This is a genomic window from Duganella sp. BJB476 (genome assembly GCF_003416895.1).
Lineage (GTDB): Bacteria > Pseudomonadota > Gammaproteobacteria > Burkholderiales > Burkholderiaceae_D > Rugamonas.
Genome location: NZ_QVIO01000009.1, coordinates 57,672 through 114,609 on the forward strand (window position 1 = coordinate 57,672; position 56,938 = coordinate 114,609).

52 protein-coding genes and 1 pseudogene (2 of these 53 only partly in view) are annotated in these 56,938 nt (G+C 64.5%); 24 read left to right on the top strand and 29 right to left on the bottom strand.

Annotation, left to right across the window (positions count from 1 at the left end; genetic code table 11):
• From D0T21_RS27620 to D0T21_RS27640, 5 genes are all read left to right on the top strand, one after another.
• On the top strand, positions 1-280 hold the final stretch of the coding sequence (locus D0T21_RS27620) for a DUF1329 domain-containing protein (RefSeq protein WP_116993191.1). The gene continues 1,085 nt to the left of window position 1, outside the view; the window shows 280 of its 1,365 coding nt (coding positions 1,086-1,365); its start codon lies beyond the left edge, outside the window; the stop codon is at positions 278-280.
• A gap of 31 nt (positions 281-311) precedes the next feature.
• Positions 312-1,397 (top strand): YCF48-related protein, encoded by a 1,086-nt coding sequence (locus D0T21_RS27625; RefSeq protein ID WP_229211661.1) that lies wholly within the window; start codon positions 312-314, stop codon positions 1,395-1,397.
• Positions 1,394-3,814, top strand: a complete 2,421-nt coding sequence (locus D0T21_RS27630) for an RND family transporter (RefSeq protein ID WP_116993193.1) — start codon at positions 1,394-1,396, stop codon at positions 3,812-3,814. Before D0T21_RS27625 ends, D0T21_RS27630 begins: the two co-directional genes overlap by 4 nt.
• Positions 3,815-3,837: 23 nt before the next feature.
• Positions 3,838-4,308 (top strand): cache domain-containing protein, encoded by a 471-nt coding sequence (locus D0T21_RS27635; protein ID WP_158568060.1) that lies wholly within the window; start codon positions 3,838-3,840, stop codon positions 4,306-4,308.
• Between the two features lie 363 nt (positions 4,309-4,671).
• The gene (locus D0T21_RS27640; RefSeq protein WP_116993195.1) at positions 4,672-5,139 is read left to right on the top strand and encodes a cache domain-containing protein; all 468 of its coding nucleotides are present in this window, start codon (positions 4,672-4,674) and stop codon (positions 5,137-5,139) included.
• A gap of 126 nt (positions 5,140-5,265) precedes the next feature.
• On the opposite strand, the gene D0T21_RS27645 is transcribed toward D0T21_RS27640, so the two are convergent.
• Both D0T21_RS27645 and D0T21_RS27650 read right to left on the bottom strand, forming a co-directional pair.
• Entirely contained in the window at positions 5,266-5,967 is a 702-nt protein-coding gene (locus D0T21_RS27645; protein ID WP_116993196.1) for a GntR family transcriptional regulator, read from the bottom strand.
• A gap of 82 nt (positions 5,968-6,049) precedes the next feature.
• The gene (locus D0T21_RS27650) at positions 6,050-6,940 is read right to left on the bottom strand and encodes a LysR family transcriptional regulator (RefSeq protein ID WP_116993197.1); all 891 of its coding nucleotides are present in this window, start codon (positions 6,938-6,940) and stop codon (positions 6,050-6,052) included.
• A gap of 120 nt (positions 6,941-7,060) precedes the next feature.
• Between D0T21_RS27650 and D0T21_RS27655 the strand changes: the two genes are divergently transcribed.
• From D0T21_RS27655 to D0T21_RS27670, 4 genes are read left to right on the top strand one after another with little or no spacing between them, the layout of a single operon-like run.
• Positions 7,061-8,248: an acyl-CoA dehydrogenase gene (locus tag D0T21_RS27655; protein WP_116993198.1), complete on the top strand. Its 1,188-nt coding sequence runs from the start codon at positions 7,061-7,063 to the stop codon at positions 8,246-8,248.
• Positions 8,248-9,492 (top strand): CaiB/BaiF CoA-transferase family protein, encoded by a 1,245-nt coding sequence (locus tag D0T21_RS27660; RefSeq protein WP_116993199.1) that lies wholly within the window; start codon positions 8,248-8,250, stop codon positions 9,490-9,492. Before D0T21_RS27655 ends, D0T21_RS27660 begins: the two co-directional genes overlap by 1 nt.
• A gap of 32 nt (positions 9,493-9,524) precedes the next feature.
• Positions 9,525-10,274 (top strand): electron transfer flavoprotein subunit beta/FixA family protein, encoded by a 750-nt coding sequence (locus D0T21_RS27665; protein ID WP_116993200.1) that lies wholly within the window; start codon positions 9,525-9,527, stop codon positions 10,272-10,274.
• Positions 10,275-10,305: 31 nt separating this feature from the next.
• Complete coding sequence (locus D0T21_RS27670; protein ID WP_116993201.1) at positions 10,306-11,232, top strand: electron transfer flavoprotein subunit alpha/FixB family protein; 927 nt, start codon at positions 10,306-10,308, stop codon at positions 11,230-11,232.
• A gap of 18 nt (positions 11,233-11,250) precedes the next feature.
• Here D0T21_RS27670 and D0T21_RS27675 read toward each other — a convergent pair whose 3' ends face one another.
• The 6 genes from D0T21_RS27675 to D0T21_RS27700 all read right to left on the bottom strand — a co-directional run bounded on the left by D0T21_RS27675 (position 11,251) and on the right by D0T21_RS27700 (position 17,246).
• The gene (locus D0T21_RS27675) at positions 11,251-12,186 is read right to left on the bottom strand and encodes an ABC transporter substrate-binding protein (RefSeq protein ID WP_147330494.1); all 936 of its coding nucleotides are present in this window, start codon (positions 12,184-12,186) and stop codon (positions 11,251-11,253) included.
• 44 nt (positions 12,187-12,230) lie between these two features.
• Complete coding sequence (locus tag D0T21_RS27680; protein ID WP_199538599.1) at positions 12,231-12,674, bottom strand: PaaI family thioesterase; 444 nt, start codon at positions 12,672-12,674, stop codon at positions 12,231-12,233.
• A gap of 88 nt (positions 12,675-12,762) precedes the next feature.
• Positions 12,763-14,367, bottom strand: coding sequence for a bifunctional 3-(3-hydroxy-phenyl)propionate/3-hydroxycinnamic acid hydroxylase (locus D0T21_RS27685; protein WP_116993203.1), 1,605 nt, complete (start codon positions 14,365-14,367; stop codon positions 12,763-12,765).
• A 35-nt stretch (positions 14,368-14,402) separates the two neighbouring features.
• On the bottom strand, positions 14,403-15,830 hold the full coding sequence (locus tag D0T21_RS27690; RefSeq protein ID WP_116993204.1) for an aldehyde dehydrogenase family protein: 1,428 nt from the start codon (positions 15,828-15,830) through the stop codon (positions 14,403-14,405).
• A gap of 2 nt (positions 15,831-15,832) precedes the next feature.
• A complete protein-coding gene (locus tag D0T21_RS27695) occupies positions 15,833-16,384 on the bottom strand; it encodes a VOC family protein (RefSeq protein WP_116993205.1) in 552 nt (183 codons plus the stop codon).
• Between the two features lie 10 nt (positions 16,385-16,394).
• Entirely contained in the window at positions 16,395-17,246 is an 852-nt protein-coding gene (locus tag D0T21_RS27700; protein WP_116993206.1) for a fumarylacetoacetate hydrolase family protein, read from the bottom strand.
• A gap of 217 nt (positions 17,247-17,463) precedes the next feature.
• Here D0T21_RS27700 and D0T21_RS27705 point away from each other — a divergent pair, with 217 nt between their 5' ends.
• The 5 genes from D0T21_RS27705 (at position 17,464) to D0T21_RS27725 (ending at position 20,973) form a co-directional block, all read left to right on the top strand.
• Positions 17,464-18,045 carry an amino acid synthesis family protein gene (locus D0T21_RS27705; protein ID WP_116993207.1) on the top strand — a complete coding sequence of 194 codons (582 nt, stop codon included), beginning with the start codon at positions 17,464-17,466 and terminating at the stop codon, positions 18,043-18,045.
• 49 nt (positions 18,046-18,094) lie between these two features.
• Positions 18,095-19,204, top strand: coding sequence for an alcohol dehydrogenase catalytic domain-containing protein (locus D0T21_RS27710; RefSeq protein ID WP_116993208.1), 1,110 nt, complete (start codon positions 18,095-18,097; stop codon positions 19,202-19,204).
• Positions 19,205-19,214: 10 nt separating this feature from the next.
• The gene (locus D0T21_RS27715) at positions 19,215-19,760 is read left to right on the top strand and encodes a cupin domain-containing protein (protein ID WP_116993209.1); all 546 of its coding nucleotides are present in this window, start codon (positions 19,215-19,217) and stop codon (positions 19,758-19,760) included.
• Position 19,761: 1 nt separating this feature from the next.
• Positions 19,762-20,358, top strand: a complete 597-nt coding sequence (locus D0T21_RS27720; RefSeq protein ID WP_116993210.1) for a malonic semialdehyde reductase — start codon at positions 19,762-19,764, stop codon at positions 20,356-20,358.
• A gap of 264 nt (positions 20,359-20,622) precedes the next feature.
• Positions 20,623-20,973, top strand: a complete 351-nt coding sequence (locus D0T21_RS27725) for a hypothetical protein (protein WP_116993211.1) — start codon at positions 20,623-20,625, stop codon at positions 20,971-20,973.
• A gap of 96 nt (positions 20,974-21,069) precedes the next feature.
• On the opposite strand, the gene D0T21_RS27730 is transcribed toward D0T21_RS27725, so the two are convergent.
• From D0T21_RS27730 to D0T21_RS27755, 6 genes are all read right to left on the bottom strand, one after another.
• Positions 21,070-21,537 (bottom strand): cache domain-containing protein, encoded by a 468-nt coding sequence (locus D0T21_RS27730; RefSeq protein WP_199538600.1) that lies wholly within the window; start codon positions 21,535-21,537, stop codon positions 21,070-21,072.
• Positions 21,538-21,549: 12 nt separating this feature from the next.
• Positions 21,550-22,104: a hypothetical protein gene (locus D0T21_RS27735; protein ID WP_116993212.1), complete on the bottom strand. Its 555-nt coding sequence runs from the start codon at positions 22,102-22,104 to the stop codon at positions 21,550-21,552.
• Between the two features lie 6 nt (positions 22,105-22,110).
• Entirely contained in the window at positions 22,111-23,187 is a 1,077-nt protein-coding gene (locus D0T21_RS27740; protein WP_116993213.1) for a porin, read from the bottom strand.
• Between the two features lie 72 nt (positions 23,188-23,259).
• Positions 23,260-26,877, bottom strand: a complete 3,618-nt coding sequence (locus tag D0T21_RS27745) for a hydantoinase B/oxoprolinase family protein (protein WP_116993214.1) — start codon at positions 26,875-26,877, stop codon at positions 23,260-23,262.
• Positions 26,878-26,901: 24 nt separating this feature from the next.
• Positions 26,902-28,173, bottom strand: coding sequence for an MFS transporter (locus tag D0T21_RS27750; RefSeq protein ID WP_116993215.1), 1,272 nt, complete (start codon positions 28,171-28,173; stop codon positions 26,902-26,904).
• Between the two features lie 80 nt (positions 28,174-28,253).
• A complete protein-coding gene (locus D0T21_RS27755) occupies positions 28,254-29,072 on the bottom strand; it encodes a putative hydro-lyase (RefSeq protein ID WP_301546350.1) in 819 nt (272 codons plus the stop codon).
• Between the two features lie 110 nt (positions 29,073-29,182).
• On the opposite strand from D0T21_RS27755, the gene D0T21_RS27760 reads away from it, so the two are divergent.
• The gene (locus D0T21_RS27760) at positions 29,183-30,118 is read left to right on the top strand and encodes a LysR family transcriptional regulator (protein ID WP_116993217.1); all 936 of its coding nucleotides are present in this window, start codon (positions 29,183-29,185) and stop codon (positions 30,116-30,118) included.
• Between the two features lie 15 nt (positions 30,119-30,133).
• On the opposite strand, the gene D0T21_RS27765 is transcribed toward D0T21_RS27760, so the two are convergent.
• The 7 genes from D0T21_RS27765 to D0T21_RS27795 all read right to left on the bottom strand — a co-directional run bounded on the left by D0T21_RS27765 (position 30,134) and on the right by D0T21_RS27795 (position 38,339).
• Positions 30,134-31,396: an ABC transporter permease gene (locus D0T21_RS27765; protein WP_116993218.1), complete on the bottom strand. Its 1,263-nt coding sequence runs from the start codon at positions 31,394-31,396 to the stop codon at positions 30,134-30,136.
• Entirely contained in the window at positions 31,389-32,108 is a 720-nt protein-coding gene (locus D0T21_RS27770; RefSeq protein WP_116993219.1) for an ABC transporter ATP-binding protein, read from the bottom strand. Before D0T21_RS27770 ends, D0T21_RS27765 begins: the two co-directional genes overlap by 8 nt.
• The gene (locus D0T21_RS27775) at positions 32,101-33,447 is read right to left on the bottom strand and encodes an HlyD family secretion protein (RefSeq protein ID WP_116993220.1); all 1,347 of its coding nucleotides are present in this window, start codon (positions 33,445-33,447) and stop codon (positions 32,101-32,103) included. The genes D0T21_RS27770 and D0T21_RS27775 overlap by 8 nt, the downstream gene beginning before the upstream one ends.
• Before the next feature lie 24 nt (positions 33,448-33,471).
• Positions 33,472-35,034, bottom strand: coding sequence for a TolC family protein (locus D0T21_RS27780; protein ID WP_229211662.1), 1,563 nt, complete (start codon positions 35,032-35,034; stop codon positions 33,472-33,474).
• 37 nt (positions 35,035-35,071) lie between these two features.
• Positions 35,072-35,461, bottom strand: a complete 390-nt coding sequence (locus tag D0T21_RS27785) for a signal peptidase (RefSeq protein ID WP_116993222.1) — start codon at positions 35,459-35,461, stop codon at positions 35,072-35,074.
• Between the two features lie 197 nt (positions 35,462-35,658).
• Positions 35,659-37,377: a bifunctional acetylxylan esterase/glucomannan deacetylase AxeC2 gene (gene axe2C / locus D0T21_RS27790; RefSeq protein ID WP_116993223.1), complete on the bottom strand. Its 1,719-nt coding sequence runs from the start codon at positions 37,375-37,377 to the stop codon at positions 35,659-35,661.
• On the bottom strand, positions 37,374-38,339 hold the full coding sequence (locus D0T21_RS27795) for a glycoside hydrolase family 27 protein (protein ID WP_229211663.1): 966 nt from the start codon (positions 38,337-38,339) through the stop codon (positions 37,374-37,376). The genes axe2C and D0T21_RS27795 overlap by 4 nt, the downstream gene beginning before the upstream one ends.
• A 62-nt stretch (positions 38,340-38,401) precedes the next feature.
• On the opposite strand from D0T21_RS27795, the pseudogene D0T21_RS27800 reads away from it, so the two are divergent.
• Positions 38,402-38,962: pseudogene (locus D0T21_RS27800) on the top strand (endo-1,4-beta-xylanase); the annotation flags it as partial.
• 47 nt (positions 38,963-39,009) lie between these two features.
• Here D0T21_RS27800 and D0T21_RS31875 read toward each other — a convergent pair.
• Together D0T21_RS31875 and D0T21_RS27810 are read right to left on the bottom strand one after the other, a co-directional pair.
• Entirely contained in the window at positions 39,010-39,399 is a 390-nt protein-coding gene (locus D0T21_RS31875) for a signal peptidase (protein ID WP_147328186.1), read from the bottom strand.
• 95 nt (positions 39,400-39,494) lie between these two features.
• Positions 39,495-39,872: a signal peptidase gene (locus tag D0T21_RS27810; protein ID WP_229211664.1), complete on the bottom strand. Its 378-nt coding sequence runs from the start codon at positions 39,870-39,872 to the stop codon at positions 39,495-39,497.
• 373 nt (positions 39,873-40,245) lie between these two features.
• Here D0T21_RS27810 and D0T21_RS27815 point away from each other — a divergent pair, with 373 nt between their 5' ends.
• The 3 genes from D0T21_RS27815 to D0T21_RS27825 all read left to right on the top strand — a co-directional run bounded on the left by D0T21_RS27815 (position 40,246) and on the right by D0T21_RS27825 (position 41,461).
• Complete coding sequence (locus tag D0T21_RS27815; RefSeq protein WP_116993227.1) at positions 40,246-40,653, top strand: hypothetical protein; 408 nt, start codon at positions 40,246-40,248, stop codon at positions 40,651-40,653.
• Between the two features lie 154 nt (positions 40,654-40,807).
• A complete protein-coding gene (locus tag D0T21_RS27820; protein ID WP_116993228.1) occupies positions 40,808-41,080 on the top strand; it encodes a hypothetical protein in 273 nt (90 codons plus the stop codon).
• Positions 41,081-41,170: 90 nt separating this feature from the next.
• Complete coding sequence (locus D0T21_RS27825; RefSeq protein WP_116993229.1) at positions 41,171-41,461, top strand: H-NS family nucleoid-associated regulatory protein; 291 nt, start codon at positions 41,171-41,173, stop codon at positions 41,459-41,461.
• Positions 41,462-41,584: 123 nt separating this feature from the next.
• Here D0T21_RS27825 and D0T21_RS27830 read toward each other — a convergent pair whose 3' ends face one another.
• Genes D0T21_RS27830 through D0T21_RS27845 form a run of 4 tightly spaced genes read right to left on the bottom strand, consistent with a single transcriptional unit; the run spans position 41,585 to position 47,332 of the window.
• Positions 41,585-42,772 carry an MFS transporter gene (locus tag D0T21_RS27830; protein WP_116993230.1) on the bottom strand — a complete coding sequence of 396 codons (1,188 nt, stop codon included), beginning with the start codon at positions 42,770-42,772 and terminating at the stop codon, positions 41,585-41,587.
• Positions 42,773-42,776: 4 nt separating this feature from the next.
• Positions 42,777-43,838 carry a LacI family DNA-binding transcriptional regulator gene (locus D0T21_RS27835; RefSeq protein ID WP_116993231.1) on the bottom strand — a complete coding sequence of 354 codons (1,062 nt, stop codon included), beginning with the start codon at positions 43,836-43,838 and terminating at the stop codon, positions 42,777-42,779.
• 23 nt (positions 43,839-43,861) lie between these two features.
• On the bottom strand, positions 43,862-44,680 hold the full coding sequence (locus tag D0T21_RS27840) for a DUF1868 domain-containing protein (RefSeq protein ID WP_116993232.1): 819 nt from the start codon (positions 44,678-44,680) through the stop codon (positions 43,862-43,864).
• 18 nt (positions 44,681-44,698) lie between these two features.
• Positions 44,699-47,332 carry a TonB-dependent receptor gene (locus D0T21_RS27845; protein WP_199538601.1) on the bottom strand — a complete coding sequence of 878 codons (2,634 nt, stop codon included), beginning with the start codon at positions 47,330-47,332 and terminating at the stop codon, positions 44,699-44,701.
• Between the two features lie 598 nt (positions 47,333-47,930).
• Between D0T21_RS27845 and D0T21_RS27850 the strand changes: the two genes are divergently transcribed.
• The 5 genes from D0T21_RS27850 to hutH are packed head-to-tail and all read left to right on the top strand — an operon-like array spanning position 47,931 to position 54,565.
• Positions 47,931-50,204, top strand: coding sequence for a TonB-dependent receptor (locus D0T21_RS27850; protein WP_158568061.1), 2,274 nt, complete (start codon positions 47,931-47,933; stop codon positions 50,202-50,204).
• A gap of 27 nt (positions 50,205-50,231) precedes the next feature.
• Complete coding sequence (locus D0T21_RS27855) at positions 50,232-51,272, top strand: ABC transporter substrate-binding protein (RefSeq protein ID WP_116993234.1); 1,041 nt, start codon at positions 50,232-50,234, stop codon at positions 51,270-51,272.
• A gap of 7 nt (positions 51,273-51,279) precedes the next feature.
• Positions 51,280-52,161 carry a proline/glycine betaine ABC transporter permease gene (locus D0T21_RS27860; RefSeq protein WP_116993235.1) on the top strand — a complete coding sequence of 294 codons (882 nt, stop codon included), beginning with the start codon at positions 51,280-51,282 and terminating at the stop codon, positions 52,159-52,161.
• The gene (locus D0T21_RS27865) at positions 52,158-53,000 is read left to right on the top strand and encodes a glycine betaine/L-proline ABC transporter ATP-binding protein (protein WP_116993236.1); all 843 of its coding nucleotides are present in this window, start codon (positions 52,158-52,160) and stop codon (positions 52,998-53,000) included. Before D0T21_RS27860 ends, D0T21_RS27865 begins: the two co-directional genes overlap by 4 nt.
• A 5-nt stretch (positions 53,001-53,005) precedes the next feature.
• On the top strand, positions 53,006-54,565 hold the full coding sequence (gene hutH, locus D0T21_RS27870) for a histidine ammonia-lyase (protein WP_199538602.1): 1,560 nt from the start codon (positions 53,006-53,008) through the stop codon (positions 54,563-54,565).
• A gap of 48 nt (positions 54,566-54,613) precedes the next feature.
• On the opposite strand, the gene D0T21_RS27875 is transcribed toward hutH, so the two are convergent.
• Both D0T21_RS27875 and D0T21_RS27880 read right to left on the bottom strand, forming a co-directional pair.
• A complete protein-coding gene (locus tag D0T21_RS27875) occupies positions 54,614-56,329 on the bottom strand; it encodes a leucine-rich repeat domain-containing protein (protein WP_116993238.1) in 1,716 nt (571 codons plus the stop codon).
• Between the two features lie 56 nt (positions 56,330-56,385).
• Positions 56,386-56,938, bottom strand: partial view of a pectate lyase gene (locus tag D0T21_RS27880; RefSeq protein ID WP_116993239.1) — the end only. It continues 617 nt past the right edge of the window; 553 of the gene's 1,170 nt are visible here — the last part of the coding sequence; its start codon lies beyond the right edge, outside the window; its stop codon occupies positions 56,386-56,388.

Below are 56,938 nucleotides of genomic sequence, written 5' to 3' on the forward strand. Positions count from 1 at the left end.
GAAGCGCCGCTACTACCTCGACGAGGACACCTACACCGCTGTGCTGTCCGACATGTGGGACGGCCAGGGACAGATCTGGCGCGTTGGCTACACGCTGCCGATGGCCATGCCGGACGTGCCTGGCTCCATCGCGCAGTCCTTCGGCCTGTACAACCTGTTGGCCAACACCTATGTGCTGGCCAACTACCCTGGCGAGAAAGCGTACCAGTTCAAGCAGTTGCCGCCTTGGGGCGAGAGCTACTTCACTCCCGAAAACCTGGCGGCCAAGGGCTCGCGTTGAAGATGGCGGCCACGCCGAAGGAATGCATATCATGAACTATCTCTTTACCGTGCCGCGGCGCGCGGCGGCGCTGCTGCTGGCGGCCTTTGCGCTGTGCGGCGGCGCCGCGCGCGCCGAACCGGACGTGTTGGAGCGGCCGGCGATCCCAAGCGTCAAGGCGGCCGGCTCCGTGCTGCTGGCGATCACCACCGCCGGGACTGGCCGGCGCCTGGTCGCGGCGGGCGAACGCGGCATCATCCTGTGGTCCGACGACCGCGGACTCGGCTGGCACCAGGCCAGCGTGCCGGTCAGCGTCTCGCTGACGGCGCTGCGCTTCATCAACGGGCAGGACGGCTGGGCGCTGGGCCATAGCGGCATACTGCTGCGCACCCGCGACGGCGGCAAGAACTGGAGCAAACAGCTCGACGGCAAGCAGGCCGCCGCGTTGATGCTGGCGGCGGTCAAGGCCGATAGCCGCAGCGGCCGGCAGGCGCTGGCCGACGCCGAGCGCCTGGTGGCCGAAGGCGCCAACAAACCATGGCTGGACCTGCATTTCTTCGACGCCCGGCACGGCTTGCTGGTAGGCGCCTTCGGCCTGCTGTTCGCCACCGATGACGGCGGACAAAGCTGGCAGGCCGCGCCCGGCCGCATCGACAATCCCAAGGCCAAGCATCTGTACGCCGTCGCCGGGCATGGCGACGCTTGCCTGATCGCCGGCGAGCAAGGCGCGTTGTACTATTCGGACAATCGCGGCCAGAGTTTCAGCGCCGCCGACGCCGGCTACCAGGGTAGCTATTTCGGCGGGCTGGCGTTGTCGCCCCGCGCGCTGCTGGCGTTCGGCATGCGCGGTAACGTGCGCTGGTCGGACGACGCCGGCGCCAGCTGGCATCGGAGCGACCTGGGCACCACCGCCTCGATCAGCGCCGGCCTGCGCCTGCGCGACGGCGCGCTGCTGCTGGCCGACGACACCGGCCAGCTGTATCGCAGCACCGACGGCGGCAAGCGCTTCGACCATATCGCCCCGCCCCAGCCGTCGCCGTTTACCGCGATCGCGCAAGCCGACGACGGCAGCCTGCTGTTGGCCGGCGTGCGCGGCATCACCCGCATCGCACTGAATCCCGCAAAGGTACAACCATGAAGGCCTCCGCACCCGTCCATCCGGTCGTCGCCAAGCTGGCCGATTTCGACCGCAGCTCCGGCTCCTGGCTGGAGCGTCTGTTGTTCAACCACCGCATCGCGGTGGTGCTGCTGTTCCTGCTGACGACCGCCGTGCTGGCCTGGCAAGCCACGGGCATCCGCCTGAACCCCAGTTTCGAACGCATGATCCCCGCGCACCACCCCTTCGTGCTGAACTACCAGCAGCATAAGGCCGACCTGGGTGGGCTGGGCAACACGCTGCGGATCGCCGTGGCCAACAACAACGGCACCATCTACGACCCGGCCTACCTCGACACGCTGCGCAAGCTCAACGACGAACTGTTCCTGCTGCCCGGCGTCGACCGCTCGTTCATGAAATCGATCTGGATGCCGGCGGTGCGCTGGATCGGCGTCACCGAAGAGGGCCTGGACGGCGGCCCGGTGATCCCGGACGGCTACGACGGTTCGCCTAAAAGCTTGAGCGAACTGCGCGCCAACATCGAACGCTCCGGCGAGATCGGCACCCTGGTGGCGCCCGATCTGCGCTCCAGCGTCATCGTGCTGCCGCTGCTGGAGGCGAACGGCAACCAGCGCCTCGACTATCTGCAACTGTCGACCAGGCTGGAACAGCTGCGCCAGCGCTACGAGGCGCAGGGCGTGCGCATCCATATCGCCGGCTTTGCCAAGGTGCTCGGCGACCTGATCGAAGGCATGCGCCAGGTGCTGCTGTTCTTCGGCGTCGCGCTGGCGATCTGCGCCGCCATGCTGCTGTGGTACACGCGCTGCCTGCGCAGCACCGTGCTGGTGGTGGCCTGCTCGCTGGTGGCGGCGCTGTGGCTGCTGGGATTGCTTCCGCTGCTGGGCTTCGACCTCGACCCCTATTCCATCCTGCTGCCCTTCCTGGTGTTCGCCATCGGCATGAGCCATGGTGCGCAAAAGATGAACGGCATCATGCAGGACATCGGCCGCGGCACGCACAAGCTGGTGGCCGCGCGCTACACCTTCCGCCGCCTGTTCCTGGCCGGCCTGACCGCGCTGCTGGCCGACGCCGTGGGCTTCGCGGTGCTGATGGAGATCGACATCCCCGTCATCCACGATCTGGCGATCTCGGCCAGCATCGGCGTCGCCGTGCTGATCTTCACCAACCTGATCCTGCTGCCGGTGCTGCTGTCCTACCTGGGCGTCAGCGCGGCGGCGGCGCAGCGCAGCCTGCGCGACGAGGAAGCGCCGCGCAAGCATCCGTTCTGGGCCTTCCTGGACCGCTTCACCCAGCGCCGCTGGGCCGCCCTGGCGATTGTGGCCGCGGCCATGCTGGCCGCCGGCGGCGCCGTGGTCAGCAGCCATCTGAAGATCGGCGACCTCGATCCCGGCGCGCCCGAACTGCGCCCGCAATCGCGCTACAACCGCGACAGCGCCTTCATGGCGGCCCACTACGCTGCCAGCAGCGACAACTTCGTCGTCATGGTGCAGACGCCGCAATACCTGTGCGCCCAATACAACACCTTGGCGCAGGTCGAGGCGCTGGAATGGCAGCTGCAGCAATTGCCGGGCGTGGAATCGACCAACTCCTTCGCCGCGCTGAGCAAGCGCGCCTCGGCCGCGATGAACGAAGGCAACCTGAAATGGTACGACCTGCCGCGCTCGCAGGACATGCTGAACGCCATCACCACGCGCGCCCCGCGTGAATTGCTGAACCAGAACTGCGACCTGCTCACCGTCTACGTCTACCTGAAGGATCACAAGGCCGACACGCTGGACGCGGTGGTGCAGGCGGTCGAACGCTTTGCCGCCGCCAACAACAGCAAGGACATCCAGTTCCTGTCGGCGGCCGGCAACGCCGGCATCGAGGCGGCCACCAACATCGTGGTGCGCAAGGCCAACACGCAGATGCTGGTGCTGGTGTATGCCGCCGTCATCGTGCTGGCCTTCGTCACCTTCCGCTCCTGGCGCGCCGTCATCTGCGCCATCCTGCCGCTGATGCTGACCTCGGTGCTGTGCGAGGCGCTGATGGTGGCGCTGGGCATCGGCGTCAAGGTCGCCACGCTGCCGGTGATCGCGCTCGGCGTCGGCATCGGCGTCGACTATGCGCTGTACGTGGTGTCGGTGACGCTGGTCGAGCTGCGCCAGGGCGCCAGCCTGTCGCAGGCGTATTACAAGGCCTTGCAATTCACCGGCAAGGTGGTGGTGCTGACCGGCGTCACGCTGGGCGCGGCGGTGGCGACCTGGGCGCTGTCGCCGCTCAAGTTCCAGGCCGACATGGGCATCCTGCTGGCGTTCATGTTCATCTGGAACATGCTGGGCGCCCTGATCCTGCTGCCGGCGCTGGCGCATTTCCTGCTGAAGCCCGCGCCGCGGGCGCAGCAGCCCGCCGCCATCGAGCCTGTCGCGCCGCGCCAGGCCAACGGCGTCGCCTTGTGACGCCATTCATGGGAGCCATCATCATGCACAAGAAAATCGTCGGACTCTGCCTGGGGGCGCTGCTGGCGGCGACGGCCTTGTCGCCGGCCAGCGCCCAGGACCGGCTGTCCACGCGCGACGAGGCCGTGAGCTTCGTCAGGAAAGCGGCCGCCTATCTGCGCCAGCAAGGCAGGGAGCAGGCGCTGCGGGACTTCAACAACCCCAAGGGACCGTTCGTCGAGCGCGAGCTGTACATCGTCGTGCTCGACCTGGGCGGCACACTGCTGGCCGACGGCAGCAATCCCAGGCTGGTCAACAAATCGCTGATCGACCTGCGCGACGTTAACGGTAAATACTTCGTCCGGGAGGAATTAAAAATGGCCAGGGACACAGGCAAGGGCTGGGTCGATTTCCAGTGGCTGAACCCGGTAAGCAAAACGATGGAGGCGCGCTCCAGCTATTTCGAGCGGGTGGACGACTACATCGTCCTGACCGGTGTGTATCAGCAGCGCTGATTGACGTGCATCGGTAAAACATTGGCCGTCGATCTGATTTTCGGGTCGCCAAATCGGTTCCAGCCAATCGACACAGGCGGGGCAGCTTGGACGCAGGTTTTCTATCGGAAGGTCGGACCTGGTCCTCGCTGTTAGCGCGAACCTTCCTCGCAAAGCGGTGCTCCCAATCCGCTCCGCTTTGCGATTAACATATCACGCCGGGACACGATGGGCATGCGCAAGTGGTTGAGAATCACCTTATATAAATCTAAGGATTTCCCTATAGAGATATTGCACTTATCCCGCTAGCATGGATCCGTGTCCCCCTCGAAGTCTCTGCGCCGGCTTAACGCATCACCACATCTTTTTACCGAAGGACACCACATGAGAACAATCTTCAGGAATATAACCTTAGGCCTCTTCGCATTGGAGATCAATACTACGGCATTGGCCGCTTCCGATAGAGGAACGGCTGACGAAGCAGTGGTGATGGTAAAAAAGGCAGTTGCGTATCTAAAGGCGAACGGCAAGGAAAAGGCATACACAGAATTCAGCAATCCGAAGGGGCAGTTTGTCGATCGCAGTTTGTACATATTCGTGTACGACATGAAGGGCAATAATCTGGCGATCGGCAATGGCAACGCTTCGAAGATGGTAGGCAAGAATCTGATTGAGATGCGGGACGCCGACGGCGTCTACCTGATCAAAAACTTCATCGAAATCGCCAATACCAAAGGCAACGGCTGGAGCGACTATAAGTGGCCGAATCCGGTCAATGCAACCATAGAACCCAAATCCAGCTATGTCGAAAAGGTCGGCGATGTACTGATCGGCTGCGGCATTTATAAGTAGTGCTTTACTACGAAGCACTTCTCTGAAAAAACCCTGAATGGCCCCACAGCCCTCGCTGGTCGCCGCCTCACGCCGAATAGACGAACAGCGCTTGCACCAGGTCAGGATGCGAGGGAAAAATATGGCTTACTGCAAGGTCGCCAGTTGCCGCTCGATGGCTTCGCTGATGCTGGTCTCGGTATGGCCGATGTGGTCGCTCAGCTGTGTCAGCGCCTTATCCTTGTCGCGCGCCAGCACCGCGTCGAGCAGCATCTGGTGTTCATTGTGCTTGTGGCGCCCGGATTGCCGGTGCAGCGCCGAGAAACGACGATAGCGTTCGGCGCGGTCGAACAGGGAATCGACCATGCCCAGCAGCAGCGGCGATGGGCAGGCGCGGAACATGGCGAAGTGGAAGGCTTTGTGCCGCACGGACCAATCGTCGTCCAGCGCCACCGGGCCTTTGCCCAGGCGCTTTTCCACCATGCTCAGACGGTGGAACGCGGCCAGGATCTCGCCTTCCCACTCGTCGTCGCCATACGTCATTGCATCGGACAACGCTTCGCATTCGAGCAGCCGGCGGATGCGTGAGATTTCGCGGAAATCCTCCACCGAAATCGGTGCCACGCGAAAGCCCTTGTTGTCGCTGGCCGTCACGATGCCTTCCTGCGCCAGGCGGTTCAGCGCTTCGCGGATCGGCGAGCTGCTCAGGCCGTAAGCCTTGGACAGCGCCTCCACCTTCAGCTTGGTGCCGGGCGTCAGTTCGCAGCAGACGATGGCGCGCTTCATTTTATGCAGCGCCACTTCGATCAGCGATGAGCCGGCGGCGGGTTCGATGGACAGATTTTCCATGATGGGAATCCAGAAGGATGAAACACCCCGTATTTTATGCGTAAAATGCCTAAAAATGCAAATTATTTAAGCATTTGCGCGCTCAATCCAGCCCCATGGCCGCACTGTACTCGCCCGCCTGGCCGGCCAGCCAGCGGCGGAACGCCGTCAGCGCGGTATTGCCGGCCTTGCCCTCGGGGTAGATCAGGTAGTAGGAACGCTCGTTCAGGTACTGGTGGCTGACCGCTTGCACCAGTACCCCGCGCCGCAATTCATCTTCCACCAGGAAGCGCGGAATCAGCGCCACCCCCATGCCATGGATGGCCGCCTCGGCCAGCATCGAGAACAGCTCGAAACGGGGACCGGACATGTCGCCCTCGACCTGCAAACCGCGCGAGGTGAACCAGTCGCGCCATGCGTAGGGACGGGTGCTCTGTTGCAGCAGCGCATGGCGGCGCCAGTCGATGCGCCCCAGCGCCGGGCTGCACACGGCGATCAGGTTTTCACGCATCAGGAACAGGCTGTCCGTGCCGGGCCAGGTGGCCGGGCCGGCATAGATGGCGGCGTCGAACGTCGTCTCGTCGAACAGGAAGGGCCGCGTGCGCGCGCTCAGGTTGACGGTGATGTCGGGATGCTCGGCGGCGAACAGCGGCATGCGCGGCAGCAGCCACTTGGTGGCGAAGGTCGGCACCACGCCCAGCTCCAGCGTGCCGCCCTGCCCGCCCTTGGCCATCAGCGCCAGCGTGTCGCGCTCCACTTCGTTCAGGCGCGCGCTGATCTGGCGGCTGTAAATCAGGCCGGCCTCGGTCAGCGCCACGCCGCGCCGTCCACGGCGGAACAGCTTTAGATCCAGGAACTCCTCGAGTGCGCCGATCTGGCGGCAGACCGCGCTTTGCGTGACGGCCAGCTCGTCGGCCGCCTTGGTGAAGCTCTGATGGCGGGCCGCCGATTCGAACGCCGACAGCGCGGCGGTGGACGGTATTTTGCGGCGCATGGATGGATACTCCAATTCTTTACAAGTGCGTAATGCGCACAATTTAGTGCGAACAAATCGTTTGTGAGCCTGCCATTGCGATTGTACATTAGGTACACGATAAACTTTTAAGAGTACGAAATGAGCTCAAAGCATAACTACGCCGCTTTCCAATGGGACGACCCGCTGCTGCTGGATCAACAGCTGAGCGACGAGGAACGCATGGTGCGCGAATCGGCCCGCGCCTATTGCCAGGAACGGCTGGAGCCGCGCGTGCTCGAAGCCTTCCGCCGCGAACAGACCGACAGCGCCATCTTCCGCGAGATGGGCGAGCTGGGCCTGCTGGGCGTGACCATCCCCGACACCTACGGCGGCGCCGGCTTCAACGCGGTGTGCTACGGCCTGGTGGCCCGCGAAGTCGAGCGCGTGGACTCGGGCTATCGTTCGATGATGAGCGTGCAGTCGTCGCTGGTGATGGTGCCCATCTACGAATTCGGCAATGAAGCGACCAAGCAAAAATACCTGCCCAAGCTGGCCAGCGGTGAATGGATAGGCTGCTTCGGCCTGACCGAGCCGAATCACGGCTCCGACCCTGGCGGCATGTTGAGCCGCGCGAAAAAAGTCCCGGGCGGCTATGAGCTGAGCGGCGCCAAGATGTGGATCACCAACAGCCCGATCGCCGACGTGTTCGTGGTATGGGCCAAGGACGATGAGGGCGCGATCCGCGGCTTCGTGCTGGAGAAAGGCTGGAAAGGCCTGGAGGCGCCGGCCATCCACGGCAAGGTCGGGCTGCGCGCCTCGATCACCGGCGAGATCGTCATGGACGGCGTGTTCTGCCCGGAAGAAAACGCCTTCCCGGACGTGCGCGGCCTGAAGGGGCCGTTCACCTGTCTGAACAGCGCTCGCTACGGCATCGCCTGGGGCGCGATGGGCGCGGCCGAGGACTGCTGGCACCGCGCACGCCAGTATGTACTGGACCGCAACCAGTTCGGCAAGCCGCTGGCCGCCAATCAGCTGATCCAGAAAAAGCTGGCCGACATGCAGACCGAGATCACGCTCGCGCTGCAAGGCTGCCTGCGCCTGGGCCGCATGAAAGATGAAGGCACGGCGGCGGTGGAGATCACCTCCATCATGAAGCGCAATTCCTGCGGCAAGGCGCTGGACATCGCCCGCATGGCGCGCGATATGTTGGGCGGAAACGGCATCAGCGACGAATTCGGCGTGGCCCGCCATCTGGTCAACCTCGAAGTGGTCAACACCTACGAGGGCACCCACGACGTGCACGCGCTGATCCTCGGCCGCGCCATCACCGGCATCGCGGCGTTCTGATGGAAACGGGCGCCGCAACGACGCCCGCCGCCCTCGCCGGCGTGCGGGTGCTGGATCTGTCGCGGGTGCTGGCCGGTCCCTGGGCCGGCCAGCTGCTGGCCGACCTGGGCGCGGACGTGGTCAAGGTCGAGCGCCCGGTCGCCGGCGACGACACCCGCGCCTGGGGGCCGCCATGGCTGGACGACGCCGACGGCCAGGCCACCGGCGAATCGGCCTACTACCTGAGCGCCAACCGCAACAAACGCTCGGTGACCATCGACCTGGGGCGGCCGGAAGGCCGGCAACTGGTGCGCCAATTGGCCGCCAAGGCCGACATCCTGATCGAGAACTTCAAGCTCGGCGGCTTGCGCCAGTATGGGCTCGACTACGACAGTCTGCGCGCACTCAATCCGCGCCTGATCTACTGCTCGATCACCGGCTTCGGCCAGACCGGGCCTTACGCGGCGCGCGCAGGCTACGATTTTCTGATCCAGGGCATGGGCGGGTTGATGAGCCTGACCGGCCGTCCCGATGGCGCGCAAGGCGCGGGACCGGTCAAGGTCGGCGTGGCGCTGACCGACATCATGACCGGCCTCTACGCCAGCAACGCCGTGCTGGCCGCCCTGGCGCACCGCGAGCGTTCCGGCCAGGGCCAGTACATCGACCTGGCCCTGCTCGACGTGCAGATCGCCTGCCTGGCCAACCAGGCGGCCAACTACCTGGTGGGCGGCGTCGCGCCTGGCCGCATGGGCAACGCCCATCCGAACATCGTGCCCTACCAGGATTTTCCGACCGCCGACGGCTACATGATCATCGCGGTCGGCAATGACGGCCAGTTCGCCGGTTTGTGCCGGACGCTGGGCCGGCCGGAATGGGCCGAGGATGCGCGCTTCGCCACCAACCCGCAGCGGGTCCGGCACCGCGACGAGCTGGTGGCGCTGATGCGCGCCGTCACCACCGGCCGCGGCACCGACGAATGGGTGGCGCTGATGGAGGCGGCCGGCGTGCCCTGCGGTCCGATCAACACGCTGGACCGCGTATTCGCCGATCCGCAGGTGCGGGCGCGCGGCCTGCATATCGACTTGCCGCACCCGCTGGCCGGCAGCGTGCCGCTGGTTGCCAATCCGATCCGCATGTCGGCCACGCCGGTGCAGTACCGCAGCGCCCCGCCCACGCTGGGCCAGCACACGGACGAAGTACTGGCCGCATGGCTGGACCTGACGCCGCCGGACCTGGCCGCGCTGCGGCGGGACAAGGTGGTTTGAGCTGGATCGAAGGAACTTAAGAGAGGTTGAGCATGAAGGTTTTAGTGGCAGTGAAACGCGTGGTGGACCATAACGTCAAGGTCCGCGTGAAGAGCGATGGCAGCGGCGTCGATGTCGCCAACGTCAAGATGGCGATGAACCCCTTCGACGAAATCGCCGTCGAGGAAGCCGTGCGCCTGAAGGAGAGCGGTGCCGCCAGCGAGGTGGTGGTGGTGTCCTGCGGTGCGATGGCTTGCCAGGAAACCCTGCGCACCGCGATGGCGTTGGGGGCCGATCGCGCCATCCTGGTCCATACCGACGCCGAGTTGCAGCCGCTGGCGGTGGCCAAGTTGCTGAAGGCGCTGGCCGACTGGGAGCAGCCGCGCCTGATCATCACCGGCAAGCAGGCCATCGACGACGATTGCAACCAGACCGGCCAGATGCTGGCGGCCCTGCTGGACTGGCCGCAGGCGACCTTCGCCTCCCGGCTGGTCATCGAAGGCGACCAGGCTTGCGTCAGCCGTGAAGTCGATGGTGGCCTGGAAACGCTGGCGCTGGCATTGCCGGCGCTGGTCACCACCGACTTGCGCCTGAACGAGCCGCGCTACGCCACCCTGCCCAACATCATGAAGGCCAAGAAGCGGCCGCTGGACATCGTCACACCCGTCGAACTGGGCGTGGATGTGGCGCCCCGCCTGAAGGTGCTCGGCATGGCCGAACCGGCAGGCCGCGGCGCCGGCGTCATGGTGCCGGATGTGGCGACGCTGCTGGACAAGCTCAGGCAGGAAGCCCAAGTCATCTAGTTTTTTCTCCCTCATTCATCTGGAACATCTCATGACCGCACTCGTCATCGCAGAACACGACCACACCGGCCTGAAGGCCGCCACCCTGCACACCATCAGCGCCGCCCTGGCCTGCTGCGCCGAGGTCCACGTCCTGGTGGCAGGCGCCGCCTGCGCCGACGCTGCCGCTGCGGCGGCCGGCATCCGTGGTGTCGCCAAGGTATTGCTGGCCGACGCGCAGCACCTCGCCACCGGCGCGGAAAACCTGGCCGAACAGATACTGGCGCTTGCCGCCGGCTATAGCCACATCCTGGCGCCGGCCACGGCCTGCGGCAAGAGCGTCTTGCCGCGCGTGGCGGCCCGTCTCGATGTCGCGCAGATTTCCGAAGCCAGCAGGGTGTGCACGCCCGACACCTTCGAGCGCCCCGTGTATGCCGGTAACGTGGTCGCGACCGTGCAATCGGCGGACGCGATCAAGGTGCTGACGGTGCGCACCACCAGCTTCGAGCCGGCCGCCGGCGGCGGCGATGCGGTGGTCGAGGCGGTCGCGCCGGCGGCGAACCGCGGCCGTTCCACGCTACTGTCGCGACAGACTGTCAGCAGTGGCCGGCCGGAATTGAGCGGCGCCGGCATCGTGGTCGCGGGCGGGCGAGGGTTGGGTTCGGCGGAGAATTTCAAGCTGCTTGATCCGCTGGCCGACCGCCTCGGCGCCGCCATCGGCGCCTCGCGCGCGGCGGTGGACGCGGGCTTCGTGCCGAACGACTGGCAGGTCGGCCAGACCGGCAAGATCGTCGCGCCGCGACTGTATATCGCGGTCGGTATTTCGGGGGCGATCCAGCACCTGGCCGGCATGAAGGAATCGAAGACCATCGTCGCCATCAACAAGGACCCGGAAGCGCCTATCTTCGCGGTGGCCGATTACGGCATCGTCGGCGACCTGTTTGAGATCGTGCCGCAGATGGTGGCGGCGCTGGCCTGATGAAACTGGCCTCGATTATTATTTAAGCGAATATTTAATTCTGTAAAAATTCAAGACATGTTCGATGAAACCATCCGTCAACATTGCCTTGTGCGTGGAGTTCAACTCTTCGAAACGGTTTGTCAAGGGCGATTTCCTGCCAATTGCCAAGTAAAGATAATTGACGCCATCATATTCGAACTCCGATTTCTCGACTTTCCCCTCAAGGCCTTCCGTAATCAACCTGTAATTTTCGGCGGGAACATATCCGGCAATGACATCAAAGCGTTTTGCCAATAGCATGGGGAACAGTTGTTCTTGCCGCGCCACGGGCTTTTTGTTTAGTCTCGCATCGTTGTCAAATTGTGGAAAATAACTCCCGCCGTGCAGCATGCCAATTGGCGATGCCAGCTTATATAAATCCTTATACTCCGCGATTGAAATTCCCGAGCCTTTACGGGAGTAGAATGCAATCGGATACTTGTCAAGGTAAGGAAGATCAAAGTATCGCATATACAGTTCACGCTCCGGCCGCTTGAAAAGGCTGCTGACTAAATCAGCTTTACCATCTTCGATCAGCTTCAGGCAGCGTATCAATGGGCACTTTATAAACGCAATTTTCATCTTCATGCGCCGAGCGAGTTCTCGCACAATATCAATCTCGATACCGCTCGGCTCTCTGTTTATCGCCGTTTCCGCGCCAATGATAAAGGGAGGGTTAGGAAAAATGACATAACGAATGGTTTCCGAAGGCGTAGCCTTGGATTGCGACAACAACAAGTAAAATATCAGTAAAAAATATTTTTTCATCACAGCCGTAGTCACAATGTTGATACGTCCCTGTATATGCCAGCCATGAACTTCCCCACCCCGGAGCCTGGCGCTCCTTATAGGGGAATCAAGATTTACCGATAGGGAGGACGTACACCGTGATTTATAGTAGTGCCAATCCGGGCTTTTCACCAGCAATTGCACGCTGTTTTTAGAGGACGTGGCCGGGCAACAGGAGTTTGCGCCTGCTACTTCTCGCTCTTGCCGTGCATGACCATGATGGTTTGCTGCATGAGCGCACAGAGCGTTTCCTGTCCATCCTTGACGGCAAACACCTCCGCCTGCGTGACGATCAGCGTGCGCCCGGGACGGACGACGCGGCCCCGCGCGATCAACAGGTCGCCGCCGGCGGGGGCGAGCAAATTCATCTTGTATTCGACGGTGAGGACCGACGCGCCCTCCGGCACCACCGTCATCGCCGCATAGCCCGCGGCCGAATCGGCGATCATGCCGACCACGCCGCCATGCACAAAGCCATGCTGCTGCTCGACGCCGCTCCAGTGCGGCAGGTGGATTTCAATCCGGCCGTGTTCAACCACGGCTAACTCCGCCTTGATCAAGGCCATCGCGTTCTGGCGCGCGAAGCTGGCGTGCACGCGTTCGCCGACGCCAGCACCGGAAGTATCTGACATCGCTGTCCTCCTGTTAGTCACACGTTTGTCTTGTGCGCTCAATCATACCGCAATCCCGGCGAGGCTCAGGGCGCCGCCGGGATGCCGCTCAGGCCATATCCAGGCCGCTGGCCGCGCCGGCCAGCTTCTCGCGCAGCGTATGCAGCAGCGCGATCCCTTCCGCCGCCGAAGCCGCCGTGCCGAACACATAGTGGTCCGGCCGCACCAGCACGAAGGTGCATAGCCGATCGGCCATCCAGTTGCGCAAAATCCCGCCCTGCTCGCGGAAGCCGTGCCCGCCGCAGGAGGCGCCGGCCGGACCGGCATCGAGCAATTGCAGCAGGGCCAGTGGCAATGCGGCCAGTTGCGCGTCGCCCTCGATGCCGGCCGCGAGCGCGCCCAGGTCCGCGCCGGGGGCGGCGACGATGCGGAAGGCCGGGCCGGTAAAGCGGTCCAGCAGATCCTCGCGTCCCGCATGATCGACCACCATCGGCTGCGGGAACAGCGCGCCGCGCGCGCCCACGCTGTCGAGCGGCGCCAGGAAGCCGCCGGACAATCCGGGTATCAGCGACTGGCGCACCGTCGGTCCCGGGTTGCGCTCCATCTCCGCCAGCATGGCGCGGTCGCGCGCGGCGGCGCGCTCCGCATCCCGTTCGCAGATGACGTGGCCGAATTCCTTGGTCACCAGCGTGGTATGACGCACATGGGGCAGCCGTTCCTCCTGATAAGTGTCGAGCAGCGACGGCGCCGCCAGGCCGCGATGCACCAGCGCCAGCTTCCACACCAGATTGGAGGCGTCGCGTATGCCCTGGCACATGCCCTGCGCCATGAACGGCGGCGTCATGTGCGCCGCGTCGCCGAGGAAGAACAGTCCGTCCTCGCGCCAGGTCTTCAGGATCAAGGCATGGAAGCGGTAGGCCGACGCCCGCCACAGCTCATATTCATGCGGCGTCAGCCAGCGCGACATCAATTGGGCGATCGCTTCCGGCTGCGAGATGCTGGCCGGTGTTTCATTCGGATTGATCATGAATTCCCAGCGCCGGTGGCGGCCGGGGCCGACGATGTAGGTGCAAGGCCGCTCGAATTCGCAGTATTGGATATTGGTCGCCGGCAGCCGCTCCAACACTTCGGGCGCCACCATCAAGTCCACCACCATCCATGGCTCGTCGAACTGCAGGTCCTCCATCTCCAGGCCCAGCCTGCCACGCAGAGGACTGGTGCCGCCGTCGCAGGCCAGCACATAGCGGCTGCGCACTTCGCGCTGCGTGCCTTCGCGGTCCTGCAGCAGGCTGACGTAGCCGTCGTCTTCGCGCGTCACCGACAGTACTTCGGTCGAGCGTTCCAGGCTCACGCCCGGCAGCTCCTGTAGCCGCGCGCGCAGTGCGCCTTCGACCGCCGGCTGCGAGAACACATAGTTGGCCTCCCAGCCCAGCTGATACGGCGCGCCGGCCGGCATGATGCGCTTGATCACGCGTCCGCCGCTGCTGTGGTATTCCGTGGTCCGGTACGGCATGACATGCTCGGCGATGCGGGCGGCGATGCCGATATTGTCGAACACCCGCATGACTTCGTGGTCCAGTCCGAAGGCCCGCGGCTTGTCGTAAATGTCGGGCAGCTTGTCGGCCACCAGCGTCTTCAGGCCCCACAGCCCCGCCAGGTTTGCGGCCACCGCGCCGACCGGGCCGGCGCCCACGATAAGTACATCCACGTCCATGTTGATCTCCTGTTTTTCTTGTGATGATATCGGGCCTAGGCCCTGGTGTATGCGGTCTTGACGCTGGTGTAGAACTCGGCCGCGTGGCTGCCCTGCTCGCGCGCGCCGTAACTCGATCCCTTGGTGCCGCCGAACGGCACGTGGTAGTCGACGCCAGCGGTGGGCACGTTCACCATCACCATGCCTGCCTGCGCCTGGCGCTTGAAGTGGGTCGCGTGCTTGAGCGACGTGGTGCAGATGCCGGCCGACAGGCCGAACGGGCTGTCGTTGGCCAATTCCAGCGCGTGCTCGTAGCCGTCGGCCGGAATGGCGCAGGCCACCGGACCAAAGATCTCTTCGCGCGCGATGCGCATGCCGGCGTCGGCGTCCGCGAACAAGGCCGGACTCATGAAATAGCCATCGGTGTCGCGTTTCAGCCTGCGGCCGCCGCAGACCAGCCGCGCGCCTTCGGCCTGCCCCAGTTCGACATAGTCCAGATTGCTGGCCAGCTGTTCGCCGTCGACCACGGGACCGATCTGCGTCTGTGCCTCCAGCGCGTGGCCGACCTGCAACGCCGATAGGGTCTCGCCGACGCGCCGCACGAATTCCGCATACACGCCCTTCTCGACGATGAAGCGCGACGAGGCGGTGCAGCGCTGGCCGGTCGAGTAGTAGGCACCCTGCACCGCGCAATCGACCGCGACATCGAGGTCGGCGTCGTTGAGGATCACCAGCGGATTCTTGCCGCCCATTTCCAGCTGCACCTTGGCAAAGCGCCGGGCGGCGGCCGTCATCAGCGTGCGGCCGGTATCGACCGAGCCGGTGAAGCTGATGGCCGCCACCTGCGGCGATTCCAGCAGCGCCTTCCCGACCACCGAGCCGCGCCCCATGGCCAGGTTGAACACGCCGGCCGGCAAGCCGGAGCGGCTGATGATCTCGGCCAGCGCCCAGGCGCAGCCCGGCACCAGGTCGGCCGGCTTGAACACCACCGTGTTGCCGTAGGCCAGGGCCGGCGCGATCTTCCAGGCCGGGATCGCCATCGGGAAGTTCCACGGCGTGATGATGCCGACCACGCCCACCGGCTCGCGCGTGACCTCGACCTCGACCTGCGGCCGCACCGAAGCCAGCTTGTCGCCGCGCAGGCGCAGCGCCTCGCCGCCGAAGAACTTGAAGATATTGCCGGCGCGCGCCACCTCGCCGATGCCCTCGGCCAGCGTCTTGCCCTGCTCGCGCGCCAGCAGCGTACCCAGCTCGCGTTTCCGCAGCAACAGTTCGCTGCCGACGAAATCGAGCGCCCTGGCCCGCGGTTCGATGCCGCTGTTCGCCCATGCGTGGCGCATGGACGCGGCGGCGGCGATCGCCTGTCCGGCCTGGGCGGCGTCGGCATGCGCATATTCCCCCACCAGGTCGGCCAGGTCCGAGGGGTTGATGTTGCGGCGCGGGCTGCCGTCGACCCAGGCGCCGCCTATGTAATTGGCGTGCATGGTCAGGCGCGCGTCTGGCGCAGCAGCTCGCGCGTGGCGGCGATCCATTCCGCGCGCGTCTTGAAGTCGGGGCGGCGGCGGCACATGGCCTCGGTGGTGGCCAGGATGGTGTCCGCCGGCTGCGACAGGTCGAGCGGTTCGCGGCACGGCTGGTGGGTGTAGAACGGCGAATCGACATACATCTCGATCGGATTGCCCTCCGGGTCCTTGAAGTATAGCGACCAGGCGTTGCCGTGGTCGACCTGGTCGAGATCGCGCAGGCCGAATTCCTGGGCCCGCTTGTAATACGTGCGCAAATCCTCCAGTGTATCGAGCAGGAAGGACAGCTGGTTGATTGGATTGAATGGCAGGTCGGTCGGCTTGCCGTCGAACAGCACCAGTTGGTGGTGAATTTCTGGATCCTGCGTCATGAAGAACAGGCGGTGGCCGGTGGAGGCGACGCCGCGGTCGCTGACGATGAAGCCGATCTTGGCCCGGTAGAACTCGACCATCATGTCGAGGTCGGCGCAGAAGATGCCGGTGTGGGTGTACTGAATGCGGGGCAGTTGCGACATGGTGGACTCCTCAAGCTTCATCGATGACGGGATTGGACAGCGTGCCGATCTGCGAGATCGTCACTTCGAAGGTGTCGCCGGCCGCGAGGAACACCGGTGGCGTGCGTTTGAAGCCGATGCCGCTCGGCGTGCCGGTGGCCAGGATGTCGCCCGGATGCCACGGCAGCGCCTTCGAGATATACGCGATCAGCGCCGGAATGTCGAACGCCAGTTCGGCCAGGCGGCCATGCTGCATCTGTTCGCCGTTCAGCGTGCCGGTGACGAGCAGCTCGCGATAGTCGGCGATCTCGTCGGCCGTCACCAGCCACGGCCCCAGCGCCCCGGTGGACTGGAAGTTCTTGCCCATGCCGTATTGGTGGGTGTGGAACTGCCAGTCGCGTACGCTGGCGTCGTTGAAACAGGTGTAGCCGGCCACATGACTCATGGCGTCGGCGGCGTCGATGTGGGCGCCCCCTTTGCCGATCACCACCGCCAGCTCGGCCTCGAAATCGAAGTGGCCGGAAACCTTGGGCCGCAGCAGCGGCGCGCCGTGGGCGATCAGCGTTTCGTGATAGCGCTGGAAGATCACCGGGTGTTCGCCGATCTTGCGGCCCGCCTCGTGCGCATGCTCGACATAGTTAATGCCGACGCAGACCACCTTGCCGGGGCGCGGTATCACCGGCTCCAGCTGCACGCCGGTCAGCGGGCACATGACGGGCGTGCTTGCCACGATGCGGCGCGCCGCCTCCAGCGCGGCCGGGTCGCCCAGCAGCGTCGCCAGGTCTTCCACGCCATCCAGCTGGCCGCTCAGCTCCACCACGCCCTGCCCGGTCACCGCGCCAAACCGCGCCTGGCCTTCGCGCCGATATGAAATCAACTTCATTGTCTTCTCCTTGTTGTTCGGGTGGCAGGCGCCTGCCGCGCCATGCCTGGAGCAATTATAGGATCAAACATATTTTTGTGCACAAAAATATTTAATTTGCATAAAATCTCGCCGCATGTATAATTTCCATCAAGGGGCGGGACCGGATCTCCGGCCCGCCGCGCCGCCTGCGGCTGGCATGCAGGCGCTTCGATTGTTGTTCGCTGAGGAGATGTTGATGTCGCTCGTTACGGTACGCAAGTACAAACTGGATATTGAAGAAATTTGGCATGAAGGCGGCCCGCGGTTGGAGCAGCCGCTGCGGGTGGCGACGGCGCTGGCCGTGGTCGCCAATCCCTATGCCGGGCGTTACCAGCCCGACCTGCTCCCCTTCATGGCGGAGCTGCGCCAACTCGGTTCGGAGCTGTCGGCGCGCCTGATCGCGGCGCTGGGCGGCGTCGCCAACGTGCAGGCCTATGGCAAGGGTGCGGTGGTCGGCGAGGACGGCGAACTGGAGCACGGCGCGGTCTGGCACGAGGCCGGCGGCTGGGCGATGCGCGAAGCGCTGGGTCAGCCGAAGGCCATCGTGCCGTCCGCCAAGACCATCGGCGGCATTGGCACCCGCCTGATCGTGCCGTTGGGGCATATCCAGGCCGCCTATGTTCGCAGCCATTTCGGCGCCGCCGAAATGACGCTGTGGGACGGTCCGCGCCGCAACGAAATCGCCTTCGGACTGGCGATGGCGACCGGCGGCCGGGTCCATGCCCGCCTGGGCGGGCTGGCGGCGGCCGACGTCACGGGCAACGACGGCCTGCGCTGATCCGCGCGGCCACCAAGCAGAAGACCACACAAAAACAAGGAGACATGAAATGAGCAAGATGATGCGCGCGGCACGGATGCACGAAGTCGGCAAGCCGATGGAAATCGAACGGATACCGGTGCCGGAAGTCCGCCCCGGCGATGTGCTGGTCAAGGTCAAGGCTTGCGGCATCGTGCCCAACCTGGGCAACGTCCTGAGCAACTGGGGTACCTGGTTCCCGCACCTGCCGCTGCCCAAGCTGCCGGCCATTTTCGGCCTGGATCCGGCCGGCGTGATCGAAGCGGTCGGCTCGCAGGTGATCGGTTTCAAGCCGGGCGACCGCGTCTACGTCAACCCGGCCCGCTATTGCGGCGCCTGCCGCAACTGCCGCGCCGGCGAGACCACCGCCTGCGCCAGCTATACCTTCAACGGCTACTTCGGTTTCTCCCGGCGCTCGCAGCGCATCTACGACGACTACCCGTACGGCGGCCTGTGCGAATACATGACGGCGCCACAATACAGCCTGGTGCGCATTCCCGGCAATATGCGCTTCGAGCAGGCCGCACGGCTGGGCTACCTGGGCACCGCCTACCGCGCGCTGCGCACGGCCGGCGTGGGGCCGGGCTCCACTGTGCTGATCAACGGCATCAGCGGCACGCTGGGCCTGGGTGGCGCGCTGTTCGCGCTGGCACTGGGCGCGCGCCGCATCCTCGGCACCGGCCGCAACGTGGAGCTGCTGCAGCGGGTCAAGGCGTTGGCGCCGGATCGCATTCACGTGCATGCGCTCGGCAAGCGCCCCATGCGGGACTGGAGCGACGAAGTCACCGAGGGCGAAGGGGTGGACGCCGTAATCGATGCGCTGGGCCCTGGCGCCGACCCGCGCACCCTGCTCGACGCGTTGTCGACGCTGCGACGCGGCGGCAAGCTGGTCAATGTCGGCGCGGTGGCCGGCGAAGTGCCGGTCAACCTGCACTATTTGATGGACAATGACATCACGCTGGTCGGCTCGGCGTGGTTCACCACCGCCCAGGGCCAGGAGATGGCGGACCTGGCCGAGGCCGGCGTGGTGGATCTGTCGGTGTTCGAGCACCACAGCTTCCCTCTGGAGAAGGTGAACGAGGCGATCGGCGGCATCGAGCACCGTTCCGGCGGCTTCAGCAACTTCGTCATCTGTCCCTAAGGAGCACACCATGGAAATCCGACGTATCGTTACCGGCCACGACGCCCAAGGCAAGGCGGTGTTCGTCTCGGAAGCGGCGGCGCCGCGCGCGGCCGCATTCAAGCACATTCCCGGCCACGCCTTCGCCCAAGTCTGGGCCACGGCACCCGGCGCCAGCCTGCCGGCGCCGGCAGGCGATCCCACCCTGGACGGCGGCTCGCTGGTGCCGGCGCCGGGCGGCACCAGCTTCCTGATCGTCACCTTCCCGCCGGACGCCGTCATGATGAGCCCGGACTTTAACGGTGCGGCGGCCGGCGCCGAGCTGGGCGCCGCCCTGCCCGGCCTGATCGACTGTTTCGAGCCGGACTGCCCCGGCATGCACCGCAGCGACAGCATCGACTATGCGCTGGTGCTGGGCGGCGAGATCTGGCTGGAGCTGGACGACGGCGCGCAAAAACTGCTGCGCCAGGGCGACGTGGCGGTGCAGAACGGCACGCGCCATGCGTGGCGCAACCGCAGCGCGCAGGCCGCCACGCTGGCGTTCATCCTGGTCGGCGCGGCCCGGCCGGGAGCTTGACATGACGCGCTGCATTTGCGACGACGCCGTGCGCGACCTGATCTTCCGCGAGGCGCGTAGCCAGAACCGCTGGCAGGCGCGCGGCGTGGACGACGCGCTGCTGCGCGAAGTCTACGAGTTGCTGAAATGGGGGCCGACCAGCATGAACACCTCGCCGTTGCGGCTGCTGTTCCTGCGCACGCCCGAGGCGAAGGAACGGCTGCTGCCGGCGCTGGCGCCGGGCAACGTCGACAAGGCCAGGACGGCGCCGGTGGTGGCGGTGGTGGCCTACGACCGGACGTTTTACGAGAAATTGCCGACGCTGTTTCCGCACCGCGCGGACGCGGCCGACATGTTCCGCAACAATGAGCGGCTGAGCGAGAGCACCGCTTTTCGCAATGCCTCGCTGCAAGGCGCCTACTTGATGATCGCGGCGCGGATGGTGGGTCTCGATTGCGGCCCCATGTCCGGCTTCAACGAGGAGCTGGTCAACCAGACCTTTTTCTCGGACGGCGCATGGAAAGTCAACTTCCTGTGCGGCATAGGCTATGGCGACGCCACGGGATTGTTCCCCCGCCATCCCAAACTCAGCTTTGAGGAAGTTTGCCAGTTCCGCTAGCAAACCAAACTCTATCCCACCGGCGGCGCGGGCTGCGTCTGCATATCACGCTGTTGATTCGCCTGACCGCCGCCGGCGCCGCGCTGGGCCACACGCGCTTGGCTGGCGAGCGGAGTGGTTCGTTTCGGTCGATTCAAAGACCGCATGGGGCTTTTATGATTGAACTGTCGCTGATTCACGGCGTCGTGTACGAAACATTGATGCACGTAAAGCGATGGTCAGAAATTCATTCTCCGACAAGTCTCAACGTAAAAGGTAATACTCATGAACCGCAGCAAAATTATGAGCAAGACGGCATTTGTCGTCACGGCCGTCACAGCGAGCGTACTGCTGTCCAGCTCTGTTGTCGCCGCCCCTAAGGACTTGGTCGGCGCGCAGTCCGGCACGCTGGTCTTCGCCAACGTGAACAACCGCACCACCTGCGCGCGCGTCTATGTCAATGGCCAGCAGTACGATTTGACCAAGACCAATGTGCAGGGTCTCGCGCGCAACGTTCCGTTCGGCAAAGCGTTTATGGCGTCCATTTACAATAAGCCTACCTGTGGTGGTACGGCCGCGAAGAACGTTTGGTACACGACCCATACGCAGGCCACGCAGACCTGGTTGATTCAATAACCGACTCGAAGACGTCCGCCGGTTCCGCTGGCCGATCAAGAGAAAGGGCTCCGATCGGAGCCCTTTCTCTTATCCAAACTGCTGGTATCGCTTTCCCTACCTGTAAATGCCGCAACCGATCACGACATCGTCCACGCGCTCGACATAGGTGCGCTTGCCATCGATGGTGCCGGTAGTCGGGTTGGGCCATTTGTAATCGACCCAGCCCTTGCCTTCCTTGCCCATGCCCAGCGCGAGAATGTCCTTGATCAGGAACTTGCCGTCGGCGTCCTTCATCTCCAGCACGTTCTTGCCGACCAGCTTGACGTTGGCGCCATTGGCTTGCTCGATGCCGTCGCCATTGGCCAGGAAGGCGAAAATGTACAGGTCCTTGTGGATGAACGCCCCCTTCGGGTTATTGAATTCCGCGAAGGCCTGCTCCTTGCCATGCTTCTTCAGGAACTCGCTGGCTTTCCTGACCATCGCCACCGCTTCATCGGCCGTGCCCTTCTCCGCCGCGCCGGCGCCCGCATTGAACAACAGCGCCATGCAGCCCACCATCAAGTATTTCAACAGGTTTTTCATTTTTCAGTTCCTTTACTCGAAACACGAACATCGATTATTGGACGCCAGCCAGGCCAGCACCGGCCCCACGCCCACCACGTTGGCCGCGCGGTTGATGACCGCCTCGGTGACGCACCATGGATAGGGCAGCGAGGCCACCCATTTCATGACCGGCTCCACAGCGGCGGGTGGCAATATCTGCATGACTTCCACGCTGATGGCGAGCCGCTCGGCCAGGCCGGTGGTGTCGTCGAAATGCCAGTCGTAGCGCCCGCAGCCGACCCGCACATTGCCGTTGCACTTGTCCGTCATGACCACCAGCCATTCGCAGCTGAAGGCGGAAGCCGTTTGCTCGGGCGGAGGACCCAGGCAAAAGGTATAGACGTTCTCGTAGCTTTTTCCGAAGCGGCGCACCAGCACGTCCGCAATAGCGTCGCGTCCCCGCGCCAGCGGCGGGAAGGCGATGCTGTCGGTATGGACCTGCATCGACAGCATGGCGTCCTCGCTGAAAGCCTGGGCCATCAGGTGCGGACGATTGCCATCCTTGGCCAGCAGGTAGCTGTGGATGGTGTGGGCGGGCGAGCGCATGACGGCTTAGAAGACGTGACGGATGCCGAGATTCAGGCCGCGATTGCCGGTGCCGCCTTCAATCGCGCTGCCCACCGTGTAGCCGGCGCCGTTCTTGTTGCGGATGTACGCGTACACGCCATACAAGTCGGTGCGCTTGGACAGGTTGTAGCGATAACCGCCGGCCAGTTGCTCGGCATCCTGATTGAAGCCGGTCTTGTCGTTCTTGCGGATGTAGGAGCCTATCCACGTGCCCAGCCCTTGCGGCACCGTCACGCCCAGCAGCAGGTAGTTGCTATTGGTGGAAGGCGTTGGCGCGACCGCGTAGCCGAACGGATTGTTCAGGTTGCGCGGCAAGGCGCTGTTCAAGCCCTTGTCGACGCCGTACGCGAAGTGCGCCTTCGCCACGCCGAAGTCGTACAGCGCGGTTAGCACGGTGTTTTCGGCGCTGCTGGTGTTCTTTAGCGCGGCGGTGTCGTTGTTGCGGTGGTGATGCGCCAGGCGCACCATCAGCGAACCCGTGGTGTACGCCAGCGCGCCGCCGAACTGCCGCTGCGCCGTGCTGCTGTCCGCCACCTCGCCGGCGCCGTAGACCAGTTCTCCGCTAAAGCCGTTCACCACCGGCGACGCGTACTTGACCGAATTGTCCATGCGGCTGGCGCCGTTGCCGGTCGCTGCGATTAGGTTCTTGGTGTCGCCCGCCGTGCCGGAGCCGAAGGGATCGACCGTCGCCACCGCCAGGTACTGCGGCGTGTACTGGCGGCCCAGCGTCAGCGTGCCGGCCGTCTTGCTCTGCAGGCCGACATAAGCCTGGCGGCCGAACAGCAAGCCGCCCTGCCCCATCGCGCCGGTATCGGCCTGGAAGCCGTTCTCCAGCAGGAAGATGGCGGACAGGCCGTCGCCCAGATCCTCGGTGCCTTTGAAGCCCAGGCGCGAGCCCGACTCGACGCCGCTGGTCAGCTTGGTGCTGGAAGCGGCCGCGCCGACGCCGCCGCTTTCGCGCACCACCGCCATGTCGACGATGCCGTACACCGTCACGTTCGATTGGGCAGCAGCAACCCCTGCCAGTGCGCTCAGCATGAGCGCAAGCATAGTCTTGTTCATTTTGATTTCCCCAGTTGTACAGGCTCTGATGTTGGAGGCGGGATAACGAGCCCTGGCTATCCCGCCATTTGCTTATTTGGTGCCGAAGCCGCCGCCGCCCGGCGTCTCGATGGCGAACACGTCGCCGGCCCGCATCTCGGCGGTGTGGGTGGCGCCGAACTCCTCGACCGTGCCGTCGCCGCGCTCGACCCAGTTGCGGCCCAGCGCTCCGGGCGCCGCGCCTTCCAGCCCGAACGGCGCGATGCGGCGGTGGCCGGCCAGGATGTTGGCCGTCATCGCCTCCAGGAAGCGGATGCGGCGCAATGCCCCGTCGCCGCCCCGCTGCGCGCCCTCGCCGCCGCTGCCGCGCCGGATCGCGTGGGTTTCGACCAGCACCGGGAAGCGCCACTCCAGCACCTCGGGATCGGTCATGCGCGAGTTGGTCATGTGGGTCTGCACGGCGGCCGTGCCGTCGAAGCCCGGCCCGGCGCCGGAGCCGCCGGCGATGGTTTCGTAGTACTGGTGCTCTTCGTTCCCGAAGGTGAAGTTGTTCATCGTGCCCTGCGAGGCCGACATCACGCCCAGCGCACCGTACAGCGCGTCGGTGACGTACTGCGACACTTCCACGTTCCCCGCCACCACCGCCGCCGGATAGCGCGGATTGAGCATCGAACCTTCCGGGATGATGAGGTTGAGCGGCTTGAGCACGCCCTCGTTCATCGGGATGTCGCTGTCGATCAGCGTGCGGAACACGTACAGCACAGCGGCCTTGCAGACCGACAGCGGCGCGTTGAAGTTGGTCGGCCGCTGCTCGCTGGTGCCGGTGAAGTCCACCGTGGCGCTGCGGCTGGCGTGGTCGATGGTCAGCTTCACCTTCAATACCGCGCCGTCGTCCATCTCGTAGGCGAAGCTGGCGTCGCGCAGGCCGCCGATGGCCTTGCGCACCGCCGCCTCGGCGTTGTCCTGCACGTGCTGCATGTAGGCCAGCACCACGTCCTCGCCGTAGCAGGCGGTTGCCTTCAGCAGTTCGTTGGCACCGGTCTCGCAGGCGCCCAGCTGGGCGATCAGGTCGGCGATGTTCTGGTCGATGTTACGGCTAGGCCAGGGGCCGGCGCCGAACAGCTCGCGCACCAGCGGCTCCAGGAACACGCCCTTGTCGACGATCTTGATGTTATCGAGCAGCACGCCCTCTTCCAGGATGCTGGTGCTGTTCGGCGGCATGGAGCCGGGCGTGATGCCGCCGACGTCGCCGTGGTGGCCGCGCGCGGCGACGTAGAACAACGGCTGGTCGCCGTCGCCGTACACCGGGCAGACGATGGTGATATCCGGCAGGTGGGTACCGCCGTTGTAAGGCACGTTGAGCACATAGGCGTCGCCCGGAGCCATCGTCGCCGCGTGCTGGCGGATCACGCACAGCACGCTGTCGCTCATCGAGCCCAGATGGACCGGGATGTGCGGCGCGTTGGCGATCAGGTTGCCCTGGCGGTCGAAGATGGCGCAGGAGAAGTCCAGCCGCTCCTTCATATTGACCGAGTAGGCGGTGTTCTCCAGCGTGGTGCCCATCTGCTTGGCGATCGCCATGAACAGGTTGTTGAAGATCTCCAGGTGGATCGGATGCACGGCGGTAGTCATCTTATGGGCGCTGCCGGCGGCCGCGCTGCGCTCCAGCATTAGCGTGTGGTCAGGCAGAACGCGCGCAGTCCAGCCGGCATCCACCACGGTGGTGGCGATCTCCTCGCGGATCAGCGCCGGACCTACAACGCGGCTGCCGACCGGCAGTTCGGCGCGCACGTACAGGGTGATCGGCACGGTCTGGCCGTCGACGTAGCTGTAAACACGGCCGGGTATGTCCGCCCCGCTTCTGTCGCTGGCCGGCACCTCGATGACGAAGTCGGCGCCGTCGCCCGCGCCGATCGCTTCGACCGATACCGATTCGATCACCAGCGGCTGGCCTTCCATGACGAAGCCGAAGCGGCTGCGGTACAGCTCCGCGAAAGCCTCGCTCATCTGGGCCACGCCGGCGATCGGGATGACGAAGGCGGAGTCGCTGTCCTGGTACTTCAGACGGGCGCACAATTCGACCCGGATATCGCCGGACGCCACTTGCTGCTCCAGCAGTTCTGTGGCGGCTTGCTGTGTCAGTTGTGACAGCAGCTCCCCCAGTCCGCTCAGGACCGCTTCGTTGAGCGGCTGTTCGACCGCGCCTTCGCGCATGGCGCGGATGTCGGCCAGGCCCATGCCGAACGCCGACAGCACGCCGGCGAACGGATGGATCACGACCTTGGTCATGCCCAGCACGTCGGCCACGCGGCAGGCATGCTGGCCGCCGGCGCCGCCGAAGCAGCACATGGCGTAGCGGCTGACGTCATAGCCGCGCTCCACCGAGATCGACTTGATCGCCTGCGCCATGTTGTCGACCGCCACCGCCAGGAAACCGTCGGCCACGGCGGACGGCGACAGCCGGGTGCCGGTTTCGCGGGCGATCTTCTCGGACAGTTCGCCGAAGGCGCGCACCACCACGTCGCGGTCCAGCGGCTGGTCGCCGTTCGGGCCGAACACGCGCGGGAAGTGCTCCGGCTGGATACGGCCCAGCATCACGTTGCAGTCGGTGACGGTCAGCGGGCCGCCCTTGCGGTAGCTGGCCGGCCCCGGATTGGCGCCGGCCGATTCCGGTCCGACCTTGAAGCGGCCGTTCTCGAAGCTGCAGATCGAGCCGCCGCCCGCCGCCACGGTATGAATGTGCATCATCGGCGCACGCACCCGCACGCCGGCCACCACGGTCTCGAACACGCGCTCGTAGGCGCCGTCGTAGTGGGCGACGTCGGTCGAGGTGCCGCCCATGTCGAAGCCGATCACCTGTTTCAGGCCGATCGCCTCGCAGCTCTTGACCGCGCCGACGATGCCGCCAGCGGGGCCGGACAGGATCGCGTCCTTGCCCTGGAAGCGGCCGGCGTCGGTCAGGCCGCCGTTGGACTGCATGAACATGATGCGCACATCGCCCGTGTCGGCCGACACCCGCGACACGTAGTCGCGCAGCACCGGCGACAGGTAGGCGTCCACCACGGTGGTGTCGCCACGGCCGACGATCTTCATCAGCGGGCTGACCTGGTGGCTGACGGAGATCTGCGTGAAGCCGACCTCCTCGGCCAGCGCCCGCAGCCGCTGCTCGTGTTGCGGATAGCGGTAGGCGTGCATCAGCACGATGGCGATGGCGTCGATGCCCTTGGCGCGCAGGGCGAGGAACTGCCCGCGCAGCAGTTCTTCATCCGGGACTTGCAGCACCTCGCCGCGCGCGCCGATGCGCTCGTCGATCTCGATCACTTCCTCGTAGATCAGGTCCGGCAGCTCGATGCGCATGGCGAAGATGTCCGGCCGGTCCTGGTAGCCGATGCGCAGCTGGTCGGCGAAGCCGCGCGTGATCGCCAGCGCGGTGCGCGCACCCTTGCGCTCCAGCAGCGCGTTGGTGGCGACGGTGGTGCCCATCTTGATCACTTCGATCTGCTCGGCCGGCAGCGGATCGCCCGTCTTCAGTCCAAGCAGGTCGCGCATGCCTTGCGTGACGGCGTCGTCGTAGCGCTCCGGGTATTCGGACAGCAGCTTGTGCGTGACCAGCTTGCCGTCCGGGCGGCGCGCGACGATGTCGGTGAAGGTGCCGCCGCGATCGACCCAGAACTGCCAGCGAAGTTGTTGAGCGGGGATGTCGTTTTTCATGGTATTACCTTTTTACAGTCTGAATCAGGATTCGAGTTTCTTGCCGGCGGTTTCAGGCAGCGTCAACGCGGCCAGGATCATCACGCCGTAGGCGGTGCCGGCGAACACGCCGATCGCCTCGCCCAGCGCCATCGACTGGCTGCTCAGGCCTATCATCAGCGGGAACAGCGAGCCGACCGCGCGGCCCATGTTGTAGCTGAAGCCCTGGCCGGATCCGCGGATCTCGGTCGGGAACAATTCGGTCAGGAAGGCGCCCATGCCGCTGAATACGCCGGATACGCAGAAGCCCAGCGGGAAGCCGAGGAACAGCATCACGCCGTCCGTCACCGGCAAGCGGGTGTAGGCCAGGGCGATGCACAGCGAGCCGGTGGCGAACAGGATGAAGTTCTTCTTGCGGCCCAGGTAGTCGGTCAGGAAGGCGCTGACGATGTAGCCCACGTAGGAGCCGACGATCACCATCGCCAGGTAGCCGCCGGTGCCCAGCACCGTCAGATGGCGCTCGGTCTTGAGGTAGGTCGGCAGCCAGGTGGTGATGGCGTAGTAGCCGCCTTGGGCGCCGGTGGTCAACAGCACGGCGCGCAGGGTGGTGCTCAGCATCTTGGGCGCGAAGATCTGGGCGAACGAGGCGCGGTCCTCCGGCGCCACCTTCTTTTGCTGCGCCACGAAGATTTCCGGCTCGTCGACGAAGCGGCGGATGAAGATCACGAACAACGCCGGCAGTATCCCCAGCAGGAACAGCGAGCGCCATGCCCATTCATGCGGCAGCAGCGAGAACATCAGCGCGTACAGCAGCGCCGACACGCCCCAGCCGATCGCCCATCCCGCCTGCACCATGCCGACCGCCTTGCCGCGGTCCTTGGCGCGTATCACCTCGCCGATCAGGATGGCGCCGGCGGTCCACTCGCCGCCCATGCCAAAGCCCATCAGGCCGCGCGCCACCAGCAGCTGGGTGAAGTTCTGCGCCAGTCCGCACAGCACGGTGAAGAAGGCGAACCACAGGATGGTCAGTTGCAGCGTCTTGACGCGGCCGATGCGGTCCGACAGGATGCCGGCGATCCAGCCACCGAGGGCGGAGGTCAGCAAGGTGACGGTGCCGATCAAGCCGGCGTCGCCCTTGGACAGGCCCCAGGTGGCGATCAAGGTCGGGATCACGAAGCTGAGGAACTGCGTGTCCATCGCGTCGAGCGCGTAGCCGATCTTGCAGCTCCAGAAGGTGCGGCGCTCCTTGCCGGTCAGTGCGCGGAACCAGGAGAAGTAACCCTCCTGCTGGGCGGTTGGTAGTGCGCTGGTGTTCATGGTGCTCCCCTTTGTTTGGTGCAGCAATCCCCTTCGGCCGCGCTGTGCGGGTCCGTAGTGGGTGCTACTTTGGTTTTAAGTCAGAACGCTGCTAAAGATGAATTGCGGATGTCGGTGACCAGCATGTAGCCCGGCTGGTGGGTGATCGCCAGCGGCAGGCGCGCGTGGCGGATGGCTTCCTGCGGCGTGACGCCGCATGCCCAGAAGACCGGTATTTCGTCCGGCATGATCTCGACCGGATCGCCGTATTCTGGCCGCGCGATGTCGGCGATGCCGATCAGCGACGGGTCGCCGAGGTGCACCGGCGCGCCATGCACCGCCGGATAGCGGCTGGTGATCTGGATCGCGCGGACGGCGTCGGCGGCCTTCATCGGCCGCATCGACACCACCATCTCCCCGCCGAACGGGCCGGCGGCCTGGTTGCGGATATTGGTGCGGTACATGGCGACGTTGCGGCGTTGTTCGATGTGGCGCAGCTTGATGCCGGCCTCGATCAGCATCTGCTCGAACGAGAACGAGCAGCCGATCGCGAACACCACCAGGTCGTCGCGCCAGACGTCGTGCAGCGAATGGGTCTGCGATGCATCCTGCCCGCCGCGATAGATGGTGTAACCAGGCGTGTCGCTGCGCAGGTCCATGTCGGCACCCAGACGCGTCACGTTCCACTGGCCCGGCTCGCCCACCGCCAGCAGCGGGCAGGAGCGCGGGTTGCGCTGGCAGAACAGCAGGAATTCGTCGGCATGCGCCTGCGGCAGGATCACCAGGTTGGCCTGGGCATATTCACCACAGTAGCCAGCCGTCGGCAGGCGGAATTCGCCGCGGCGTACCTTGTGCCGTAATTGAAGTGGAGTCATGAAGGTCTCGTTGTTTTGAAGATGAAAAAAACTGTATGAGTTCAGAATAAACTTGTATATCGCTATCCGCTATCTAGTAATTTTTGCTGTGACTGTTTAGTTTTTCTTACCGACGTGCACTACACCGGCGCACGGAGATAAGGTATTCTTGTCCCATGAATATCCGATTCCTGGAGACGTTTGTCACCCTCGCCCAACTCCGCAGCTTCCGTGCCACGGCCCGTGCATTGCACGCGACGCCAGCTGCAATTTCCTTACGTATCAAGACCTTAGAGGAGGAATTGCAGACGGAACTGGTCGACCGGACCAAGCGGGATTTTTGCCTGACAGCGAATGCGGAATATCTGCTGGGACATGCGAAAGCGGTGGTCGACGCGACGCGCAGACTGCAGGCCGCGGCGCACAAAGATAGTGCAATTCGCGGCCGGCTGCGGCTGGGCGTGATCGAATCGGTGGTGCACAGTTGGCTGGCGCAATACATCCGCCAGCTCAATGTGTTGTATCCCGAGCTGGAAGTCGACCTCGCGGTCGACATGAGCAATGTGCTGGAGCGGCGCCTGCGCGCGCGCGAACTCGATCTGGTGATCCAGGTCGAGGGTGTGGAAAGCCGCGATATCGTTTCCGAGGCCCTGGCCGTGTATCCGCTGCACTGGATCGCGCGCCGGGGCTTGATTGACACCCGCAAGGAGGGACTGAACCAGCGCTTGCTGCGGATGCCCATCCTGACTTTCGGACGCGGCACGGCGCCGCAACGCATGCTGGAAGAGATCGTCAGCAAGATGGCGAACCTGGCGATGATACCGCTGGAACAAACCCGCATCACGTGTTCCCCATCGGTCGCGGCGATCGTGCAGCTGATGAAGGATGGCTATGGCGTGGCGGCGATCCCCAGCCTGTTCGTGGTCAGCTCGCTGGAGAGCGGCGAATTTATAGAACTGCCGGTGCACCCCGAGCCACCGTCCATCATCGTCTCCATGTGCTTCCAATCGAACGCGGAGATGCTGGTGCACGCGGCAGCCAACGCGGCGCGCCAGGCCTGCGCCAGCTATTGCGCGCAGGTCGATTCACGCTATATCAAGTCGCTGGGCTGAGGCCGGCACAAGTACTTACACCGGTCCTTGTAACATGGTCACCGGATCCAGGCGCGCGGCGCTCGCGGCTGGATAGGCGCCGGCGGCCAGACCGCTGATCAGGGCCAGCGCGGCCGAGCAGAGCGGCGTTGCGATATTTAGCGTGACCTCGATGCCCGCGATGGTCAGCGCCAGGCTGGCGCCGGCGATGCCCAACACCAGACCGAGCACCGCGCCGAACAGGCATATCAGCACACTTTCCATGAGGAACTGCGCCACCACGTCGGTCGCATGCGCGCCCACGGCCATGCGCAGGCCGATCTCCGCTTTGCGCTCTGAAACCGAGGCTAGCATCACGTTCATGATGCCCAGCGACCCTACCAGCAACGCCACGCCGCCCAGCACTGCAAGAAAGCGCGTATAGAGCGCCACCTGCTGCTGCCGAAGCTCGCTGACTTGCTTCGCCCCACTCGCTTGCACCGTCGGCGACACCAGGAAGCGTAGACGCGATGCCAGCAGTCCCGGCATGTCGGGCGGTGTTGTACTCGGCTGTAGGCGCGTCAGCAGCAGAGCCGTCGATGGCGCCGGCGGTCCGGCCAAGCGGCGCATGGAGGCATACGAGACAAAGACGCTGCGGTTCATCTTGACTGATTGCAGCAGATCGTCGCCAAAGTAAGGGGCCAAGACGCCGGCCAGCAAGAAGTTCTTGCCGCATAGACTGACCGGCATGCCGGGCCGCAGGTCCAGACGGGTCTTGCGCAACTCGGCGGCCGGCTCCGCGCCAAGTACGATCCACGGTTGCCGGCCATCGAGCGCATGCAGGAAGCGGCCGTATTGCAGGCGCAACGACAGCACGGCTGGTAAATCTGGATATGCGGCGATGATCTCAGGATTGCCCAAAGCCGTTTCCTGCCCGTTAGCGCAGCTGAAATGACGCTCAAGACGGGCCACGGACTGTACCTCCGGCATACGCCACAGCACGGCGGCGGCGGTGACGATCATCGCGTCCAGTCGCACCTGCGTCAGTTCGCCTAATGGGGTGCCTTCCCGCTTGTCCTGCATCGCGTCGGGAGGCGGCACGTTGATCGTCACCACGTCCGCGCCTAATTGATCAAGTGCTCGCGTGGCTTGGGCGGCGACGCTGTTGCCGATGATGAGCATGGACGTGACCGCCGCGATCCCGATCGCCACACCGACCACCGCCAGGCCGATGCGGCGGCGGTTCGTCTGTACGCTCTGCCACGCGAAGCCGAAGGCGATGCGCAGCCGTAGCCGGTGGCGCGCGTAGCGTTCACGCATGGAGGGGGTTGATGCATCCATCGTGCATGGTGATCTGGCGCGGCAGTTGCCGCGCAATCCCCATGTCGTGGGTGATCATGAGCAGCGCGGCGCCGTTCGCCGTCGTGACCTCGCGCAGCAAGTCCAGCACGCGCGCGCCGGTCGCCGAGTCCAGCGCGCCGGTCGGTTCATCCGCCAGCAGCAGTCTCGGCCGCCCGGCGACGGCGCGGGCGATGGCGACGCGCTGCTTTTCGCCGCCGGACAGCTCGGATGGCCGGTGCGACAGGCGATGCTCCAGACCCACCGCCGCCAGCGCCGCACGCGCCGCATCCAGCGACGCGCGCGGCGTCAGGCCCCGATACAGCAGCGGCATCTGTACGTTCTGCTGAGCGCTCAAGGACGGCAGCAGGTGGCACTGCTGGAATACAAAACCAATGTCCCGATTTCGCAGGCGCGCTTTCTCCTGCGACGACAAGGCCTGGGTATCCACGCCGGCCAGCCGGTAGTGGCCCGCGCTGGGCGTGTCCAACAGGCCGATCAGATTCATCATCGTCGATTTGCCGGAACCGGATGGTCCGACGATGGCCAGCGCCTCGCCAACGCGCACCCGCAGATCGATGCCCCGCACCGCCCGGACGTCTTCGCCGGCCACCTGGAAAGTCCGGGCGACCTGCTCCAGCTCGATCAGCAAGCCGGCCACGCGGGCGCCGCCATGAATGTCGGGCTCAGTCATTGCCCGCGCCCGATAGCAGCTTGTCCAGCATGCCTGCGCCGGCCGCCGCGGACGCCGGAACGGCGACGGGCACCCATACCTCTTCCCCGGCCGCGACGCCCGACTTGACTTCAACGCTGTCCACCAACGATTTGCCGGCGTCGATTTCCTGGACCCGCCCATGATCCGCCGCCGATCGCCGCACCCGCACCACCGGCCGGCCGGCCGCATTCCAGGCGACCGCGCCCAGCGGAACACGCAGCGTGGCCGGCCCCGGTTCCACCGTCACCCCGATGGTGACGCTGCTGCCGACGCGCAGCGCCCGCCGCGCATCCGTGGGGGGCTTGAGCAGGATTTGTACTTCGAATTCCGCCGAGCCGCGACTGCCCTGGCCACGGCCGTCCGTCGCGCGCGCCTGCGATGAAACACGCCGTACCACGCCGGCAAACTCGCGAGCGCCATCGGCGACCAGCGCGACGCGGGCGGCCTGCCCCGGTGCGATCTGCCGCGCATCGTCTTCGTCCACCCATGTCTTGATCAGAAAGGCGGAGGTATCGCCCACGGCCAGTATCACATCCTTGGGCGTGACTGCCGCGCCCGGGTTGAGTTCTTTTTGCGTCGCAACGTCGCCGGCATCGCCGGCCGCCGGATATAGCACCACGCCGGCCAGCGGCGACAGCATGGTTGTCGCCTTCAGCTTGGCGCGGATGTCGTCGAGGTGCAGTCGCCGGTTTTCCAGATCCAGTTCCAGCACGCGCAATGCCGTTCCCGAGCGCCGGAGCTTGAGCGTTGAGAGTTCATCGTGCGCGCCGTCGACCTGACTCTGGCCGGCGTCGATTTCCTGTTTTGCTGCGTCGAGTTCGGTACGCGCGATGATGCCCTTGTCATACAGCCGCTGCGCTTCCGCGCCGCGTCCCTGCGCTGCCGTCAGGGTATTCTGCGCGGCCAGCAGCCGGCGCGCCGCGCCTTGGTATTCGGTGCCTGATTCCAGTCTTTGCGCGGCGGTCAGGGCTTGCCGGGCCTGGATAGCCGCCATCTCGGCTTCGCGCCATTGGCGTTTGAGTTCAGAATCGCTGACTTGCGCCAGTCTTTGCCCCACCGCCACCATATCACCGAACTGCACATACCTGGCCAGCAGCACGCTATCGACCGGTGCGCTGATGTTGACGGTGTTGACCGGGCTGAGCGCTCCTTGCAGCAGCAGAGGTTGCGCTGTGCGCGCGCTCAGGACCTTGAGCCAACGGCCGTTGTCGGGCGCGGCCGGCCGCGCCACCAGCACCAGCCCGCAGGCGGCAAGGCCCAGCAGCGCCGCCGCGACCACGCGGCCGGACATCCATTTCCTAGGGGCGGGAGTTCGCATATCGGTATCTCGTATTCAGGTGTGTCATGGAGGAAGTCCCGTGTCCTGGGCCAGCGACGCCACGTGCCATTGTTCCAGCACGGTTCCGCTGACGCGTTGCAACTCCAACTGCGCCATGAAGATCGCGAAGTGCGCCTGCGTTTCCTGCGACAGCGTCTGGTTCAGCGCATCCTGCGCCAGCGACAGATCGGTCGCGCTGCTGCGGCCGGCGCGGGTCTTTTCGATTTCGGCCGCCAGCCGCTGCCGCGCCAGTTCCGCCGTGCGCTGCGCCATCCGGTACTGGAGCGCCGCGAATTCTATATTCTTGAGCGCGTCGCTCACCTCGGCGCGCGCGTTGCGCTTCAGGTCGGCCCGCGACAACTCGGCCTTCCGCAAAGCGATCCGGGCGGCGCTCGACGCCACCCGCGCCGCGGACTTGTCCAGCGGTATGGAGTAGTTCAGACCGACCGCGATATTGCTACGCCGCGTAGTCGGGCCGGCGCCGTTGTCGCTCGACTGGTCGCGGCGCACATAGAAATCCAGCTGGTTGCGCAGGCCGTCATCGGCCTCGATCACGCCGAACTGTCCGGCCTTGACGGCGTCCGCCGCCAGTTCCAGATCGACCCGCCGCGCCAACGCGGCCTGCATGGCCGCGCCCACGCCTTGGCTTGGCATCGGCAAATAGGAGATGAACGAATCGGCGAGCGTCACGGCCGTGCGGTCGGCATCCAGGTCATACCGGCCGATTACCCGCAGCAACTGGCGGCGGGCGACATTCTCTGCTTGCCGGGACTGCATCAACGCCAGCTCGGTCTGCGCCGCGTCGGCATCGCTCTGCAGCAAGGCGATCCGGGATATGCGCCCGGCGGCCAGCAGTTCCTCGTTGATCGACCTGGCCTCGGCCGCACGCTTGAGTGCGGCTTGCGCGAGCGCGACATTTTGCTGGGCTTGCTCCAAGCCGAAATACGCCACCACGCCGCCCAGCACCACGTCGCGCTGGGTCTGCAAAAAGCCCTTGCGCGCGCTCTCAAGCGCGAGGGCGGCGCGGTGTTCGTTGAGCAGCACCACGTCGCCGCCCGCACCGCGCAGTAGCGGCTGCGTCAGCGACAGCGACAGCGAGCTGGTACGGCTATTGTTATTCGGCGTGCCGGTGGCATCAGGGCCGGCCATCGGTACGGCCTGGCCGTCGCGGTTGTACTGGCGTCCTTCCGACAGGGACAATTGTGTGCCGGAGCGCAGCTTCCAGGTGGACAGCAGATTGCCCGATGCGATCGCGCCGCGCGTGGCGGCCGCGCCGGTGGCGGATGTCCGCTCGCGTTCCCACTGGCTCGACAAAACCGCCTGGGGCAGGAATTCATGACGGGCCTGCTCGGTCTGCAGTTGTTGCTGCTCCACATCGAGTTGTTGGGTCTGGATGACGACGGCGCGCGTCAAGGCGCCCTGCAAGGCATCTTGTATGCTCAATCGCAGTACGGCCGGCGCCGTGGCGTCGGTCGCCATCGCCGGCTGGGGATCGACCATTAGCTCTGGAACAACAGGTCGGGCCCCGGCCTCGCCAACCGCCCACATCAGCAACGCCAGCAGCATATTCGAGTTGAATAAATGCATGACAAGGCGTATCAAAAGCGCGGGCGGAGGCATGCAGTTAAGGCTTAACGATCCACATCAGGTTCGAGCTGGTTCGGGTGTTGGTTGGCGTGAAGTGAACGGTCTTGGTGGCTGCGCCACCGCAGGCGCCGGAGAAAACCGAAGCCGTGTACGAACGATTCAACACCACAGGGCCCAAATTCTTGGCCTTGCCGGCGGTCAGGTCTTGCTGGCCGTTGACGTAAAAGCGCACGCAACCTTTGGTGGCGTTCAGGCCGACGATCGAAGCGGAGCTCGACGCGGCGGCCGCCGCACCGGACGAGCCGCTGGTGGCAGTACCCGATACGACCTGGCCAGATTGAGCGCTGGCGACACCGGAGATCAGCGCCCCCATAGCCATGACGGTAAACAAAAATACGCGCTTGCCAGTAAATTTACGATTGTTCATTTTGATACTCCTGATAAGTGATCTGATTCAATAGTGGTCGTTGACCGCCGGCTGCCATTCTCAGGCTTGCCAAACACATCTGTTTCAATCGGCGGCGTTTGAATCATAGGTTGACCAGGGCGCTCACTTATCCGGCAAAACGAAGTACTCCACGTCCACGCGAAGAAAATTTTCGCGGTGGTCATGGCCGCAGGCGCCTACCAGCGCATGATGGCGCGCACCTGCGGCAGCAGGTCCTTGGCGATGCTGACGGTTTGTTCTTTGGTAGGGTGGCCGTCGGTGGCGTCGCCCGGATAGGCCCGCGACGCGATGTAGTGCACCCGCGGGTCGCCGGCGCGGCGCACCGTCTCGTTGAGGTAGTCCACCAGCGCCGCCTTCTTTGCCCCGGTTTGCAGGCCGCCTTCGGTCAGTACGATCTGCGCTTGCGGATGGTCCCGCAACAGTATTTTCACCAGTCGCACGTAGGCCTGCACATACGGCTCGCGCTCAGGCATGCCGGGATTGGCGTCGTTGTTGCCGATGGCGCTGAGGATCAGGTCCGGCCGGTAGCCGCGCTGGTCCCACGGCACGGGATGCGCCTTGTCAGCGATCGCCAGTTGGTAGTAGTCCGCCAGATTCAGTTCGTCGGTCCTGTTGTCCCAGGTGCGCAGCAAACCGTGGCCGCCGTAGCAGACCAGTTGCACTTGCGCGTGCAGCGCATCGGCCATCAGCATGCCGTAGGACGCGCGGGCGTTCCACCATGACGGCTCCTTCTTCGCGCCCGGAATTCGGTCGATGGCTTCGCCGCAGGTGACGGAGTCGCCCAGCATCAGCAGCTTGCGCTCAGGGAGCGCGGGCGCCGGCAGCCACTGGCCGTCCGTATCGAAGCTCAGCAGCGCGGCCGTGCCATGCCAGGTTTCGGAACGGTTGATGATTTCCACCTCGTGTCTGCCGGCGCTGGCGCCCTCCACCAGCGCCAACGTCCACCGGCCGGACGATAGCCTGACCTTGCGCGCTTCGCCATGATCGACGATCACGTCCAGATAGCTGTTGCCGCCGCTCGCTTCCGCCTCGACGTCCAGGCGCATTCCCTGGAAAGCCAGGTAAAAACTCACACCCGGATAGCCGAAACGCACCGCGCCATCTTCGCGTACTTCGGCGCGGCCCATGCGCGCGATGCGCGGATCGGCCGCCGCGATCGGCGCCGCGCCCATCAAATTGCCTATGTCCGGCAGCATCGCATCGGACCAGATCTGATAGCCCTTGGCGGTCGGATGCAGGAAGTCCGCCATCACCTCGGGCGACATGTCGCCATCGGCCTGCAGGAAGCGTGCGCCGTAGTCGTGGAAGAAGACGTGACGGCCGTCGTCCAGCTTCGCGATCATGCGGTTCAACTCAGTCACCCGCGCGCGATTCGGGCTTTGCGCCGATTGATCGTAGGGCAGCACGGCGTTCAGCAGTACGCGGGCGGCGGGATATAGCGCGCGCAGCTTCGCCAACACCGCCCGCACACCGTCGAACACCCCGGACGGCGTGGCGCTGCAATGGAAGAAGTTATTCACGCCTATCGTCAGCACAACCACCTTGGGATGCAGCTTGTCCGCGTGGCCGTTCTCCAACCGCCACAGCACGTTGCCGGTGTAGTCGCCGCCGATGCCGAAGTTGGCTGGACGCCAGGCGCCGAAGGACTGGTCCCAGATCGCCTTGTTCCAGCCCGCGGTGATCGAGTCGCCGACGAACAGCAAGTCCACGCCGCCAGCATCGGCTATCGCGGTCTGGTCGCGGAATATCTGTTGCCAGCGCTGCGCCGTCATCCATGAGTAGTCCACCTTGCGCGGCGCGGGCGTGGTGCCGCACGTGCCGCCGTCGTCGCTAGCTTGAGCGCAGGAGCTTGCCAACACCGCCATCGCCAGCCCCGCGATCAGCTTGCGGCTCATGCTCCGCCCCGCATTTTCAGGCGCAACAACAGCACGCTATGCGGCGCCAGCTTGCCGTCGAGTTTATTGCCGGTGTCGCCGGACTTGCCGCTCCAGACGTCGGTCCAGCCATAGACGGCCTTGTTGAAGTCTGCTTCGCGCTTGCTCAAGTCGTCGCTGATGTGGTGCCGCTTCCAGTCGTAGCTGAGCGTGACCGCCTGCTCGCCGCGATTGAGCACCATCAGCGCCCAATCGCCGTCCGCCAGCGGCCTGGCCCAGTATTCCAGCCGTCCGCCGTCCATGAACTTCAAGGCCGGCATGCCCAGCCTGTCCTGGCTGATCGCTATCATCTCCTTGTTGGTCAGGATGCGGCGCTTCGCTTCCGGCATGCTGCGCAAATCGTTCCCCAGGATCAGCGGCGACGCCAGCATGGCCCAGATCGCGAAGTGCGCGCGGTCCTCGTCCTCGCTCATGCCGTTGCCCACTTCGAGCATGTCCATATCGTTCCAGTGTCCCGGACCGGCGAACTTGCGCAGGCCGGTCTGCTTGTCGAGAATCCGCAGCACGCCGAACTGCGACCACGAGCCGTGATTGAACTCGCAATCCCAGCAAGGATAGATATCGCCGGTGGTGCGCCAAGAATGGCCGACGTCGGCCGCCCAATCCCACGGTTTGCTTTCGCCCCATTCGCACATGCTGAACAACATCGGCCGGCCGGCGCTGCGGATCGCATCGCGCATGGTGGCATAGGCGCCGACGGCGTTCAGTCCCTTGCTGTCGCACCAATCGTACTTGACGTAGTCTATGCCCCAGGAGGCGTAGGTGATCGCATCCTGGTATTCATGTCCGCGGCTGCCCGGATGGCCGCCGCAGGTGGTGGCGCCGACGTCGGAATAGATGCCCAGCTTGAGTCCCTTGCCGTGCACATAGTCCGCCAACGCCTTGATCCCCGAGGGGAAGCGTTCCGCGTTCGGACGAATCACGCCGTCCTTGTCGCGCGTGCCGTGCCAGCAATCGTCGATGTTGACATACCGATCTCGCCTTTCATCTGGCGCGTGAATATGCGCCTGGAGCGCAGCTGGTCTATAACGACTACATGGCGCCGCGCGCCGGCGACGCCGCGCATCGGGCCGGCGTGCTCAAATTGCTGGAGAGCCTGAAGGCGCGCGGCACGCCGATCAATGCATTGGGATTGCAAAGCCATATCAGCGCGGCCGACGCGATGGCGGGCCCCGGCGGCGGCAAGCAGGCCGAGCTTGCTTGGCGCGGTTTTCTCGACGAGGTCACCGGCATGGGCTACGAACTGTTGATCACCGAGTTCGACGTCAACGACCGCGACCTGCCCGCCGACTGTGCTATGCGCGACGCCGGTGCGGCCGCCCTGGCGCGCGACTATCTCGATGTCACGCTCAGCTATCGCTGCTGCCGCGACATGCTGCTATGGGGCATGGCCGATCATGTCAGCTGGCTGCGGGAATGGAAGGCTGCCCAGCGCGCGGATGGCTTGCCGCAGCGCTCCACGCCGTTTGACGGCCGCTTGCAGGACAAACCGATGCGCCACGCCATTGTTGCGGCCTTGAACGGAATGCCAGACCGAGCGAACTGAGTAACAGGACCGCCGCACCGGCCAAAGGTGCTGGCGGCAGTGTTCAGTTAGCGGTTAACGACCCACACGAGGTGCACATTGGTGGGCGTGAAGGAAACGGTCTTCAGCGCAGCGCCGCTGCAGGCGCCGGCGAAAACAGACGCCGCATAGGTATTATTCAAACGTACGGCCCCTAAGCTCTTGGCTTTACCGCTGGCCAAATCTTGTTGGCCATTGATATAAAAACGCACGCATCCCTTGGTGTTGTTCAGCGCGGTCATGGTCGCGGTTGGCGCGGCTGCTGCTGTACCCACGCCAGAGGCCGCGGTGGCCTGTCCACCCGAACTACCAGTACCGAGAGCCTGCGCCCCCGAATTGCCAGCTCCGAGGACCAGTGCTCCTATAGCCGTCATCGCAAGCAAAAATGTTTTCTTGCTGAGAGTTTTTCCATTGTTCATATTGATACCTTTATCAAGTCGACGTTCTTAAGACAAATTGCCCGTTATGGCCTGCATGCCTATGGCATTCGACCGGTGCGGGCGCTTGGGACGGATCAGTTATTGACAGACCAATAGAGGTCGACCGTAGTCGACGAGCGTGCGATGGTGCGGCTGTCCGTGGCACTCGGCTTGAACGAAACGGTCTTGATGGCCTTGCCGCCGCACGCACCTGCGAAGACGGAAGCCTGAAGCAGCTTACCATTGTCCTGGACCGTGCCCAATTTGAAGCCGTGGTGGGCAGGAACGTCGTGCTGGCCATTGACATAAAAGCGCACACAGCCATTGGTGAGGTTCGAGCCGACCAGATGGTACGACGGAGCGGACGTGATGATCGCAGATTCCAGTGCGCCGGCGGAGCCGGAGGTCAGCGCACCCATCGCTGCGACGGTAAAGAAAAACGCGCTCTTGCCAATAATTTTACGGCTATTCATTTTGATACTCCTGATAAGTGATCTGATTAAATAACGATTGCTAGCCGCCGGCGGCCGCTCCAGACAACTGTTTCAACCGACGACATTTGGATCATAGATTGCCCTCGCCGGCCGCCAGGCGGGCCAAACGAAGTACACCGCTCCCGCGCGAAGCAAGCCTGCAGCCGCCCTCGCGCTTCCGGCTGGCAGCCCATCAGTGATGCTGCGCCGCTCACCGCAACGGCGAGCGATATCTGTTTTCGGCGGCAGGCAGCGTTGTTCGTTTTGTCGATCAAGCGCCTGGCGGGAGCCGCCTATGCTTCGGGCGTCGCAGGCTTCAACAGGCTGGTTCGACAGAGGTCCTGATTTATCTCCACCATCGAAGGGTATTGAAATGAACAACAGCAAAGTTATTGGCAACAAAGTGTTTTTCGCCGCGATCGCGGCCGCGAGTGTTTTGATCGCAGGCTCCGCCAGCGCCGGCGCGGGTGCGGTTGTCGTGGGTAGCGCGACTGCGGGTGCGACAGGCAGCAACAACCATCCCCAGAACTTCCTGGTAGCACGCAATTTCACCAAAGGCTGCGTGAGTTTTTACGACCAAGGCCAAGTGGTCATGAAAGTTGCTGCAGGCCAGTCAAGCGTCTTGGGTCTTACCACGCGCAACAAGACCTACCAGGCGTTGGTCTCCCAGCTCGGCTGCGGCTTTCCGTCACCCGCCAAACTGATTGAGTTCAACACCTCGAACGCCACCACCACCAAAAATGCTTCCGGCGGCTGGGATTTCTATTGGATCGTTAAGTAATCGAATGCTTCTGTCTGGAGCCTAGTGGCCCGGATGACAGCACATGAAGTGATGGATTTCGACCTGGCTGGAATCCATTTTTAAAAGGTAGTTGGTCAATTTGCATCTGTTTCTGATAGATGAAATATGGGATCTCAGTGGTTCATTTTTTCCCATGAAAGTCGCGCAGCCAACCACCCGTGCTGAGCGCATCGTCAGATGTTTTCATTTGGCGATATCAGCAGTGCTTATTTTTGCGATGCTTTACTTTCTTTGTATCGTTCGCCTCGCTAACAGCTATGCGATCTTTATTTTTGGCGCAGCCTCGATAGTTCCACTTTGCATTGGTATGTTTGCAAAGAGAAAACTGGTTTTTCAAATGCTTTTGTTGGGATATCTTTTTGAGATTTTATTTTTCACAGGCGAGGTACTGATCTTTCCCATATAACCGGATACAGCCTGCCTGCGAATAGCGGCTAGATTTCTTATCTTCAAGATGATAGATTGCAAGCTCTACTAACCAATATGGGGATGCAGCATGAGCACATATGCGGAAATTAAAGCACAAATCGCGGAACTGGAAAACAAGGCCAAAGAAGTGCGTTCTTCTGAACTGGCTGCGGCTAAGGCTCAGATTTTAGAAATCATGACGACTTACGGACTGACACTGAACGACTTTGGCGGCAGCGCTAAGCCAAAGTCGGCCAAAGTCCGTCAACCAGTTCCCGCAAAGTATCGAAATACCGAGACTAGTGAGACCTGGACTGGTCGAGGCCGGGCCCCGCTCTGGTTGGCGGGGAAAAACAAGGATGACTTCTTGATTAAGTAAAAGAACAACGAGATTTTTCATACGCCTTTCGCAGCGTGCGCAAACTAGCCTCTTATCCGGCAAAACGAATAAGTCGCACCCCTGCGAAGCAAGCCTGCCGCTGTGCACAATGTGTTCAACACGTCAGTATTGTGAGATCTCGCCGTCGCGTCGCACCCATCCCCACGCAACAATTGCCGTCAGAATGGCTGATCCGCAGATCGCCGTCGGCAACGCCGATGGCGATGCGCCCAGGCCGGGCGCCAGCAGGAAGCCCGCGCCCACGGCCACCAGCGGCAGCGTCGTCCCCAGCCACGCGCTCGCGCGCCCCGCAGCGCGCTGGAACGGCGCCATCGCGGCGGCCTGGCCGCAGGACTGGTGTATCGCGTGGGCCAGCACAAACAACATGTAAGGCAGGACGACCGCGGCCGCCGACCTGATTCCCGACAGCGCAAGCAGGCCCATGGCGCCGCCGCCGGCGATGCCGACCAGACTGGCGCCGCAGACGGTTTTGCGCAATCCGAACGCGACCAGCGCGCGGCGGCAGATCACGGTGCCGGCCAAATACAGCAGGGAGCATAGCGACAGCACGGCGCCATATTCGATCGTGCTCAATCCGCACTGCTCGATCAACAGAAACGCCGAGCCGCTTAAAAACAGATAGTGGCCAAGATAGGAGCACGCGGTCAGCGCGGTGTAGACCCGGAACACCGGATGACGCCAGATGTCGCGCCAGCCGCATGGCGGCAACCGCACCATCGCCTGGGTGTCCAGCGTTTCGCGCAGGCCGATGGCGGCCACCGCTAACGCCAGCACGCCGACCAGGCCATAGGCGGCCAGCGCGCCCGGCACGCCGCTGCTGCCGACCAGCATGCTGCCCGCCAATGGCCCCGCCAGCGAGATGGCGCTGATCCACGAAAAACAGCGCGATAGCACGATGATGGATTGCTGCGGCGAATAGAGATCGCGGATGATGGCCCGTGCGCACACGCCGGCGGCGGCCACTCCCGCCCCTTGTGTCCAGCGACAGGCGATCAGTGCGGCCAGGTCCGCCGCAAAGAAGCATCCGATGGACGCCAGCACGAACAGTAGTAATCCGGTCAGCAAGGCCGGGCGGCGCCCCCACCGGTCGGCCAGGATGCCCCAGATGATTTGGGTCGAGCCGAAGCCCAGGATCAGCGCTGAAAATGCCCACTTGCGCACGCCGCCGTCGGCCAAGGCGGGCAACAGCGGCAGTGTCGGCAAGATCAAGGCGCTGCTGAGCGCGTGCAACGACAGCAACAGCACCAGCAGAACCCGCAGGGTCGCTGTCGATGGCGCCGCCGCGGTCATCGCGTCAACGCCGCGCAGGTCCGGCGCGCTGCGAACTCTCGCGCACCACCAGCCCGGCCGGGAACACCCGCTGCACCGGCGGCGCAGCGCCGGCGCCGAGGATTTGGTCGAGCAGCATCTGCACGCTGGCCTGCGCCATTTCCAGCACCGGCGAATGCACGCTCGACAGCGGAGGAATGCAGTAGTCGTCATAGTGCATATTGTCGAAGCCGACCACGCTGACGTCGCCGGGCACGTTGACGCCCAGTTCATGCAGGCCTTTGAGGGCGCCGAGCGCCATGCGGTCGCTGGCGAAGATCAGCGCGTCCGGCCGGTCACCGGTGCCGCACAGTTCGCGGGCGATGCGATGGCCGCTGGCTAGCGACCAGTCGCCGCTGACCGCCCACGGCGCATGGACCGCCAGGCCGTGCTCGCGCATCGCGCGCGCGTAGCCGCGCTGGCGTTCCTCGACATCCTCGTTGCCGCGGCCGTCGCGCTGGCCGCCGATGAAGGCGATGTGACGGCAGCCGGCGGCGTGCAGGTGGCCGACGACCTCGGCCGTCACCTCCTCGTTGTTCTGCGCCACGTAGGAGAACGCCGGGTCACGGGTGCCGAACACCACGAACGGCAAGCCGTGGCGCTTGAGTTGCTCCAGCACCGGATGGCCGGTGCGCTCCACCACCGCCACCACGCCGTCGACCCGCCCGGCCAGGAACAGGTCGCGCACCAGGGCGTAGGCCGCCGCATCGTCGCCGATCTGGCTGCGCTGCATCAGCGCGTAGCCGTGCGTATCGGCCACGCGGCCAAGCACCTGCAGCACGTTGTTCCAATAGGTGTCCTGGATCTGGAAGGAGCGATTGTCGTAGGCGGCGCGCTCGCCGAAGAAGATACAGGCCAGCGTGTTGGTGCGGATCGCGCGCATCGAACGGGCGGCCATGCTCGGCACGAAGTTGAGCACGGCGATCGTTTCCTGCACGGTCCTCAGCGTTTTCTGCGCCACCTTTTCGGGATGATTGAGCACCAGGGACACGGTCTGATAGCTGACCCCGGCCATCTTCGCCACGTCCTTGATGGTCACGCGCTTCATATTTCTTTCAACGGTCAACTCGGCTACCTCGGAATTCGCTGCCGCCCCTGACCTACGCGGAACTGGGTATCGAACGCGAACATATCGTAAAAAACGCAAAACTCGGGCGCGCCCAGTTCGATCAACGGCACCCGCTTCTGCAGCATGTTGAAGCACGCCGATTGTACCGCGAGATACTCGCGTTGCTGCTCCGGCGTCATCCAGTCGACCAGATAGGCCAGCGAGATATGGAAGCCGTACTGCTCGTGGTCGGGCGCGCGCAGCCGCAGTTGTGCCGACAGCCGGTCGCGCAGGCGGCGCAGCTTGCGGTTCTCCTGCTCGTCCAGCGGCAGCAGCCGGATGGTGGCGCCGGGATCGCGACGCAGGCTGAATTCATCGAGCCGCATGCGCAGCGGCAGCGCGCAGTCCAGTTCAAAGCCTTCGAGTTGACGCTCCAGATAGCGGTGCGAGGCTTCCAGCGGCGCGTCGATCGGCAGGCCGGCTGGCCAGATGCCGGCGCGCCGGCTGCTGTCGGTCACGCCTTCGAACACCGTCATGTGATAGCTCGACGGCGGCAGCAGCGCCAGGCAGTGCGCGTAACTGCCCGCCGCCAGTGTGTCGCGCACGCTGGTCAGCGCATCCGACAGCGGTGTCGCCAGCGGAATGTGGCTGATGATGGTATTGCCCGGAAAACGGAAGGGGCTGCCGTCGGCGTTGAATTTCCGGCCGACCGAAGGCGGCCGGCGTGGGCCGGCGTCGGTCGCGGCCGGAGCGTCGGTCGCGCGGGCCAGCGCGGCGCCGCCCCCGGCCGCCATGGCGGCCAGCGAGGCGTTCAGCATAAAGCTGCGGCGTGTGTTGGTCATCGTATGCGTTCCCCCGGATTAGAGCTTGATGTTGAGGCCGACCAGGACCGACGGGAACAGCTTCCACGCCGACTGCACCTGGCCGCTGCCGAAATTGTACTGTTGCCCCTGCGACGTGGCGTTCAGCACGTCGAGCGAGATCGACGCGCGCTTGGAAATATCGTAGGCCAGCTGGATATCGACGTTGTCGGTGGCTGCCTGATAGCGGTTGAAGATGAAGCCGGCCGGCGTGAAGTTGGGGAAGCGGCTGTCCCACAGCTTGCCCAGGTGGCTCCACGCCAGCTTGGCGTGCACCGGTCCCTTTTCGTAATACAGCGAGGCGTTCAGGATCTGCTTCGGTTGCTGCTGCAGCGCGTCGAGCACCAGCGTCGATCCGTTGGACAGGGTCACCGGCGCATGCGCGCGGCTGTAGCTGCCGTTGACGCTGACACCCAGGCCGTTGAACGGCGCGGGCAGGAAGGTCAGGTCCTTGGTCACGCCGAATTCGATGCCGGTCAGCCTGGTCAGGTCGGCAGTGTTGCGCGCCTGGGTCACCAGCACCTGGGTCGGCACGCCGTTTACCGGCAGTGATTGCATCTGGCCGAAGTTGAAGATTTCATCCTTGATGCGCTTGTGGAACAACGCCAGGGACACGATGCCGCGTCCGTCGTCCAGATACCATTCGTGGCCGAGATCGAGGTTGGTCGACAGGCGTGGTTTCAGATCAGGATTGCCGGTCGACAGGGTCGGCACGCCGCTGCTGGTATTGAGCGCGCCGCCGTGGGTGGCGATCTGGTCGAAGCGGGGGCGGCCCACGGTCTGCGACAGGCCCATGCGCAGCTTGCTCTCGGCGCCGGTCTCCATCACGGCGGTCACCGACGGCAGCAGATTGCTGTAGGAATTCTTCGTCGGCACCAACGCGTAGACGCCATTGGTGGCCAGATAGCCGTCGCTGTCGAAGTGCGTCTGCTCCAGGCGTAGCCCGCCGACGACCAGCCACTTGTCGGTGCGGAACTGGGTCTGCGCATAGGCGGCGTTGACATGTTCGCGCAGGTCGTAGGTGTTGCCGTACTGCGAGGCCAGATCGACCGTGGTTTTCTCGCCGCCGCCGTACTTGGCAAAGGCGGCGTCGGCCAGGCCGAAATCGATGACCGGGATGCGGGTGTTGCAGGCGACCGCGCACAAGCCGCCGCCGCTGACGACGCTGGCCAGCGTGTAGGGCGCGCCACTGTAGTCGGTGCGGTAGAACGAGGTGGCCGATTCGGTCCGCAAGGCGCGCGCGCCGACGGCGCCGCCCCATCCCCTGCTCTCTTCGCCCATATTGTATTTGAGGTTGGTCTGCACGTCCTTGACGGTCGCCGCATACCAGGTGCCTTCGGCGCGATGGTATTGCAGCGCATAGCGGGACGGATCGGCGGCGTTCGGCGACACCGCCGTGAACACCGGATACTTGCCGCTCCAGTCGTAATTGAAGGCCAGGCCGGACTGGATGAAGCGTTCCCAGGTCTGTGGGTTTTCCACCGTCGACTTCGACAGGCTGGCGCGGACATCGGCCGTCAACCCGGGCCGCAGCTCGATTTTATATTCGCCGTTGGCGCCATACAGCGCGCGGTCCCAGCGCAGCCGTCCGACGTCCGCCGTTTGTGAGGCCGAGCTGATGGCGCCGCCGGTGGCGCTCTGGTTGCCGACCTTGGCCGAGCTGTCGACCGAGGCCAGCAGGCCGTAGCGGTCCGAGTATTCCTTTTGGCGGAAGTCGTACGTGCTGACATAGGCGCTCATCGCCTCGTCCGGGTGCCAGTCCAGCCGCGCGGTGAGGCCGGTGCGGGTGCGCGTGTTGTCGTAGTTGTACCAGCGGCGCTCGGTCGGCACCGCGTAGCCGTTGCCGCCGCCGAAGACCGCGCTGCGCGTCCCGGCATCGGTGTAGCTGTTCAACGTGCTGCCGGTCTCGATCTGCGGCACATTGATCTGGCGGGTCCAGTAGCTGGCCGTGGTCATCAGGCCGAAGGCGTTGCGGGGGCCGAAGCGGGTGGCCCAGCGGCCCTGCGCCTCGCCGATGGGACGCGAACCGCCCGATTTTGGCTGGCCGAAATTCTCGCCGGCCTTGACGGAAAAGTCGAGCAGGTCGGCGCGGTAGTTGAAGGCGCCGCCGCTGACCATGTTGACCACGCCGCCGATGGCGCCGCCGTCCGTTTCCGGCAACGGGTTCTTGCTTACGTCGACCCGGCGCACAAAGTTCGACGGCAATACTTCCATGTAGATCTGGCGGCCGCCGATGTCGGCGGTGGCCAGCGTGAAGCCGTCGATCAAGGTGGTGTTGTAGTTGGCGTTCAGGCCGCGCACCACGACAAACCGCGGTTCGCCCTGATAGCTGAGCGTCGCCACGCCGGTCACCCGCTTGAGCACATCGCCGACGTTGAAATCGGGCAGTTTGCCGATTTCGTCGGCGGCGATGGTATCGACCATGGCGACGGACTCCCGCTTGGTGGCGATGGTTTTGGCGTTCGACGAGCGCACGCCCCGGATTTCTATGGCTGCCGGCACTACACCCTCCGCAGCCGCCATAGGCACTTCGTCCGCCATCGCCTCGCGCGCAGAGGCCGACAGCGCCGCGCCGATGGCTACGGCCATCAGGGAGAGGCGGAATGACAGGGATTGAGGGGATTGAATCAACATTATTGCCTCCATGATAAGCCATCCAGGGATAGATGCGCTCCGAATTTATTAGAACGTTCTAATTTTAAGCTGAATTGAAAAGGAATTCTCCCCGGAATTAGCCAAAAGCAAACGTTTTCAGCAGGTACTTTACTCCAGAGTGCTCATTAGTGAATTAGAACGTTCTAATTATATTGGCTATATATTTCATGCTGATGACATTGAAGTTGCAATAAAATCACGATCAACCAGTTCCGTCTGACGTAAATACAACAAGCAAGTTGCAATCATCAAATTGTCTATACAACTATGGATGGCAATGTTAGCCTTGTTTTACCCCGTAACAACCTCGCGCCGTCCTGCCTTATCGGGCAAAGCGGCAAGTCAGCTTGTGCTATCGCACCCCGTTGGCCTCGAATACCTGGCACATATCCTGCTCTATAAACCTGTTGCCCAGTTATTTGTATAGACAACAGTAATCGGCATGTATAGACAATACGCCGCCGACTGCAATTCAGTTCGCCCCACAAGGCATAGTGGCCGCTCCGTTTTGGTGCCACGCCGCCATGTGATGGTGCAATTTCATGTAGCTATCCAGACCAGAAGAAGGAATGACAAAATGGGGAACAAACTGATGGGGTTAAGCGCGTTGGCGATGGTTTCGACTAGCGCTATCGTTTCCGGACAGACGCAGACGCCGGCTACCGACCGCGCCGACCAGATCGAGCGCATTGAGGTGACTGCTTCACGTTCGGCGCGCGCCGAAGAAATCCAGCAGGTGCCGATGGCGCTGACCGCCATCAAGCCGGAGAGCCTGGCCAAGTTCGGCCTGTCCGGGCTGGCGGACATCGCCCGTCTCGCGCCATCGGTGGACATGCAGGAGCAAGGCCCCGGCGTCAACAACATCACCATGCGCGGCCTGGTCGTGCGCGGCATCACACCGTCGGAAATCGCCGACGCCTCGCTGGTGGCGGTGTATGTCGACGACATGCCCGTCACGCTCAAGTCCGGCAATCCCGACCTTAAAGTGCTGGACCTGGAGCGCATCGAGGTGCTGCGTGGCCCGCAGGGCACGCTGTACGGTGCTGGCGCCATGGCCGGCACGATACGCCAGATCACGCAAAAACCTGATGCCGATTCGATGTTTGGCTCGTTCGAGGCGGTCGGTTCCAGCACCTCCGGCAACGGCGGCGCCAACGGCAACCTGCGCGGCATGGTCAACATTCCCGTCAAGGAAGGCGTACTGGGCCTGCGCGTGACCGGCTACACCGGCGAGGATAGCGGCTACGTCAAGAACATCCTGAACGGCAAGCGCACCAACGACACCCGCACCGACCAGGGCCGGGTGGCCATGCGCCTGCAGGCCTCGTCCGACCTGACGGTCGACGCCAGCATTACCGCCTCCTCCATGAGCGGCGGCCTGAACGGCGCCTTCAGCGGCCTGGCGCCGTTCACCACCAGCGCCATGACGGAGCAGAGGACCAAGGACGACATGCAACTGTACAACCTGGCCGTCAACTACAAGATGGCCAAGGCGGAACTGGTGTCGTCGACCACCTTCGTGCACCGCAAGACGCTGTACCGGAAATCGGATGAATACAACACCACCGCCTTCATCTTCCCTGGCCAGAGCCTGATCCAGGCCGACTATACGATAGCCAACAAGCTGCAGGACTTCGCGCAAGAATTTCGGCTCAACTCGACCGAGGCTGGTCCGCTGAAGTGGACCGCCGGCCTGTTCCTCGAAAGCGGCAAGCGCGACTTCTGGGAAGACGAACCGACCCCGGGCATGGACGCGCGCTACGCGGACGCCTACGGCTTCCCCGGTTACAGCTCGCTCGTCAATGACCTGGCCTTCAATAAGGACGACCAGTTCTCCGGCACCCAGGAGTCGCGTTCGCGCCAGGCTGCGCTGTTTGCCGAAGCGACCTACACGCTGTGGGACAAGCTGGACCTGACGGCCGGCGTGCGCCTGTTCACCCAGTCCGAGGATTTCAAGCTGCGCTTCACCGGCTACTACGGCAACACGCCGGCGGCCACGGTCGATGCACCGGTCGGCACGCCCAACGTCGTCAGCAGCAAGGCCAGCGCGCGCGGCGGCAATCCGCGCTTCGCCGCCGCCTACCATCTGGCCCCGGAGCACTTGCTCTACGCGCAGGCCGGCAAAGGCTTCCGCTACGGCGGCAACAACCAGCCGGTGCCGGAGACCTTGTGCGGCATCCAGGCGCCGGCCAGCTTTGGCCCGGACCAGTTGTGGAGCTATGAGCTGGGCTCGAAAAATACCTTCCTTAACCAGCGCGTGAGCCTGAACGTGGCGGCCTTCCTGATCGATTGGGAAAAGGTACAGGTCGCCAACTACCTGCCGTGCTCTTACTACTACACGCAGAATGCCGGCAAGATCCGCAGCCAGGGCCTGGAAATCGAATCGATGGTCAAGCTGGCGCGCCGCATGAGCCTGGGCTTCAACGCGGCTTACACCGACGCCAAGGCCAGGACCGCCATCGTTACGCCGCTCGAGGCGCAATCGGCGCCGGCCGGCACCCGCACGCCATACGCGCCGCGCCTGACCGCCAGCCTGTCGTTCAACTATACGGTGCCGCTGGCCGACAGCGATGAGGTGGGTATTGCGGCGACCTATTCCTATCGCGGCAACTCGTACACGGACTTCGCTCCGACCGGCAGCAACTATGCGGAAATCCCATCGTCGAGTATGCTGAACGCGGCGCTGTCCTATAAATCGGGAAAATATGAGTTCGGCCTGTTCGGCACCAACCTGAGCAACCGTACCCGGGTCGTCGACGTGACCCGCGATCCAAACGGCCTGCAGCCCGGCGACACCATCTACATGGCCCGGCCGCGCACCGTGGGCGTGCGCGTCAAGGCGCGTTTCTGATGTCGTGCATTTGTGGATGAGCCATTGATGAAAATATATCGCGACATCGCCGCCGCAGCCTTGGCCGGCGCCATGCTGGGCGCTTGTACCACGGCCGCGGCCGCGGCACCGGCATCGGCCTGGTGCGCCAGCGGCAAGACCGTTAATTTCGCTGGCCTGAACTGGGAGAGCGCGCGTTTCCTGACCGAAGTGATGCGTTACGTGCTTGAGCAGGGCTATGGTTGCCGCACTGACGCCCTGCCCGGCACCAGCATCGCGATGGAACTGGCGCTGGCGCGCAACGACATCCAGGTTTTCGCCGAGGAATGGATAGGCCGCAGCACGGCCTGGAATGATGCTGCCAAGGCCGGCAAGGTGGTGGCGCTGGGCGATATCATCAAGGACTCGTCCGAAGGCTGGTACGTGCCCGAGTACGTGGTCAAGGGCGACGCCAGGCGCGGCATCAAGGCGGCGGCGCCCGGCCTGCGCTCGGTGGTCGACCTGCTGAAATACAAGGATGTGTTCATGGACGACGAGGAGCCGGAGAAGGGCCGCTTCCTGAACTGCCCGACCGGCTGGACCTGCCAGGGCGTGAATACCCAAAAGCTCAAAGCCTATGGCATGAACGATAGCTACGTCAACTTCCGTCCGGGCACCGGGCCGGCGCTGGACGCGGCGATCGCCTCGGCGGTCCAGCGCGGCCGTCCGGTGCTGTTCTACTACTGGAGCCCGACCGCGATGATGGGCCGCTACAAATTCATCCGGCTTGAGGAACCGGCTTTTTCGCAGGCCTGCTGGGACACGCTGACCGCGCAGAACAACACCCGGCCCTGCGGCACCGTCAATCCACCCAACCGCCTGCGGGTGGGCGTGTCGCGCGCCTTCCACGACGCCGACCCGGCGCTCAGCGCGCTGTTCGAGCAGATGAACGTGCCGGTCGGCCTGCTCAACGTCCTGCTGGCCGAACGGGAGGCCAAGAAACTGGAGGCGCCGGCGCTCGCCCTGCTGTTCCTCAAGCGCCAGCCCGCCATCTGGCAGGCCTGGATGCCGGCCGATGTCGCGGCCAAAATCAGTTCCACGCTTAAATGAGGTTTTCATGCCATCGTTTCCCGAAGCACTAAATATTTCCCTGGTCGAGACGATCAACGAGACGGTCGACGCCATCAACAGCCGCTTCGGCGACGCCTTCCATGACGGTTCGATCTGGCTGCTGCGCCATGTACTGGTGCCGTTCGAGGGCGCCCTGCGCACCCTGCCCTGGTGGCTGGTGCTGGCCGGGGTGTTCCTGCTCAGCCTGCACGCTACGCGACGCTGGGGCCACGCCGCCGGCTATACGGCCTGCGTGCTGCTGGTAGGCTGCCTCGGCTTGTGGGACCAGTTGATCCAGACGCTGGCGCTGGTGCTCGTCGCCACGTTGATTGCGGTGCTGCTGGCCGTGCCGCTGGGCATCCTCAGCGCCCGCAGCGACGGCCTGCGCCGGCTGTTGATGCCGGTGCTGGACGTGATGCAGACCATGCCCAGCTTTGTCTACCTGGTGCCGGTGCTGATGCTGTTCGGGCTGGGCAAGGTGCCGGCCATCCTGGCTACCATCATCTACGCGACGCCGCCGTTGATACGCCTGACCGACCTTGGCATACGCCAGGTCAGCGGCGAGTTGACCGAGGCCGCCCGCTCCTTCGGCACCACCCGTTGGCAATTGTTGATCGAGGTACAGCTACCACTGGCGCGGCCCAGCATCATGGCCGGTTTGAACCAGACCATCATGATGGCGCTGGGTATGGTCGTGATCGCGTCCATGATAGGCGCGCGCGGTCTCGGCGAGGACGTGCTCGAGGGCATACAGACCGTCAACATCGGCAAGGGCCTGCAGGCCGGCATCGCCATCGTCATCCTGGCGATCGTGATGGACCGCATCACCCAGGGCTACGGCAGGGACCGCCGTCAGCGTATGACACAAGCAGACAAGGCAGGCCTATGATTCCCTACAAAATACAAGTCAAAAACGTCTGCAAGATTTTCGGCGCGCGCTGGCGGGAGGGACTGCGTTTGCTTAACGAAGGCGGCAGCAAGGCCGACGTGTTGGCGCAGACCGGCTGCAACGTCGGCCTCAGCGACGTTTCGCTGAACATCCAGGCCGGCGAGATCTTCGTCATCATGGGTCTGTCCGGCTCCGGCAAGTCGACCCTGGTGCGGCACTTCAACCGCTTGATCGATCCGAGCGCCGGCGAGATCCTGATCGACGGCCGCGACGTGCTGTCCATGTCGGAGCGCGAGCTGCGCGAACTGCGGCGGCGTCACATCAGCATGGTGTTCCAGGGTTTCGGCCTGATGCCGCACCAGACGGTGCTCGACAACGCCGCTTTCGCGCTGCTGACGCGCGGCGAGCCGAAGACGCAGGCCCGCACCAAGGCCGCCGTCTGGCTGGAGCGTGTCGGCTTGAAGGGTTATGAGGATAAATATCCCGACGAGCTGTCCGGCGGCATGCGCCAGCGCGTGGGCCTGGCGCGCGCCCTGGCGGCCGACACCGACGTGCTGTTGATGGACGAGGCCTTCAGCGCCCTTGATCCGCTGATCCGCGACGACATGCAGGACCAGTTGCTGTCGTTGCAGACCACGCTGCACAAGACCATCATCTTCATCACCCACGATCTGGACGAGGCGCTCAAGCTGGGCGATCATATCGCTATCCTGCGTGACGGCCGACTGGTGCAGGTCGGCACGCCGGACGAGATCCTGCGCTCGCCGGCGGACGACTATGTCCGAAAATTTGTCGAAAAGCGCGCCCATGCGGCGGCGCTGCCGGCCCGGATAGGATGATCACCATGCAGACCGCAACCATATTCCTGGATGACCAGGCCCCGGCCCGGTATGACGACGTGGTCCGGGTCGCCCACGGCGCCCGGCTCGAACTGAGCGCCGCGCTGTGGCGGCGCATCGAAGACGCACGTCTGATCGTCGAGCGGATCGTCGCCGACGGCGTCAAGGCCTACGGCATCAACACCGGCCTGGGCGCCCTGTCCGACGTCGTACTTGGTGGCGAGCAGCTCGCCGAGCTGTCGCGGCGCACGCTCAAGAGCCATGCCTGCGGCCTGGGCGCTACCTTGGGCCTGGTTGAAACGCGTGCCATCATGTGCGCGCAAATCATTAATTACAGCCGGGGGCATTCCGGCATCAGCGCGCACGTGGTCCGGCAATTGCTGGACTTCCTGAACCTGGGACTGACCCCGGTGGTCCCCATGCAGGGCTCGGTGGGCTATTTGACCCACATGGCTCACGTCGGCTTGACGCTGATCGGGCTGGGCGAGCTGCGCTTTCGCGGGCAGACCATGCCGGCAGCCACAGCGCTGGCGATGACCGGGCTGGCGCCGGTGGCGCTGGCGGCGAAGGACGGCCTCAGCCTGGTCAACGGCCTGCCCTGCATGACCGGACTGCTGTGCCTGGCGCTGGACCACGCCAAGCGGCTGGCGTGCTGGGCCGACGTGATCGGCGCCATGAGTTTTGAAGCGCTGCGTGGCCAGCTGAGCGCCTTCGACGCCGAGGCGATGCTGCAAAAGCCGTATCCAGGGCAAATCCATGTGGCCGCCAATCTGCGCGCGTTGCTGGCCGACAGCGTGGTGCTGCGCGGCGGCCAGGGTATCCGCACGCAGGATGCGCTGAGCCTGCGCTCGATGCCGCAGATCCACGGCGCTGCGCGCGAGCAGATCACCCACGCCGAACGGCAAATCAATATCGAGTTACGGTCGGCCAACGACAACCCGTTGGTGTTCGGCGACGAACATAACTACCGGGTGATCTCGCAAGCCAATCCGCACGGAGAGGCGATGGCGATGACGGCCACTACGCTGTCGATAGCGGTAGCGGAGCTGGGCGGCGTGGCCGAGCGCCGCGTCGATCGCCTGGTCAACCCGCATGTCAGCGGTCTGCCGCCATTCCTGATCGCCGAGAGCGGCGTCAACTCCGGTCTGATGATCGTCCAGTACGCGGCGGCCTCGCTGGTTGCGGAAAACAAGATGCTGGCCCAGCCCATGGTGCTGGACAATTACATTACCTCGGCGCAACAGGAAGACCACCTGTCGCTGGGCACGCCTGCTACCTTGAATCTGCTGCGGATATTGAGCAACGTGCAGAAGGTGCTGGCGATCGAATACATCACGGCAGGCCAGGGCTTATACTTCTATCCCGAGATGGAGCTGGGTGCGGGAACCCGGCTGGCGCTGGACCATTTGCGCAGCAAAGTGCCGCCGTTGCTGGAAGACCGCATCGTCTCGCACGACATCATGCTGGCCGATTACCTGATCGACGACGACCGGCAACTGGCTGTATTTGAGGCCGCCTTGAGTAGGAAGTTGTGGCCGCCGGAACAGGCGGCGTCGGCAGCGTAGCTATCGTCCTGGCTGGCGCACCCGGTTGTATGGCCGTGGCCACAACCGTTAACTCTGCTGCGCGGCGGTGTTAGTGCTGCGCATCCATTCGACGGCGATCTGCTGATGGCGGCCAATGACTTCCGGCTGCAGGACCGCTCGGGTGTGGGGATCGCGCACTTCCGGTCGCCCTTCGAGTGCCAGCACCAGCCCGCTTTGTATTTCCTTGTAGGCATCCTCGTAACCTTGCGAATTCAGGTTATCGTTCTCGTCCTCCAGCCGGTCCTCCACACGGTCACTCTCCTCGTGGACCAGTTTCATGATTTGCTGCGTGACGGGATCGTGCTGGCGGGCATAGGCGTGCAGCGGTGGCCAGTCCTTCAACACGCGCAGCTGGCCGGCCGGTGTGCTGCTGCGCTGCGCTGCGTGACGCATCCCCAGTTCAATGACCAGCCGCGGCGCTACCTGGCCGGCGTCGATCCGGCGCGCCAAGGTTTCCGGCGTCAGCGCGGCCAGCTCGTGCAGGGTGTCGCCTGCGGCCGGCGGCGGCGCGGCGGCGGACGAGCTGGCCGCCGCCGGCACGCTTGCGCGCAGGTGCTGCAGATGGGTCGGCAAGCGTATGTCGCAGCGGTTCGCCAGGCGCAGGATGGAATCGGGCAAGCCCGTCAGCTGGCTACAACCTGTCAGCACCAGCCGGTTCAACTGCGGCAGGTCGCCGATCGATGCGGGCAGCGTGCGCAGCCCGCTGCAGCCGCGCAAGTCCAGCGTTTGCAGATTGTGCAGCCGCCCTATTTCCTCGGGCAGCCGTGACAGCTGCGGATTGGCGCTCAGGTTAAGATTGCTGAGCCGCTGCAGGCGGCCTATGTCCGTCGGTACCTCGGCCAGGTTGCAGCCGGCGACCCGCAAAGTCCTCAGGTAGGGCAGCGCCGTCAAGTCCCTCGGCATGGAACCGAGCGGCAGGTTACCCAGGTTCAGCTCCTGCAGCTGCGACAGACCGCCCAGCGGCGGCAGCTGCCGCACCCGTCCTTCCACGATGTGCAGGCTGCGCAAGCCTGGTAACTGGCCCAGGCTGCGCGGCAGCGCGTGCAGCCGGTGATTGCCCTGCAGGCGGAGCGAGTTCAAGCGCGCCAGACGGCCGAGCGACTGCGGCAGGCTGCGCACGTCGCAGCTCACCAGGTTCAACTCGCGCAGGCCGTACAACTCGCCGATGGCCTCGGGCAGGTGCATGACCGGCTGGCCCAGCAGACGTATCTCGCTGGCGTGGCCGTTGTGCACCGCCCTGATGCGGTCGGCCACCATGGCCACGGCTTGGCCGAACTGGGCCGGCGTCGCCGTGCCGCTCACGCCGTCGGTATGGAAATCGTGGGCTTGGGCCACGGTCCCGGCGGCCCAGGCCTGCAGCGCGGCGTTGAAGTTGTGGGGCCCGGGTTGCGGCGCGCCGGGCATCTGGCCGCGCCGCGCACCGGTGGCGCTTGATGGCGAAGCCGCCGTCGCGGCAAGGGACGCCCGGGCGCGGCTCGGCGGCGCGTGCAAGGGGCTGGACGGCGCGGCGCCGGCCTGGCTGGCGCGCGGGCCGCCGGCAACGATGCGCGGACCGGCGCCAGCCTGCCGGTCGGCAGCGCGGTCTTCGCGCGCCTGGGCCGGCACCAGGCACTCGCGCAGCCAGGAAGTGGCGCGCTGGCGCGCCGGCCGGGCCGGCGAAGGGGGCGGTGTGGCGGGAGCGTGCTCGGGCGTGGCGTTCGGGGTGGTCGGACTGGAGCGGTGAAACAGGGAGCGGATCGGCATGTTGGGCAAGCTCGGGAAGAATGCCGGCCGCGCCGGGAAGCGCGGCCGGCGGCGGTTCAGACCGGATCAATGGATGGTCGTACGCTGGTGGTGCCGGTGACGTGGCTGGTGTCGCCCATCATGGCCACCAGCGGCGCATTGCCGGTGTCGACGTTGCTGAGGCTGAGGGTCGAGGTGCGCGAATCGGCCCGGAACACGTCGTACTTGGTGTCCTTGAAGGTGGAATCGGCCATCGTGACGTGGGCGGTGATCGGATGGCCGCCGTTGGTCACCATAACCTGGCCGACATCCTCCGTGTACATGCCCTTGAGCGTGACGTCGGCGTCGCCGTTGGTCTGGATGACCTTGTCGTGCGCGTGGTAGAACGAGGAATTGTCGATCTCCACCTTCGCCGGGCGCTGCGGAATGGTCGCCAGATCGATGCCGGCCAGCTGGGCGTCATAGGCGGTGGTGCCGCCGCCGTCGATGGTGATGGCGTCCTCGCCGACGTCGCGGTTGGTGACGTGGTCGAGCTTGGCGTCGCCCAGCAGGTGGATGCCGTCGGCGCCCGAATACTGCAGGTTCTTCACCTCGCCGCCCGGGGCGACGATGATGACCGGCTTCTGGAAC

Coding starts and splice junctions, on each gene's coding strand:
- D0T21_RS27625 (WP_229211661.1), top strand. CDS start 312: ATGAACTATCTCTTTACCGTGCCGCGGCGCGCGGCGGCGCTGCTGCTG.
- D0T21_RS27630 (WP_116993193.1), top strand. CDS start 1,394: ATGAAGGCCTCCGCACCCGTCCATCCGGTCGTCGCCAAGCTGGCCGAT.
- D0T21_RS27635 (WP_158568060.1), top strand. CDS start 3,838: ATGCACAAGAAAATCGTCGGACTCTGCCTGGGGGCGCTGCTGGCGGCG.
- D0T21_RS27640 (WP_116993195.1), top strand. CDS start 4,672: ATGAGAACAATCTTCAGGAATATAACCTTAGGCCTCTTCGCATTGGAG.
- D0T21_RS27645 (WP_116993196.1), bottom strand. CDS start 5,967: ATGGAAAATCTGTCCATCGAACCCGCCGCCGGCTCATCGCTGATCGAA.
- D0T21_RS27650 (WP_116993197.1), bottom strand. CDS start 6,940: ATGCGCCGCAAAATACCGTCCACCGCCGCGCTGTCGGCGTTCGAATCG.
- D0T21_RS27655 (WP_116993198.1), top strand. CDS start 7,061: ATGAGCTCAAAGCATAACTACGCCGCTTTCCAATGGGACGACCCGCTG.
- D0T21_RS27660 (WP_116993199.1), top strand. CDS start 8,248: ATGGAAACGGGCGCCGCAACGACGCCCGCCGCCCTCGCCGGCGTGCGG.
- D0T21_RS27665 (WP_116993200.1), top strand. CDS start 9,525: ATGAAGGTTTTAGTGGCAGTGAAACGCGTGGTGGACCATAACGTCAAG.
- D0T21_RS27670 (WP_116993201.1), top strand. CDS start 10,306: ATGACCGCACTCGTCATCGCAGAACACGACCACACCGGCCTGAAGGCC.
- D0T21_RS27680 (WP_199538599.1), bottom strand. CDS start 12,674: ATGTCAGATACTTCCGGTGCTGGCGTCGGCGAACGCGTGCACGCCAGC.
- D0T21_RS27685 (WP_116993203.1), bottom strand. CDS start 14,367: ATGGACGTGGATGTACTTATCGTGGGCGCCGGCCCGGTCGGCGCGGTG.
- D0T21_RS27690 (WP_116993204.1), bottom strand. CDS start 15,830: ATGCACGCCAATTACATAGGCGGCGCCTGGGTCGACGGCAGCCCGCGC.
- D0T21_RS27695 (WP_116993205.1), bottom strand. CDS start 16,384: ATGTCGCAACTGCCCCGCATTCAGTACACCCACACCGGCATCTTCTGC.
- D0T21_RS27700 (WP_116993206.1), bottom strand. CDS start 17,246: ATGAAGTTGATTTCATATCGGCGCGAAGGCCAGGCGCGGTTTGGCGCG.
- D0T21_RS27705 (WP_116993207.1), top strand. CDS start 17,464: ATGTCGCTCGTTACGGTACGCAAGTACAAACTGGATATTGAAGAAATT.
- D0T21_RS27710 (WP_116993208.1), top strand. CDS start 18,095: ATGAGCAAGATGATGCGCGCGGCACGGATGCACGAAGTCGGCAAGCCG.
- D0T21_RS27715 (WP_116993209.1), top strand. CDS start 19,215: ATGGAAATCCGACGTATCGTTACCGGCCACGACGCCCAAGGCAAGGCG.
- D0T21_RS27720 (WP_116993210.1), top strand. CDS start 19,762: ATGACGCGCTGCATTTGCGACGACGCCGTGCGCGACCTGATCTTCCGC.
- D0T21_RS27725 (WP_116993211.1), top strand. CDS start 20,623: ATGAACCGCAGCAAAATTATGAGCAAGACGGCATTTGTCGTCACGGCC.
- D0T21_RS27730 (WP_199538600.1), bottom strand. CDS start 21,537: ATGAAAAACCTGTTGAAATACTTGATGGTGGGCTGCATGGCGCTGTTG.
- D0T21_RS27735 (WP_116993212.1), bottom strand. CDS start 22,104: ATGCGCTCGCCCGCCCACACCATCCACAGCTACCTGCTGGCCAAGGAT.
- D0T21_RS27740 (WP_116993213.1), bottom strand. CDS start 23,187: ATGAACAAGACTATGCTTGCGCTCATGCTGAGCGCACTGGCAGGGGTT.
- D0T21_RS27745 (WP_116993214.1), bottom strand. CDS start 26,877: ATGAAAAACGACATCCCCGCTCAACAACTTCGCTGGCAGTTCTGGGTC.
- D0T21_RS27750 (WP_116993215.1), bottom strand. CDS start 28,173: ATGAACACCAGCGCACTACCAACCGCCCAGCAGGAGGGTTACTTCTCC.
- D0T21_RS27760 (WP_116993217.1), top strand. CDS start 29,183: ATGAATATCCGATTCCTGGAGACGTTTGTCACCCTCGCCCAACTCCGC.
- D0T21_RS27765 (WP_116993218.1), bottom strand. CDS start 31,396: ATGCGTGAACGCTACGCGCGCCACCGGCTACGGCTGCGCATCGCCTTC.
- D0T21_RS27770 (WP_116993219.1), bottom strand. CDS start 32,108: ATGACTGAGCCCGACATTCATGGCGGCGCCCGCGTGGCCGGCTTGCTG.
- D0T21_RS27775 (WP_116993220.1), bottom strand. CDS start 33,447: ATGCGAACTCCCGCCCCTAGGAAATGGATGTCCGGCCGCGTGGTCGCG.
- D0T21_RS27780 (WP_229211662.1), bottom strand. CDS start 35,034: ATGCATTTATTCAACTCGAATATGCTGCTGGCGTTGCTGATGTGGGCG.
- D0T21_RS27785 (WP_116993222.1), bottom strand. CDS start 35,461: ATGAACAATCGTAAATTTACTGGCAAGCGCGTATTTTTGTTTACCGTC.
- axe2C (WP_116993223.1), bottom strand. CDS start 37,377: ATGAGCCGCAAGCTGATCGCGGGGCTGGCGATGGCGGTGTTGGCAAGC.
- D0T21_RS31875 (WP_147328186.1), bottom strand. CDS start 39,399: ATGAACAATGGAAAAACTCTCAGCAAGAAAACATTTTTGCTTGCGATG.
- D0T21_RS27810 (WP_229211664.1), bottom strand. CDS start 39,872: ATGAATAGCCGTAAAATTATTGGCAAGAGCGCGTTTTTCTTTACCGTC.
- D0T21_RS27815 (WP_116993227.1), top strand. CDS start 40,246: ATGAACAACAGCAAAGTTATTGGCAACAAAGTGTTTTTCGCCGCGATC.
- D0T21_RS27820 (WP_116993228.1), top strand. CDS start 40,808: ATGAAAGTCGCGCAGCCAACCACCCGTGCTGAGCGCATCGTCAGATGT.
- D0T21_RS27825 (WP_116993229.1), top strand. CDS start 41,171: ATGAGCACATATGCGGAAATTAAAGCACAAATCGCGGAACTGGAAAAC.
- D0T21_RS27830 (WP_116993230.1), bottom strand. CDS start 42,772: ATGACCGCGGCGGCGCCATCGACAGCGACCCTGCGGGTTCTGCTGGTG.
- D0T21_RS27835 (WP_116993231.1), bottom strand. CDS start 43,838: ATGAAGCGCGTGACCATCAAGGACGTGGCGAAGATGGCCGGGGTCAGC.
- D0T21_RS27840 (WP_116993232.1), bottom strand. CDS start 44,680: ATGACCAACACACGCCGCAGCTTTATGCTGAACGCCTCGCTGGCCGCC.
- D0T21_RS27845 (WP_199538601.1), bottom strand. CDS start 47,332: ATGTTGATTCAATCCCCTCAATCCCTGTCATTCCGCCTCTCCCTGATG.
- D0T21_RS27850 (WP_158568061.1), top strand. CDS start 47,931: ATGGGGAACAAACTGATGGGGTTAAGCGCGTTGGCGATGGTTTCGACT.
- D0T21_RS27855 (WP_116993234.1), top strand. CDS start 50,232: ATGAAAATATATCGCGACATCGCCGCCGCAGCCTTGGCCGGCGCCATG.
- D0T21_RS27860 (WP_116993235.1), top strand. CDS start 51,280: ATGCCATCGTTTCCCGAAGCACTAAATATTTCCCTGGTCGAGACGATC.
- D0T21_RS27865 (WP_116993236.1), top strand. CDS start 52,158: ATGATTCCCTACAAAATACAAGTCAAAAACGTCTGCAAGATTTTCGGC.
- hutH (WP_199538602.1), top strand. CDS start 53,006: ATGCAGACCGCAACCATATTCCTGGATGACCAGGCCCCGGCCCGGTAT.
- D0T21_RS27875 (WP_116993238.1), bottom strand. CDS start 56,329: ATGCCGATCCGCTCCCTGTTTCACCGCTCCAGTCCGACCACCCCGAAC.